Below are 55,037 nucleotides of genomic sequence, written 5' to 3'. Positions count from 1 at the left end.
GCCGTGAGATCCGGAAGCACACGCGGCCGCCCGGCTCCGAATTCGCGCAGCCCGCGCGCTGCCGCGTCTACGGCTGGCTGCCCGAGCGAATGCTGCTCACCGGGACGAGTGCCACGCAGCCAAATTCACGGCGGCGCAGTGCCGGCAGGCCATCGATCTGCGGTCCGGCGTCACCTTCGCCGAGGTCCGGCAGTGGGCGCAGCGGACGGGCTTCAATGTCCGGCGCCGGTACGATTTGCCAACGCAAGAGGCGGCCTGATCATGACCGACCGCCCCCAATCCGACACCCTCGCCGCCGCGCTCCCGCGCGAGATGGTCCGCCTCGCAGGCTCCATTTCAATCCGATCGGTGGGTCGGACCGTCGTTCACCCCACGCTCAGCGCAGCACGAGCCGCTGCGCGAGGAACGCGAGACCGGTCAGGACGCCGCCGGCCACGACCGCGTCGAAGGCGGCGCGTCCCGGTTCGGGTCGGCTCTGGGCGACAGCGCGGCTCGGCGCGCGCGGCTGGCGCAACCACACGACGTTGTTCGACCGTTCCATGACAACCTCCGACACCATTGCTGGCTGGTATCTGGAGTCGGTTGTATTCAACTGGCATGCGCCAGCGCACATGCAGGCGCTCGCGCGTGCTCACCTGCGCGGAGGTGGATGCCCCGGGGCGCCAAGGCGGATCTGTTCGGCCTGAAGGTGCGGTCCCGAGCTCCGCAGCCTCACATCCCTCTCATCGACTCGATCAGGCCTGGTTCTTCGCTCTCGGGAACATCATCGTGGGCGTGATCATCGCCCGTGGTTTTACCGGCCGGCACCCGCTCTTCCGGGCACCCATCCTCGGCCAAGCGCTTGCGCCTGACGCGTTCGACGGAGGCGGCCTCCTCCGGGGTCAACGTCGCCCCGCCGCTATGATCGCGAGCCATGGGCACCTCCCGCTGTTCTTTGGGCACCGCGATACAGAAGACGCTCGGGCCCTGACTGTCGAAGTAGCCGGTGATGCCATGCGTTCCCGAGCCGCATTCGGCGTGGCCGACGCGCTCGCCATCGTGGGAGGGGGGCGGCATGGGCGCGATAGGTGAAAAGCCGCCGTTCCGCACGGGCGACGCGATCCTGCACAAGCCGTCCGGCGAGACCTGGGTTTGCGCCTGGGCCGCCCCGGTGACCGGCTACCTGTCCTGGCTCGGCTGGCCGCCGAACGGCGAAGCGCTGATCGCCGACTGCGAGCTGGTGAGGGCCGCGACCGACGAGGAGCACCGGAAGTGGCTGGGCGAGCTGAAGCGCTCCGCGCGCAGCGATGCCGGCCGCGCGCTGCGGCTCTCTGGCGATCCCAACATCTCAAGCGAGTCTGAGATCAACAAATGACCTCAGACCAGCACATCCACGATCTGCCTGACCGTCGATGCAGCTTCTGGCGGCGCAGGCGGAGGAGCCTGCTCATCGACCGCGATCGGTATGCTCTGCTTCTCGTTCAGAGGCACTCCCGTTCGAACCGCCTGCAGCTGAGCGGCACGCACCATGGCAAAATAGCTGTCCGTCGAAACGCTGATCATGCGCAACGCCTCCGCCTCACGTATAGATTAGTTTCGCCTCTTAAAAATTCGTTGAACAGAGTGTTTGCGAACGCCATTGCAGCACAAGTCAACACGGCTGCCGTTCTCTAATGGTTGCGTACTCATTTAAATTTCACTTCGCTGCCCCGATCCTCGCCGGCACCAAGGCGCAGACGATCCGGGCCGAGCGCGCGGGCAAGTGCCGCCACGCCCGCCCCGTGCGAGCTCGTGCCCGGCAACGACGGCCTGTTTGGGCCCGAGTGGTCGCAGACGTGGCGCGCGCCGACCCGCGCGGAGATCTCCGCCGTCACGTTGAGGAACACCCAAGAGAGAAAGCCCGCCTCGCCGGCCCGGGCTGGTCGATCCACCACGCAGCCTCAGGCGGCCGCCCGTGACGCACCTGTCCCGGATCCGCGCTGCACACGACGCGCCTGACAAGTGGGCCCGCGTCGGCCTACTCGCTGATACGCTGGTCGAGCGTGAAGCCGCCTCAGGCGCCTGCACCTACGAGGATCTGTGCGCCAGGGGTCTGTCGAAGGGGGAGATCGCCGCCCACCACGACCCGGCCCTCGAGCTGATTTCCGACCGCCCATACTTATTCAGCACTGCTCGCGATGGCCTGCTGACAGGCGTCGCTCTCGTCTTTCGGGCCCGTGAGATCCGGCGGCGCGTTAGGCGGCCGGTGTGGGCGCCCCCTCGCGTCGACCCGAGCTCGTGCTCCATGCCACGCGTCGAGGAAACCCATTTCAATGCGAGGTCGGCATGACCGCTGGTCTCAGCACATCTGGCAGCCCCGCCACCGCCGAGGGCGTAGCCGCCGACGAATTCAAGCAGTTCATCGAGCGCCTGGAGCGGCTGGAGGAGGAGAAGGCCGGCATCTTCGTGTTCCATGGCCTGCGCAAGAACGCCGTGACCATGCTGCTGGAGGCCGGCAACACCGAGGCCGAGGTCTCGGCCATCGTCGAGATGTCCGAGCAGATGGTCCGCCACTACAGCCGAGACGTGAACAAGCGCCGTCTCGCGATTAACGGGATGCGCAAGCTCGAGGAGTGCTGGAAGGAGACCCGGGCCAACCTGTTCGGGGACAACCGCGCGCACTGATCGGGCACCCTGCAACTGTGTCCAAATCCCCCTGTCCCCGCCTCGAATTCACGCGATCGGGCCACGTGATTTGGACACAGACTTCGCTGTAACCATTGATGTTTTCTGGATCGGTCAATAACTTTCAATCCGTAGGTCTTGGGTTCGAACCCCAACGCGCTCACCACGGTTTTCAAAGCCTGCTCGGAACAAGCGACGCCGCAGGTCGAAGCGCAACGGTTGCGTGCGGCCCCGCGCTACGGCTCTTGCGCGAAGGGCGGGACTTGCTGCCACCAGCCGTGTGCCTGCTCATACCAGTGCGCAACCTGAAGGAGCCTGACCTCGGCGAAGGGCCGGGCGGCGATCTGAAGACTGATTGGGAGGCCGCGCCGGTCGAAGCCGCAGGGCAACGCGATGGTGGGAAGTCCCGTCAGGTTGAACGGATAGGTGAGGCGCCAAGAGGCCGCCAGGACGCTCTCCGGCCGCCCCGCGAGCGCGACCGTGGCTTCCTCGGTCCGCCACGCGGTCAGCGGCGTGGTCGGGGTGACGATCACGTCCGCATGGTCGAGGGCTGCGGCCATCTCGGCCATGATCAGCGCCCGGGCCTGCTCGGCCCGCAGGTAGTCCGGCCCGGTGACGAACCGGCCCATCTCGATGAGATCCCGGACATCGGCGGCGAAGCCCGCCACATGGCCCTGCGCGAGGTTGCGGTCGTGAAAGGCCGCGGAGGAGGCCAGCTCGATGGCGTAGATGGCGCCGAGCCCGTAGCGCAGGGATGGCACCGCGACATCCCGCACCGCGCAGCCCTGCCCGGCGAAGAAGCCGATCGCCGCCTCGACGGCGGCGGCGACGTCGGCGTCGATCGCGTCGAAAAAGTGGTTGCGGATCACCGCCACTCGCAAGCCGCGAACCGGCGCGTCGAGCCCGGCGCGATAATCCGGCACCGGAGCCGTCGAGGCCGCCGGATCGTCCGGATCGGGGCCGGCGAGGGTCCCGAGCAGGAGCGCCGCGTCGGCCACCGTCCGGGTCAGCGGCCCGGCATGGTCGAGGGACCAGGAATGCGGGACGATCCCCGAGCGGCCGATCCGTCCGTAGGTCGGCTTAAGCCCGACGATCCCGCCCAAAGCCGCCGGGATCCGGATGGAGCCGCCCGTGTCCGAGCCGAGGGCGGCCGGACAGAGCCCTGCCGCCACCGCCGCCCCCGAGCCGCCGCTCGAGCCCCCCGGCACCCGCGCGAGATCCCAGGGATTGCGCGTCGGCGGTGTGACCGTGCCCCAGGCGAATTCGTGCATGCGCAGCTTGCCGAGGATCACGGCGCCCGCCGCTCGCAGCTTCGCCACGCAATGGCTGTCCGTCCGCGGGAAGGTGAGGGCCTCCACCGCCGTGCCCGCACGGGTCGGCAGGTCGGCGGTCGTGTAATTGTCCTTGATGCCGATCGGGATGCCGTGGAGCGGCCCCCTCGGACCGGTCCTGGCGATCTCCGCGTCGGCCGCCCCCGCCGTCTCTAAGGCGCTCTCCGACAGGCCAACGAAGCTCTGGAGAGCGCCGTCGAGGCGCGCGATCCGGTCCAGGCAGGCCCCGACCAACTCGACGCTCGACAGATCCCGCGACGCGATCCGCCGGGCGAGTTCCGTGATCGGCAGGGACCGGAGGGCGTCAGCCATGGGGCGCCCGACGATAGGGGAGGCTCGGGTCGAACACGACCGGCGGGTGGACTTCCGTCAGGTCGAGGCTGCGCAAAGTCCGGATCTCGGCCAGGATCGGCGCGAACCGCTCTTGAAGGTGCGCGGCCCGTTTGGCCGCCTCGGGGGGCAGGCCGGCGCTGTCGAGCGGCGGCTGGGGCGTGTCGCCGGACGCCGCGCCGGGTCGCTCCCGGGGCGGCCGGAGCAGCATGGCGGCGACATCCGCCGGCAGCGCGCCGGCCGGGCCGTCCCGCCGCGGCATGCCGGCGACGAAGGGGACGAGCTGCTTCCGGGCCACGGTGAGGATCCGGCGCAGTTCGGAGACGGGGCGCGCATGCTCATCGACGCGAAGGTCGAGGCTTGGATAATCCTCGCCCGCGACGATCTTGAGCGCCGCCGATTGCTTGCCGCGCCGGTCGCCGCCCGCCTCCTCGCCGGCTTCGAGGACCCGCATCAGACGCTCGTCGAGGTCGCAGGCCACGCCGTCCTCGAAGGTCCAGGCCATCGCCCCGATCACGTCGGCGGAGGCCAGCATGTTACCCTGGACGGCGTAGCCCGGCCCGCTCCGGTGCCCAGCCTGCACGGTGCATCCGGCGCCGGTCCAGGCAGCGGCCCTCCCGGTGCTATCGACCAGCCCGATCTGGCGCAGGTCCGTCCGGTCGTCGATGCGGAGCGCGTCGGCCAGCGCCGCGTCGGCCTCCTGTCCCCCGGCCAGCCCGTCGAGGATGCGCAGGGCGAGGTAGGGGTTCACCCAGGACTGGGTGGTGACGGCCCCGATGCCCGCCCGGATGTACGGGCAGAGCCCGCCCACCGCCGGGACGGCGCTCGCCACGGCGACGCCGAGCTGCCCGGTTCTCGGACAGCGCGCCGCGATCGAGAAGGTGTTGAGTTCGCCCATGGCTCACACCGCGAGGTGATCGAAGACGCGCGCCTGCGCGTCCGGGGCCTTGGCGGAGCCGCTGTCGACGATCTCGCCGAGCTTGAGCACCGCGTAGCGGTCGGCGAGGCCGAGGGCGAAGGCGACGTGCTGCTCCACCACCAGCATCGACAGGCCCGCAGCACGCTCGGCCAGCAGCACGGTGCGCAGGCGCTCGACCATGGAGGGCTGCACGCCCTCGGAGATCTCGTCGATCAGGAGGAGGCGCGGGCGCAGCATCAGGGCGCGCCCGAGGATCAGCATCTTCTGCTCGCCGCCCGAGAGGGTCCCGGCGCGCTGGGCGAGGCGGTCCTTCAGGAAGGGGAAGTGGCCGAACAGCCGCTCCAGCGCCTCCAGCAGCAACCGGTCGGAGGGCACCGCGAGGCGCAGGTTGTCGCGAATCGAGAGGTCCTGGAACAGGGGCTGCTCCTGCGGCGCGTAGCCGACGCCGAGGGCGACGAGCCGGGCGGGGGACAGGGTCTCGAGCGCCTGTCCGGCGATGGTGATCCCACCGCCGCGCAGGGCCACCATCCCCAGGACGGTCTTGAGCAGGGTGGTCTTGCCCATGCCGTTCTTGCCCAGCAGGGCGACGATCTCCCCCGGCGCCACCGACAGGGACACGTCTTTCACGATCGAGACCGCGCCGTAGCCGCTCGACACGGCCTCCAGGGCGAGGGCGGCGCCTGCCGCGTCGATCCTCCGTGCCGCCTCAGCCATGGGCACCTCCCGCGTAGATGGTCCGCACCAGTTCGGAGCCGACGACCGCCTCCACGGTACCGTCGAGGACCAGACGGCCCTGGTGCAGCACGACGATCCGCGAGGAGATCTCCCGCACGAAATCGAGGTCGTGCTCGACCAGCACGGCGGCGATCCGGCCGCCGGCAGTGAGCCCTTTCAGGACGCGCCCGATGGTGGCGCGCTCGGCCTTGGTCAGGCCGGCGGTCGGCTCGTCGAGCAGGATCAGCCGTGGCTCCAGCGCCACCACCATGGCGAGTTCGAGAGCCTGCTTCTGGCCATGCGACAACAGCCGGGCCGGCTGGTCGAGCCGGTGGTCGAGCCCCGTCATCCGCAGGACGTCGAGGGCGGCCTGCGGCAGGCTCAGGGTCGCGGCCCGGCCGACCGGGCTCAATCCGTCGCGGGAGGCCCGGGCCAGCCGGAGGCAATCGGCGACCGACAAACTCTCGAAGACACTCGCCACCTGGAACTTGCGCCCGACTCCGAGGCCCACGATCCGGTTCGGGGTCAGTCCGGCGAGGGCGGTGCCGGCGATGGCGATCGAACCCGTGAAGGGCTCGGTGCCGTCGCTCAGGCAGCGCATCAGCGTGGTCTTGCCGGCGCCGTTCGGGCCGACGAGGCTCACGAGTTCACCCGCCCGGATCTCCAGGTCGATCGCTTCCAGCACAGTCAGGCTGCCATACGCCTTGGCGAGGCCCCGCACCTGGAGGATGGGGGTGTCGGCCGCCACCGGCTCCGTTTCGGCCTCCCGCTCCGCGATGGCGGGGGCGGCGTGTCCCGACCGGCCGATCGGGAACGCCCGCCACAGGCGGAGGACGAGATCGGCGAGGCCGCCCGGCAGCAGGATGATGATCGCCACGAAGGCCGTGCCGAGCAGGAGCCGCCAGAGGAAAGGCAGGTCGCCGGACAGGTTTGCCGATAGGTAGTCGATCGCGATCGTGCCGAGCACCGGACCGAGCAGCGTGCCGCGCCCGCCGAGCGCGACCCAGATCACCAGTTCGGTGCCGAACAGGAAACCGGCATTCTCCGGTGCGACGACGCCCGAGGCATTCGCGAACAGGAAGCCTGCGAAGCCCGCGACGGCAGCGAGTGCGGCGGTCAACACGATCTGCAGGCGGCGCGGGTTGAGGCCGAGATAGGCGCAGCGCGCCTCGTTGTCCCGGAGCGCCACCAAGGCGCGCCCGGCATCCGACCGCACCAGGATCCAGGCGGCCAGGGTGACGGTGATCAGCACCAGGGCCGCGAGCCGGAAATAGCCTTCGATCTCGAAGGGCAGCACATCGAATCCGACGAGGCCGCTGCTGGAGCCGGTCCACGCCCCACCCGCGTAGATGAGCTGCACCACCACGATCGGGACGACGAGCGAGATCACCGAAGCATAGAGGGGGGTCGAGCGGTGGTAGAAGGACAGCCAGCCGACCACGAGCCCCAGGAGCGCCGGCGCCGCGATCGCGGTGGCCAGCGCTAAGGCAATGCCCATGGGCGTCGCTCCGTAGGCGCTCAGGATCATGGCGGCCGCGTAGGCGCCGCCCCCGAAGAACGCCGCCTGTCCGAAGGTCAGGATCCCGGCGAAGCCCCAGAGGAGGTCCACCGTGACGGCCAGCACCGCGTAGATCATCGAGCGGGTCAGGACGTTGACCGCGAAGGTGTCGAGGAACAGCGGCGCGATCCAGAGGGCCAGCGCCGCCACGGCCGCAGCCACGAAGGGCGCGGCGCGGGACAGGCGGCCGGGTGCCGCGGCCGCCCGCCCGGTGGCGGGAAGGGTCTCAAGCACGGGAGAAACCTTTCGGGCTGATCCGCAGCACGAGGGCGGCGAGCACCGCGATGGCGACGCTGCCCAGGATCGGGCTCACGAAGGTGCTGATCAGGACCTGCGCGGCGCCGAAGACGAGGCAGGCCGCCGCCAGGGCCCGGTAGGAGGCGTCGGCGACCATCACCAGCATGAAGGCGCCGATCAGCCAGGAGACACCCATGTTCGGATCGACGCTGGTCAGCGGCGTCAGCAGGACGCCCGCGAGCGCGGCGAAGCCGGCGCCGATCATGAACACGATGAGGCGCACGCGCCCCGTGTCGATGCCGAGGCTGCGCGCCAGCGTCTCGTTCATGATCACGGCCCGGGCTGAGAGGCCGAGCCGGGTCCGCTCGACGGTGAGTGCGAACAGCGTGCCGATCGCGAGCGCGATGCCCAAAGCCACGAGCCGGTAGGCGGAGTAGTCGACGCCGAGGATCTCGACGGTGCCGGCCAGCAGGTTCGGGGTGAGCTGGACGTCCCGGCCGAAGGCCAGGGTGATGAGCTGGCCGACCACGATGCCGAGTCCCCAGGTGGCGAGGATCGCGTCGAGGGGCCGCCGGTAGAGCGGTCGGATGAGGAAGTGCTCGGCGAGGCCGCCCAAAGCCGCGCCGACCACGAAAGCCAGCGGCAGCGCCAACCAGGGATTGAGCCCGATCTTAGCGGTCACCACCGCGCAATAGGCGCCGACCGTCAGCCACGCGCCGTGGGCGAAGTTGATGATCTTGAGCACGCCGAAGATCGCCAGCAGGCCGATCGAGACGATAAACAGGATCGCCGCCGTGGTCAGGATGTCGAGAATGAGCAGCATCGGGGGTTCCGGGTGCGTGCGAACAGGAAGGCCCTTCGGGCTATACTGCGCCCCCTTCCCCCTCTGCGGGGAGGGGGTCCCCTGCGTCGGCAGGGGTCGGGAGAGGGGAAGGATAGGCACGGCTCCCGGAGCCACGCCCCTCATTGCAGCTTCGGGCACTGCGCGCCGGGATCGACGTCCTTGAAGGTTCCGGCGACCTTCACGGTGCCGTCCGTCTGGATCTGGCCGAGATACATGGTCAGCGGCGCATGGTGCTCCTCGCTCATGCGGATCGTGCCCCGCGGCCCGGTGAAGCTCACCACCGGCAGCGTCTCCAGCACCTTGGCGGTCTCGGTCCCGCCCGCCTTCTCGACGGCGGCCTTGTAGAGGTAGATCGCCTCGTATTCCGGCACCGAGAGGTCGTTCGGCGTGCGCAGCTCCGCGCCGAACTTCTTCTGCATCGCGGCCAGGAAGGCCTTGTTCTCCGGGCTGTCGATCCCGGTCACGTAGGAGGCCGAGAGGTAGACGCCGTCGGCGTCGGCGCCCATGCTCTTGGCGGTGCCCTCGTCCAGCGCGAGGTTGGCGAAGGGCAGCGCCACGCCCGCGCCGCGCAGCTGCTTGGTCAGCGTCACGTTCGGCGCCCCGCCCGCCGTCGAGGTGATCAGCGCGTCGGGCTTGGCCTCCTTCAGCTTGGAGATGATCGCCGTCCAGTCGCTGCCGTCCATCGGCAGGTATTCCTCGCCCAGAACCTTGCCGCCGGTCTTCTCGACATAGCTCTTGGTGAAGCCCAGCATGCCGCGGCCGAAGGCGTAGTCGCTGCCGATCAGGAAGTAGGTCCTGGCACCCTTGGCCTTGAAGGCGTCCACCACCGGCGGCACCTGCTGCTCCGGCACCCAGGCGTCCACGAACAGGTTCTTGTTGCAGGAATGGCCCTCGTAGAACGAGGTGTAGATGTAGGGCACCCGGCCCTTGGTGACGGCCGGCAGGCCGGCGTTGCGGGCCGCGCTCGTCTCCATGGAGATCAGGACGTCGACCTTCTTCTGGTAGATCAGGCTGTCGAAGGCTTTCTGGGCGCCGGCGGCTCCCAAGGCGTCGTCGGCGACTTCGAGGGCGAGCTTGCGGCCGAGTACGCCGCCTTTGGCGTTGATCTCCTCGACCGCCAGTTCGGCCGATTGCACCACCGAGGGCGCCACGACGCTGTTGGCGCCCGACAGGCCGATCGGCACGCCGATGACGATCGGCTTGCCGTCGGCGCCCAGCGCGGCCGTGGCGGCGAGCGCGAGGGTCGCGGTACCGATGAGAAGATGTTTGACCATGGGGAAATCCTCGAAGCGGGTTGGGACGGTTGCCTTCAGCCGTAGATGTCGGTTCGGCGGTCGCGCAGGAGGGAGTTGAAGGCGTTCAGGTCCTTGCGCCCGGCCGCGTCGAGGTCGACCAGGGCGGAGAGGGTTTCGGTCCCCTCGCGGCTCGCCGGGCCGGCGAGTGGCCAGCCCTTCGGGCCGATGATCAGGCTCTGCCCCTCGAAGGGCTGGCCGCGCTCGACGCCGACCCGGTCGGCGCAGGCGATGAAGATCCCGTTCGAGTGGGCGGCGGCGCGGTGCAGCGTGTTGGCCATGGCGGCCTCGCCCGCGGGCTGGTCGGGCATCGGCACCCAGTTGGTGGGGATGCAGACGATCTCCGCGCCACCGAGCGCCAACTGCCGGAAGGTCTCGGGGAACCAGCCATCGTAGCAGATCGCGACCCCGACCCTGCCGAGGTCCGTTTCGAACACCGGGAAGCCGAGATCGCCCCTGGCGAAGAATTCGTTCTCCCGGTCCCAGAGATGCGCCTTCCGGTAGGTGCCGATATACCCCCCGGGGCCGACGATCACGGCGGCGTTGTAGAGTACGTCGCCCGCGCGCTCGGCGATCCCCGCAACGACGTGGATGCCGAGTTCCGCGGCGAGGGCGACCCAGGCCCGGGTGGTCGGTCCGTCCGGAACCGGCTCGGCCAGAGCGACCGCCTCAGCCTGAGATTCGAAGACGTAGCCGGTGCTGGCAAGCTCCGGCAGGACGATCAGCCGGCTGCCGTCCGCCGCCGCCGCGCGAACGCGTTCGGCAGCCCGGGCCATGTTGGCGTCGACCGCGCCGAATTCCGGCGCGAACTGGATGCAGGACACCCGTATCGGCGAGCGTGCAGGACCGTTCGCTTGGATCATGAAAGCTCCAAAACGCAAAAAGCCCCTGGGCGCGGACGTCATCCGCGGTCCAGAGGCTTCAAAGCCGAGATGTGATGCAGCAATCCTGCCGCGGGGCAACCTTGCCCAAGGCTGCGACGATAGCCGCCGTCTTGCGGAGGGCAAGCCGATAATTGCAGCAGACTGCTACATTCAGGGCTTCTCCGCCAACGCGATACGCAGGCCGAGACCGCTCATCGCCTCGTGGGCCGAAACCACGCCCTCGGCCACGCTCGCCATCGGCACGCGGGACGTGGTCGCCCGATCCCGCAGCATCTTGTAGGCGGCGTCCTCATCGATCCGGTTCAATTCCACGAGAAGCCGGACCGCCTTCTCGACCGTGCGGCGGCCCTTCATGGTCTCCTCCAGCCGGTTGATCTTGCTGGTCAGCCGGCCCTCGTAGCTGCGCCGGTACCGGGCGAGGGCGAACTGGGTGAGCACGCCCCGCGGGTGGAGTGGCTTGTTGAGCACGCCGTGGGCGTTCACGTCGGCGATCGCCTTCAGGGAAGTCGGGCTCTCGTAGGCCACGATGGCGATGACCGCGGGTTCGATCGCCTCGATCGACGGCAGCAGGTGCATCACCGCGGCGTCGTCGAGCTGGATGAACAGGGTGTCGATATCGGCCGGTAGGACGGCGGGCGGGGGCCACACCAGCGCGACCGCGCAGCCGAGGCGGCGGAGCTGCTCCAGCAGCGCGCAGCCCTCCTCGTCCCGGGGGTGGATCACGAGGGCGCGGGCGCGGCGCAGATCGTCCAGAATCTTGCGGGCGGGGGCGCTCACGCGGCCATTCCCTCGTCCAGCCAGTTCGTCTCGAACCGGGACCACGCGAGGTAGGGGTCGGGCCGCACCGGGCGGCGCGCCCGCCAGACGACGTCGAACTGTCCGTCGGCCCGGGCCACACCGATGGCGGGGGTGAGCCAGATGTGCCGGGTCTCGCCGTCGAAGGCGAGGTCGCCCTCCGGCGCCGCGAGGCGCTGCCGCAGGGCTGCCGCCCCGAGGCGCTCGGCATCGAGGGTCCCGGCTTCGGTCAGCGCCTGCGCGAAGAGGTGGACCTGCGCGTAGGCGGTCTCGGACCACATGCTGGTCGGTCGCTCCGCCCCGAACCGGGTCTGGAAGGCGGAAACGAAGCGCGCGTTCTCCTCGCCGGCAAGCGCCCCGAAATAGGAGGTCGCGAGGACGTGGCCGCGGCACAGTTCCGGCCCGATCGCCCGGATCTGACCCTCGGCCAGGGTGAGGCTGGCGATCGGGCAGCGCGCCCGGTCGAGCCCGGATTCGGCGTAGGCCCGGTAGAGGCGTTCGGCGCCGCGCCCGACCACCGTCGAGAACACCGCATCCGGCGCAGCGCGCCGGATAGCGGCGATCATCGCCCCATGGGCCGCGTCGTCCGCATCGAGGGGGGCGTAGAGCTCGCCGACAACGGTCCCGCCCTTCGCCTCGACGAGGTCGCGCATCACCCGGTTCGACTCGCGCGGATAGATGTAGTCAGAGCCAATCAGGAAGATCCGGGGGCCGTGCTCGTGCAGGAGATAGTCGGCCAGGGCGAAGACGTTCTGGTTCAGGGTCGCTCCGGTGTAGATGATATTCTCGGAATACTCGAAGCCCTCGTAGATCGAGGGATACCACAGCAGGCCGTTGTGCCGCTCCACGGTGGACAGCACCGACTTACGGCTGGCCGAGAGGGAGCACCCGAACACGACCTCGGCTCCGTCCTCGGCGAGCATCCGGCGGGCATAGGCTCGGTAGGCGTCGGTGTCCCCGGCGGGATCGTAGCAGATCGGCTCGATCGGTCGGCCGCGTATGCCGCCGGCCGTGTTGATCTCCTCGATGGCCAGCGCAGTGCCCAGGAAGTGCTCGGTCTCGGTGACGCCGCTGACCCCGCTTCGGGAGAACAGAACGCCGACGCGCCACGTCGCCTCGTCCTTGCCTGCCATGGCTTCCTCGGTCCTGCCCGACGCTCGACCGCCGGGCGGTCGTGCAGGACCAGTCCTATCGCAGCCGCGTCGACGTTGGAAAGCGAGGGGTCTTCGGACGGACGCCGGCATAGCGCAAGCGGCCCGGCCTTGGACTTGCGAGCATCGGATCGCCCTCACGGCCAGATCGTGAGGGGCGGCCGCGCCGTCGGATGGAAACGATCATCCGCGCCTGCGCGCGTGGTTATCCTTGACGGTCGTCCCGCTGACGGACGCCGCGGGAAACTCGCCGCGCAAGGCCCACAAGGCCGAACGGATGGCCCCCCGGACTTGCGCCGAGGCGCCCCTGGTCTCGGCTTGCGTGCGCAGGTCGAGAAGCGACCGCAGCAGCACCGCTCGCTGGGGTCCACCTGGCAGACCGTGATCGGTTGTCAGAAGGGTCAGCAACGCCCGGCCGAGCGGATCCGAGAACAGCGTCGACATTCCGGCAATCCAGTCCCCGCGTCGCGCTGTTTCGATGCGTGCACGCTGCTCGACCTCCGTACCGATACTTCATCAGCACGCAAAGAGCGTAGCCGTTGCGGAGAATGCCGTTCTCGCGACTGAATTCGCGGTGAACTGAAGACATCGTGCCGGCAACATGTCCACCGTGCGGTTGAAAGTCATCCGCGCATGCGGCGTGGACTTGCATCGCTTGCCGCGAGACGGAACGCCACTGGATCTGCGCGCGCCATCGACGCCGACCATGACGCTCAGGTTTATTCGTGCCGCGGTGTTGGCGCAAAGCGGCCGTTTTCAGTTCAACACCAGATTTGGAACCGATCCGCACGATTTGTGTTGGGCGTTCAACGCAACTGCGAAGGATTCATCGATGCGAAAGCTGGCTCTCCTGTCCGCCGTGACCCTGTGCCTCGGGGCTGTCGGCGCGAGCGGCGCCCAGGCTCAGGGCTACGGATACCGCGATGGTCATGGCTATGGCCGCGGCTACGATCGGGGCTATGGCCGTCACCGCGACGACGGATATCGCCGCCACCGCGGCCTCTCGACGGGTGCTGCGGTCGGCCTCGGCATCGCCGGCGCGGCGGCCGGTGCCGCGGCAGCGGGGGCCTTCGACCGCGGCGGCCCGGGCTACTACGGCCGCGGCTACTGAGCACGCTGTAACGGATCTGATGCCTCGCTGCGCTACCGCAGCGGGGCGTTTCTCATTGGGCCCGCAGTGAGGGTGTCTTCTCGCCCCGCGTGAAGTTCAGCGCGCCACGGCCCCCGACCGAAGGAAGTGCCGGATCCGCTCGCGCAGGGTCGGTCGAACGGCCCGCCAGGCCCGCTTCTCCGCGAAACGATCGATGCGGATCCGGTCCGTCGGCACCTGGCGGAGAAAGCGCTCGGCGATCTCGAAGATCAGGACGTCGGGTCGGACAGCCTCGATGTAAGCCCAATCCAGATTCGCCGACCAGATCGCGTGAACCTCGGTGAAGGTTTCCGCCAGCATCGCCGTCAGGCGCGCGCCCGGACTGTAGATGTAGGAATCGCCGAACAGCACCACACGGCGCGGATCCGGCGCCGCGTTGTTTCTCATGACGGTGCGCGAGCCTACGAACAGGCCGCGCTGCCGGACCGCTTCACCGGTCTCGCGCACCCGAACCAGCGCGTTCGCATCGATCCGCTCCGCATGGCGCGGAAAATCGTAGGCGACATACTCCTCGTCGATCGGGGGGCGGAGCTTCTCGCCAAGGTCGAAGGTGAAACGCTCCCGCACATGCGTGCCGGAGAAGACATGTGCGGCCACCGGCGCATCCAGGGCCTCGCAGAGCGCCCGGTAGGCGGTCAGATAGCCGAAATAGGTCCAGTGCGTATCCGTCCGCAGGTAGACGGGTTCATGGACCTTCGCCGCCTGCAACGGTGTCAGCAGATCGATCATCCGGGCACGGTCGTCCTGGCCCAAGCGCCTTGCGAGCCGGACGGCCGGTGGATCGTCAAGCCCGGGGAAGGATCGGCTGAGCGCTGCGGGGTAGACTGCCAGCTTGTCGGGCACCACTGCGTGAACGTGGCGGATCCCGAGGTCGTCGAGGCGCCGTGCGCGCTGGCCGATCAGCCGGGCCCATCGCCCGAGGATCCGACGCGACAGCGCGCTGTCCACATAGAAGATCTCGACCTCGCGGGCACGCCCGACCCAAAACAACCAGCCATCGTCCCCGACGGCCACGCCGCTACCCCTTGCCATTTAAGATCCGCACGCTTTCCGCTTCGACGGCCGACCGTTCCGGCACCCCTCGCCGGTGGCCTCGACGGATCCGCGCCGGATTGCAAGCCCCGGGCGGCGCGTGCCGCGACCACGTGGACCATAGCTTTGCAGACCGCTTGCGACGCCAAGCGACCCAACGGGCGGTCTTTGGCGGCGGTTCGGAGAAGCGGCAGCTCGTGCCCGCGCTCGTACCCGTCATGGGTCGTGTCTCGGTACGGTCGGGCTTTGCGGCGAAAAAAACTCGTGGCGCACCGCCGACTCGCCGCCGGCCGGCCCGCACACCGCGACACCTTCGCGGTCCCGGCTCTGCGCCGCCGGCAACCGACCTCTCGCTGATGGCCGCCCCGGCGACCTGGAGCGCTGCCGCGCAGCGCGCTACTCCTTGTCCAGGCAGAAGAGCACGCCGGCGGTGCGCTCCTTCCGCCAGACGACCTCGACCGCGTAGCGCGCCTTGGCGTCTGCCAGCACCAGATCGAACGCGTTCTCAAGCATCGTGACGTGCGAGCCGAGGAATTCCAGCATCGCGCCACGGTCGGAGATGTTCCGGATCTGGCATGGAAAGCGGGCGCCGTTCGGGTTCAGCGCGAACGCGAGCATGTCCGTGGGCTTTCGTGCCGCATGACGTCGCTCGACGAAGCCATCCTGGGGCGTGGCATTGCGAGACATGGCCGAACGTCCTGCTCATGTCGGCCAACATGGCACGAGTTCAGTAAAAATGCCGAAGATTTACTAATATGTAATTGACGACTAGGCGCCGCACGATATCCCGGGCCTGCAATACGGCACCCGACTGCACACCCGCGCTCCATTCGGCGGATGGCCTCCGCCCCGGACCGCAGAGCTTCAGGGCCGGTCGGACGGGCCGCTTCCTTTGCGGGTGGGCGGTCCCTTCCCGGCTTTGAAGAATTGGCCCACGAGCAGGCCGAGCGGAACGGATACCAGAAACCACGCCCTCAGAAACCGCAGACCCCTCATCGCGCTTCGCTCCCCCAATCCGACCCGGTGACACGATCAGGCTGCGTGATCAGGAAGGGTTTACGCCGCCGGACAGGCTTTGGTTCACGATTCGAGGGCGCGCTTCGTCGATGTGGTTACCGGTTCGGCGCAGGAGTACGCGTTGCCACAAAGGCTTAAGGCTGCGCAGGATGGCCACGGTACACGTCACCACGCTGTGGCGGATCGATCGGGCGATCCCACCCGACCCCCTCATCCTGCGGTGACCCCGAAGCAGGCCTCGCAGGAGGGCTCCAGGAATCGCAAAGCCATCCGGAGGGCTCCTTCGAGGCCTCCGCTGCGCTCCAGCGCCTCAGGATGAGGGGCTTGGATGGGATGGCCACTCCGAAGCATCCCTGTTCGTGTACCGTGAGCAAGACCATCGGGCACGACGCCCGGCGATTCCATTGCCGCTCGCGGACGAACCCGGCCTATCTGCTCGGGCGCTGCCGGGAAGCGGAGACCGCCTCACGCCCCCCCACAGACGACATTGCCCATGCCCAGAGGGCTGGTGCTGCCGCAGGGCCCCCTCGGCATTCTCGGGGTGTTGCCCGCTCCGGCCGCCGTTGAGGCATCCGGACCCCTGGGAGCGGGCGCTCCGCGGAGACCGGTGAGCGCTCCGCAGAAGACCATCAGCGGTCGAGGATGCGCACCACCGCGCGGGTCTCGGGATCGACCACCACGATCTTGTCGCCCGGCGCAACGAAATAGCCGAACCGGCGCAGCCGCGGATTGGGGGCGTCCGTGAAGGGCGCGAGGCGGACATCCTCGGGCACGATGCTGCCAGGCCGCAGCGGGATCGAGCCGACGATCGGCCCGGGCCCGACCGGGCGGCGCACGATGTAGTCGCGCACGACCACGTCGTCATCGGGTCCGAAATCGTCGGGCGCCACGATGACGGCCTGCGCGAAGGCCGAGCCGGTGAAGAGTGCGGCGAGCCCGAAGGCCGCGGCGAGGCTTGCGCGTGTCGACATGTCGGACTCCGTGATCAAGGCCGCCGGAAACACGGCCGAGCCCGCATCGGTTCCCGCCGCGGCGGACTCAGCGGCCGATCTGGCCGATCTCCGAGAGCGGCAGCGGCGACCAGCGGGTGATCTGTACGTACCCGTCCAGCGCCGCAACCACGATATGGCGGCGATGGCGATGCACCACCGCCCCGGCGGCGTGAGTGTGCCGCTCCTGCCAGCCCTGCGCCTCCGCCACGTAGACACGCGTGTCGCCCAGCCGGGCGATCGTCTCGACGGTGCCGAACGCCCGCACCCGGCGCAGGACCGCGTTCACGTCCTGCCGGAAGTCGAGGGTGCGGTCGGCATCGGTGGCCCGCGGCCAGTAGGAGCCGTCCCCCTGCGGCTCGGCCCAGCGCCAGCGGCCGGGCAGGTCGCGCCCGAGCGGGCCGGTCACGAGGCGCCGGGCCGCCATCTGACACTTGGCCAGGAGGGTCTCGTGCGACTCCTGGGGGCTGAGCGGAAACATCTCCTGTGCGAGGATGTCGCCGGTATCGAAACCGTCGGCCAGCGCGTGGGCGGTCACCCCCCAGGTCTCGTAGCGGTCGAGCACGGCGCGGAACAGCGGATAGGGGCCGCGCCCGATCGGGAGCGGCGAGGGGTGGATGTTGAACCCGTAGGCCGCACGGCCGCGCCAGCCGCGCACCAGCCACGGATAGCCCGCCACCACCAGCGCCCAATCCTTGCCGTGGTCGGCCTGGATCGCCTCGATGTCCCGCTCGCGGATGCGCGAGAGCTGGATCGGAATGCGCAGCGTCCGGGCACGGGCGACGACGACGTCGTTGTGGTCGTAGATCCCGTCGCAGGGGCGGGTGAACAGCTTCACCGGCGTCCAGCCGGCATCCAGAAGCCCCTCGAAGACACCGCCCATGAAGTCGATGCCGGCGAATGCGAACTTCATGCTTCCCGCCTGCGACCTTGTGCACGTGGAGGGTGCAGGCCCCCCGGCCTGCCCGCCGTCGCCCCCGGCCTTACCTTGATCGCGTGGCGTTGGGTAGCAAGGGGGATCTCCGTGGGGCGGGTGATGATCTACGGCGGGACCGGGGGGATCGGCTTGGCGACGGCCGGCGCCCTGCGCGCCCGGGGCTATGCCCTCCATCTCGCTGCCCGGGGGGGTGATCGACTGGCCGAGGCGGCCGACCGGCTCGGCGAGACCACCTGCAGCGCGGGCGACATCGCCGATGCCGCGTTCTTCACCGCGGCGACCGAGGCGGCGGGACCAGAACTCGCCGGGCTCGTCTACGCGGTCGGCACGATCAACCTGCGGCCCCTGAGCCGATTGACCCGCGAGGACGTGGAGAACGATTTCCGGGTCAATGCGCTGGGCGCCTTCTCGGCGGTTCAGGCCGCCGCGCCTGCGCTGAAGCGCGGCGCGGGTGAGGCGGGCGCCGGGATCGTGCTGTTCTCGACGGTCGCGGTCGCGCAGGGTTTCGCGGCCCACGCCTCCGTGGCCATGGCGAAGGGGGCCATCGAGGGCTTGGCCCTGTCGCTCGCCGCCGAACTGGCGCCGCAGATCCGCGTCAACGTGGTGGCGCCGTCGCTGACCCGGACGCCACTGGCCTCCGCGATCACCGGCAACGAGACCCTGGCCCAGGGCATCGCGGCGATGCACGCCCTGCCGCGCCTCGGCCGGCCGGAGGATGTCGGCGCGCTGGCTGCCTTCCTGATCTCCGAGGAGGCGGCCTGGATCACCGGTCAGGTGATCGGCGTCGACGGCGGCCGCTCCACCGTGCGGACGAAGGGCTGAGCCGATGCCGGGCCAAAGCCGCACCGGATCCGGCCGGACGCTGCGCTTCGTCCTCGGCGACCAGCTCACCCGCCGCGTCTCCAGCCTGACCGACCTCGACCCTGAACGCGACGTCGTCCTGCTTGTCGAGGTGCGGGCCGAGGCGACCTATGTCCGCCACCACAAGCAGAAGATCGCGTTCCTGTTCGCCGCCATGCGCCATTTTGCGTCCGGACTGGCGGACGAGGGCGTGACCGTCGATTACGTGCGGCTCACCGATCCCGGCAACACCGGCAGCTTCACCGGCGAGCTGGAACGGGCGGTCGCGCGGCATCACCCCGAGCGCGTCGTCGTCACCGAGCCGGGCGAGTGGCGCGTCTGGCAGATGATGCAGGACTGGCGCCAGACGCTCGGTCCGCCGGTGGAGATCCGCCCCGACAACCGCTTCCTCTGCCCGCGCGAAGACTTTGCGCGCTGGGCGGAGGACCGACACCACTTGCGGATGGAGACCTTCTACCGGGGCATGCGCCGTCGCACCGGCCTGTTGATGGATGGGGGCGAGCCCGTGGGCGGCCGCTGGAACTTCGACGCCGAGAACCGCAAGCGCCTGCCCAAGGGGCACCGGCCCCCCGACCGGATCGGTTTCCAGCCGGATGCGGTGACGCGCGAGGTCATCGCCCTGGTGGAGCAGGAGTTCGCCGACCATTTCGGCGATCTCGCCGGGTTCTCCTGGCCCGTGACGCGGGACGACGCGCTTGCCGCCCTCCGGCATTTCATCGCGACGTGCCTGCCGACCTTCGGCGATTACCAGGACGCCATGAAGACCGGCGCGCCCTTCCTGTATCACGCGCTGATCTCGCCGGCCCTCAACGCCGGGCTGTTGACCGCCGAGGAGGTATGCCGAGCCGCCGAGCGGGCTTTTCGCGCGGGCGCAGCGCCGCTCCACTGCACCGAGGGATTCATCCGACAGATCCTCGGCTGGCGCGAATACGTGCGCGGCCTCTACTGGGCACGGATGCCCGCATATCGCGAGACGAACGCCCTCGAGGCAGGGCGCGCCCTGCCGTGGTTCTACTGGTCGGGCGAGACCAAGCTCAACTGCATCGCGCAGGTCGTCGCGGATACGCGCGCCCACGCCTACGCCCACCACATCCAGCGCCTGATGGTGACCGGCAACTTCGCGCTCATCGCCGGACTCGACCCGGCGCAGGTCGAGGATTGGTACCTGATCGTCTTCGCCGATGCCTACGAGTGGGTGGAACTGCCCAACGTGCACGGGATGGTGCTGTGGGCCGATGGCGGCGTGATGGGTTCGAAACCCTACGCCGCTTCGGGTGCCTATATCGACCGGATGTCCGATTACTGCGGAGGGTGTGCCTATGACGTGAAGGTCAAGTCCGGGGCGGCGGCCTGCCCGTTCAACTATCTCTACTGGAATTTCCTGATCGAGAACGCGGACAAGCTCGCCGGAAACCCGCGCATGACGATGCCCTACAGGACGCTGCAGGGCTTCGGGGACAAGCGGCGTGCTGAGATCCGCCGCGACGCCAGTGCGTTTCTCGAATCGCTGTCGAGCGAGCCCGGTGCCGCCTACAAGGCTGACCAGACGGCGAGCGTCACGTAGGGGGCGACGGCCCGCCGGTGGGCCTCGCTCTGAATGCCGACCGAGACCCGAAAGCTGACGCAGCCGACGGCGAAATCCGTCCCGTGCAGCCCGAATTTCCACTCTCGATAGCCCGACGCAGCTGTGTAGAGGCTCGCCTCGGGACCGAGATAGGCGCCCCAGAGGCGGTAGCCCCAAGCCGTCCGCATCCAGACGCTGTCGATCGCCGAGCCCGCGATCACGGTAGTCTGGACCATCGTCGCTTCCGTCGGGCGCGCCCAGACTTCGCCGTGCAGCCGTAGACCGAAACGCAGGGGCAGCATGGTCGGGCCGAGGCCGTCGGTCAGCATCTGGACAGACCCTTCCGGACCCGCGAAGGCGGCGACCACGCCCCAATCGAAAAACCACTGGTAGCCGAGTCCGACAGCGCTGACAGCCGTGTAGCGCCGACGCGGGCCGTCCAAGTCGCGCTCGCCCTGCCTGCCGCCGCCGAGGCTCGCCAGTGCCACGAAACCGTCGTCTTCGAGGGACGGCAGGCCGATCTTCACGCCCGCCGTCACGAACGTGGCGGCGTCGGCGTCGAGGCTGCCGAACAGGAGCATGTCGATCTCGTCGGCGCCGGCCGCGTTGCACGAACAGGCGCCGCTGAGAAACCCGATCGCGGCCCAAGTCGAAATGCCGTGAGGTCTCTGTGGGCCACACAAAAATCGCACGCTCTTCCCTCCGATCGAGGGAAAATCAACGAGTCGTCGTGCCGAGTCGACTTAGAATTTTCGATGATAGACAGGAATTATACTATATTGATACTTGATAAATATCTCTCGAACCTAAAATAATCCTGACTTGTCCAACGTACCGGTTATTTCAATCGGCCTTCCGTGCGCCGCTTTCGAGAGCGTTTATCCCGACGATAGGCCGAAGCCGTCCCGTCGCAGGCCTGCCGTGCTTGGCGTACCACCGGTTCTCGGCTAGAGCCCCCCCGGGACAGCGAAGGTTGGCGGATCCTTGACCTCCGGTGCACGAACGTCGGACGTCCTCACGGTGTTGGCGAGCCAGGAAGGCGAGCGCCTCACGGTGGGGGACATCGTCGCGGTCCTGCGGGATCGCGCCTTCGCGCTGCTCGTGGTGCTGCTCGGCTTGCCGAACTGCCTGCCGATGCCGCCGCCGATTCCGCTGATCTGCGGCCTGCTGCTCCTTCTTGTGGCGATCCAGATCGCGGCCGGGATGTCGGCACCCTGGTTGCCGCGGATGCTGCTCGGCCGCTCGATCGCGCTGGTCGACGTACGGCGCGCGGTGACGCGCGCGGTGCCGGTCCTGCGGCGCCTGGAGCGCTGGTCGCGCCCGCGCCTGAGCGTGTTCGAGACCGCGCTGGGCATGCGCGGCATGGGCATCGCCCTGCTCGCCCTGGCCCTGGCCCTGATCGTGGCCGCGCCGATCGTTGGTCAGATCCCGCTGGGCCTCGCCGTCTGCCTCGTGGGCCTCGGCCTCGTCGAGCGTGACGGCATCTTGGTGATGGGCGGCCTGGTGATCGGCCTGTTCGGCGTCGCCATCAACGCCGGCTTCGCTTACGCGGTCATCGCCGGGATCCTCAGCCTTCTGAACGTCTGGTAGGATGCCTTACAGCCGATAACGGATCTGATCGGTCCAGAAGCGCTCCAAACGGCCGAGCGCTTGGTTGAGCCGGCTGAAGTCGTCGTCCGAGATCCCGCCGATCGGGGCGATCGTGCGGGCGTGCTTGTCGTACAGACCCTGGATGATCTCGTGTACCTGACGGCCCTTGTCGGTCAGGCTGATCCGGACCGAGCGGCGATCCGTCTTCGAGCGGGCATGATGCAGATAACCGGCCTCGACGAGCTTCTTCACGTTGTAGGAGACGTTGGAGCCGAGATAGTAGCCTTTGGTCCGCAGCTCGCTCGCGGTGAGTTCCTTGTCGCCGATGTTGTACAGCAGCAGGGCCTGGACGCTGTTGACGTCCTCGCGGCCGCGGCGCTCGAACTCGTCCTTGATCACGTCGAGGAGCCGGCGGTGCAGACGCTCCACGAGGTGGAGAGCCTCCAGGTAGGAGCCCTTGCCGGGCAATGCCTCCTCGGTGGCTTCGATCTTCGGGGCCCGGGCGCTCTGCGTCTTCATCTCTGCCTCGCCGTCAGATGTTGCGGTATCCGTTCAATGCGGTGCCGCTGATGATGGCTAAGCTACCGCTCGGGAATGAAAGGCGATTTAAGCGACAGGATGAATTGCCGATTTACGCTTTGAGGTAAAGACAAACTGAAGCGAAGATCAGAACGGTTCGTTCACCGTGCTTCCTGCGCGGCCAGCCAGGACAGCAGGAAGTACAACAGCACGACGCAGCCGCCGAATACGAGGAGCGAGAGCGGCACCGGCAGGAGTTGCGGCGTCAGGACCGCGAGCGTGATGGCCGATGTCACGGCGAGCAGCCAGATGACGCCGCCCCAGGCGCTGGTCAGCCACAGGCCGATCGCGGCCGCGGCATCGACAACCGCGAAGTAGACGATGGCCGCCTGCCGGCCGAACGGCTCGGTCTCGAACGGCCGCGATCCGGGGACGACGTCGAGGATGGTCGCCCAGGACGCGACGCTCTTGATCAGCCAGAGCAGCGCCGTGATCCGCATGAACCAGATCAGCGCCGTATCCCACGTACCGGGGGCCGGGCCCTGGGCGCGCTCGATCCGGTCGCTCGGGATCTCGCCGGGCCGCGGTGTCTTGCGCCGGATCGGAAAGGAGCCCGGCACTACGATGCGCTCGGGGCGGGGAGGGGCCGGTTCATGATCGGGGCCGGAGTCCTGATGACGGGCGAGGAGTCGCCGGGTTGAAGCGGTTTGGCGAGTCTGCGTCAACGGCCGGGTTTCGCGGGCTCGGTCCCGTGTGCTAGTCCGGCGCCTCCGGCGCACCTGCGCCGAGCGATCCGCGGCGCAGGCCGCGCGAACGGTAGCGAAGCCGCATGTCAGACACCCTGCCCGAGCCGCGTCCCATCGCCCTGGAGGCCGCCCGGGAGGGCGCTCGTGTCGAGGGCCTGAAAATCACCCAGCGTCCGCGCCGCAACCGGAAGGCCGAATGGTCGCGCCGCCTCGTCCGCGAGCACACGCTCACCGTCGACGACCTGATCTGGCCGATGTTCGTCATCGACGGCGCCGGACGGCGTGAGCCGATCGTCTCGATGCCCGGCGTCGAGCGGCTTTCGGTGGACGAGATCGTGCGCGAGGCCGAGCGCGCGGCACGTCTCGGGATCCCGGCGGTGGCGTTCTTTCCGTTCACCGAGGTGTCGCGGCGCGACCCGACGGGCTCGGAGGCACTCAATGCCAACAACCTCGTCTGTCAGGCGGTGCGGGCCGTGAAGCGGGCGGTCCCCGAAGTCGGGATCATGACCGACGTCGCCCTCGACCCCTACACCAGCCATGGCCACGACGGCCTCATGCGGGATGGGGCGATCCTCAACGACGAGACCGTGGCGGTCCTCGTGGAGCAGAGCCTGATCCAGGCCGAGGCCGGAACCGACATCATCGCCCCGTCCGACATGATGGACGGGCGGGTCGGCGCGATCCGGGCCGGGCTCGACAAGGCCGGCTTCCTCGATGTGCAGATCATGGCGTACGCCGCGAAATACGCGAGCGCGTTCTACGGCCCCTTCCGCGACGCGATCGGCACGAAGGCCGCCCTCGTCGGCGATAAACGGACCTACCAGATGGATCCGGGCAACTCGGCCGAAGCCCTGCGCGAGGTGCGCCTGGATCTCGACGAGGGCGCCGATTCGGTGATGGTGAAGCCGGGTCTGCCCTATCTCGACATCATCCGCCGCGTCCGGGACGAGTTCCAGGTTCCGACCTTCGCCTATCAGGTGTCCGGCGAATACGCAATGATCGAGGCGGCGGCCCGGAACGGGTGGCTCGACGGCGACCGTGCGATGGTGGAAGCGCTGCTGGCTTTCAAGCGGGCCGGGGCCGACGGTGTCCTGACTTATCACGCCCCCCGGGTCGCCGAGCGCCTGCGCAACCATCCGTGAGGCCGGCGCATCGCTGGTTGCTCGCGGCGGCGGTCTCGGCCGGCTTTCTGGGAGGGCTCGCCACCTGTGATGATGCCCGGCGACGCGAGCGGGTCGCGACCTGTCGCCGGGCGCTGCCGGCAGTCGCCCCGGAGGCCGGCATCCGCCTGCTGCGGGCCGGCCCCGGACCGACCGCCGACACGGTCCGGGTCGATTACGCGGAGGGCAAGCGGCAGCATTGGCTGACCTGCCGCTTCGATGCCGGCTCGACCCTCCTCGCGCTGGCCACCGAGAGCAGTCATCTGTCGGGTCCGGCGCTCTACATGCTGAAGCGCTTCTATCTCGATACGCCGGACGCGGCGGCCGGGGATCCAGGCGACCACTGAACGATCCGGCCCCGCGACAGCCTCTTGCGGCCCCGGCGCACCGCCACCACCTCTCGACGCGCAGCCTCGCTTGCAGGACGCGACATGATGCAGAACCCCCAACCCGGCTACGCGCAGCGCTTCGATGCGCCCGGCTACGCCGCTTCGCTGCCCGTACCCTTCGTGCGGGCGAGCCTCGGCGCCCGCGCGGTAGCCTACCTCCTCGACATCCTGTTCATCTTCGGTTTCACCGTGCTGCTCACGCTGCTGATCACGCTGGTCGGGGTCGTGACCTTCGGCCTGGGTTGGACCCTGTTCGCGGTCCTGCCGGCGAGTGGCATCATCTACAGCGCGATGACGGTCGGCGGCGCGCGGCAGAGCACGATCGGCCAGAGGCTGATGGGTCTACGGGTCGTGGCACCGGAGAGCGGCGCGCGGGTCGACATCATCACGGCGGCCGTCCACGCCCTTTTGTTCTACGTGGCCGTTTCGACCTTCCTGCTCTGGTGCGTCGACATCGCCTTCGGGCTCGTGCGGTCCGACCGTCGGCTCGGCCACGATCTGTTGCTGGGTCTCGCGGTGGTCCACGCACGCTGAGGTCGCCGTGTCGCGGTGAAAATATCGTGCGGTGAAGGGCCGGGCCATTGAGCCCGGCAGCTTCGCCTGTACACTGTCACGCCGGCGCCGAGAGGATGCATCCGGTGCAGGGTCGAACAGAAGCGTGACCAGCCATCCGCGCGACACACCGCAATTCTACCTCACCGCACCTTCGCCCTGTCCCTACCTTCCGGGCCAGGAGGAGCGGAAGGTGTTTACTCATCTCGTCGGCCGGCGCGCCCGCGATCTCAACGAGATCCTGACGCAGGGCGGCTTCCGCCGCTCGCAGACCATCGCGTACCGGCCGGCCTGCGAGACCTGCCGGGCCTGCATCTCGGTCCGGGTCGTGGTCGACGAATTCGAGCCGAGCGCGAGCCAGCGGCGCATCCTCAGCCGCAACACGGACTGGGTCGGGACGCCAGAACCGAACCGTCCGGCCTCCGAGCAATACGCTTTGTTCCGCCGCTATCTCGATGCCCGCCACGGCGACGGCGGCATGGTCGACATGACCGTGCTCGACTACGCCATGATGGTCGAGGACAGCCACGTCGACACCCATCTCGTATCCTATCGGCGTCACGGGCCGGACACGGCGATCACCGGGCGCGGCTCTGGCCCGCCGCTGGCGTTCTGCCTGACGGACGTCCTCGCCGACGGCCTGTCGATGGTCTACTCCTTCTACGACCCGACGGAGGCTTCGCGCTCGCCCGGCACCTTCATGATCCTGGATCACATCCGCCGGGCCCGGCGCCTCGGCCTGCCCTACCTGTACCTCGGCTACTGGGTCGAGGGCTCGCGCAAGATGGATTACAAGTCGCGCTTCCTGCCGCAGGAACGGCTGATGGGGCAGGGCTGGGTCCGGGCGGACTGACGCTTCCCGGGCGAAGCGGCCCGGACATGCCGGATCCGCATTGAGCGGCCGGGGCGGAGCGTGTTACCGGCCTCGCACCTGTTCCGGACAGCGCCGAGGCCCCATGATCCCCCGCTACAGCCGCCCCGCGATGACCGCGATCTGGTCGCCCGAGAGCCGCTTCCGGATCTGGTTCGAGATCGAGGCCCACGCCACCACCGCCCTCGCCGAGATCGGCGTCGTGCCCAAGGCCGCCGCCGAGACTGTCTGGGCCAAGGGCCGTGACGCGGTGTTCGACGTCGCCCGCATCGACGCGATCGAGGCGGTGACCAAGCACGACGTGATCGCGTTCCTGACCCACTTGGCGGAGATCGTCGGCCCCGAGGCGCGCTTCGTCCACCAGGGCATGACCTCCTCGGACGTCCTCGACACCTGCCTCAACGTTCAGCTCGTACGCGCCGCCGACATCCTGATCGCGGATGTCGACGCGCTCCTCGACGCCCTAAAGGCCCGGGCCTTCGAGCACAGGATGACGCCCAGCATCGGCCGCTCGCACGGCATCCACGCCGAGCCCGTGACCTTCGGGCTGAAGCTCGCGCAGGCCCACGCCGAGTTCCAGCGCAACCGCCGCCGGCTCGTGGCGGCGCGGGAGGAGGTCGCGACCTGCGCGATCTCTGGGGCGGTCGGCACCTTCGCCAACATCGATCCGCGGGTCGAGGCCTACGTTGCCGAGAAGATGGGCCTGACCGCCGAGCCGGTCTCAACCCAGGTCATCCCGCGGGATCGACACGCGCAGTTCTTCGCCACTTTGGGCGTCGTCGCCTCGTCCCTGGAGCGGCTTGCCATCGAGATCCGCCATCTCCAGCGCACCGAGGTGTTGGAAGCGGAGGAATTCTTCTCGGAGGGCCAGAAGGGCTCCTCGGCGATGCCGCACAAGCGCAATCCGGTGCTCACCGAGAACATCACGGGCCTCGCCCGGATGGTCCGCGGCTACGTCACCCCGGCGCTGGAGAACGTCGCCCTCTGGCACGAGCGGGACATCTCGCACTCCTCCGTCGAGCGGATGATCGGCCCCGACGCCACCGTCACCCTCGATTTCGCCCTGGCGCGGATGACCGGGGTGATCGAGAAGCTGCTGGTCTACCCAGCCAACATGCAGCAGAACCTCGACCGGCTCGGCGGCCTCGTCCATTCGCAGCGGGTGCTGCTGGCGCTGACGCAGGCCGGCGTCTCGCGGGAGGATGCCTATCGCCTCGTCCAGCGCAACGCGATGCCGGTCTGGCGCGGGGAGGGCGACTTCCTGGCGCTGCTGAAGGCCGATCCCGAAGTCGCCGCGGCGCTCCCGCCGGCGCAGATCGAGGAATGCTTCGATCTGGGTTACCACCTCAAGCACGTCGACACGATTTTTGCACGGGTCTTCGGCGCGGCCTGAAGACGAGCGACATCCCATCCATGCTATGAGGACGAGATGCTTGCATTGCGCGCTCTGCCCGAGCCCGGCGACCTGGAACGCTACGAGCGGTTCTGCCCGGCTCCGCCGCGCGCTTCGTCGCGCTGGCTGAGCAGAGCACGGAGCGTGATCTTTGGGTTCTGAGGCTTCTTGCGCGCGGGGAGCGGTTCACCCGGCTGATGTCGTACGGATCACTGCGGGTCGCCGTCTTCGGCACGACGATCGGTTTCCGCGCCTTCTCACTGAAGGCCTTCGAACACTGACATGATGGTCGAGCCGCCGAGGTTGATGGCCGGCAAATGGCCCGATCCCGCTGCGATCGTGGAACTCGACGCTCTTGTTCCCGGCAGCGGCGCTCGCGTCTTGGATGCGTGTTTCCGAGCGTTGGAGACGGATGACGAAGAACGGCGCGCCCGATTCCGGACCGTGGTGGCGGATGCCTCGCACGCAGGGATCTACCGGCATCTCTGCCTGTTTCTCGGCACGGCTCTCGCTTCCGGAGCGATTGCCCTGGGCGCGTTCGTGGTGGCGCAAGGCGCCAACGTTTATGCCATCGCGGCCTTGGTCACCCCGATCTCCGGACTGGCCGGCGTCTTCGTTTGGGGCGGTCAGCGGCCGGAGGAAAGTCGCCCGACTCCCAAAGTGCCGGCGCCGTGGACGGCGAAGGGCTTCGTAACAGAGCTGAACAGAGACTGACCTCATGAGCCGCACCGTCTACCTCAATGGCGAATTCCTCCCCTTCGAGCAGGCCCGCGTGCCGATCATGGACCGCGGCTTCCTGTTCGCCGACGGGATCTACGAGGTCTCGGCGATCCTCGATGGGAAGCTCGTCGACAACGCCGCCCATCTCGCGCGCCTCGACCGGTCGCTCGGCGAGATCGGCATTCGCAATCCACACGACGCGGCCGGCTGGGAGCGGTTGCAGACGGAACTCGTCGCCCGCAACGGCGTCACCGAGGGCCTCGTCTACATGCAGGTGACGCGCGGCGTGGCCGAGCGCGACTTCGCGTTCCCGAAGGGCGATGTCGCGCCGACCGTCATGATGTTCACGCAGGCCAAGACCGTGCTGGCCAACCCGCTTGTCGAGACCGGCGCCCGGGTGATCACCGTGGAGGACCTGCGCTGGAAGCGCCGGGACATCAAGTCGGTCGCCCTGCTGGCCCAGGTGCTCGCCAAGCAGCAGGCTGCCGAGGCCGGGGTCGCCGAGGCCTGGATGGTCGAGGATGGGGCGGTGACCGAGGGGGCATCGTCCACGGCGTTCATCGTGAGCCGCGAGCGCGTGCTCGTGACCCGGCCGCTCTCGACGGCGCTGCTGCCCGGCATCACGCGCGCTTCGGTGCTGCGCCTCGCGCAGGAATCCGACCTAAGGATCGAAGAACGGCTTATCACCGTCGCGGAGGCCTACGAGGCTCAGGAGGCGTTCTTCACCAGCGCCTCGGCCTTCGTGATGCCGGTGGTCGAGATCGACAACCGCGCGATCGGCGCGGGCCGCCCCGGTCCGCTCACCCGGCGCCTGCGCGAACTGTACATCGCGGCCGCACGGCAGGATTGAGCGGACCGACTCGATGCGTGGGAGGCGGGTCCGCGCCGGAACGGATGCCGCCTCCGGCTGTTCCTCCCCGAAATCCGCGCCACGAGGGGAGAGCGATCGTGCCGAAGAATATCCTGTTCGCCGCGCTGGCCGCGATGCTGCTGGTTGGCTCCGCCCAGGCGCAGACGCCCAATGCCCCGCTGAAGGGTCGCGATACCGATCCGGCCCTGCCGCCCGCGACCGAAACGCCGGCCGAGCGCATGCGCCCGACCTCGGATGCGCCACCGAAGGATCAGTCGCTCAGCGACAAGCTCCAGCAGAACGACGGCGTCATCAAACCGCCGGCCGATGGAGCCACGGGAACGGTCGTGAAACCCGATCAGTCCGGATCCATGCCGGTGATCAAGCCCAACGAGCTGCCTGGCCGCACGCCGGGAACGGAAGCGAAATAGCCCGCCGCAGCCGGGGTGCGGAAGCGCCATGCGGGCGCGTTGCTTGATTTCGCTGCCCGGATCGCGGAAACGGCTGACGACGTACGCCGCCTGCACCCGTGGGTGGCGCCGTCCCGGTTTCCGTCGCGGGTAAGCAGGCAGACATGGCCAACGTCGTCGTTGTGGGCGCCCAGTGGGGCGACGAGGGCAAAGGGAAGATCGTTGACTGGCTCTCCGAGCAGGCCGACATCGTCGTCCGCTTCCAGGGCGGCCACAATGCCGGTCATACGCTGGTCATCGACGGGGTTACCTACAAGTTGGCGCTGCTGCCCTCCGGCGTGGTGCGCGGCGGCAAGCTGTCGGTGATCGGCAATGGCGTCGTGGTCGATCCCTGGCATCTCGTGGATGAGATCGGGCGCATCAAGGCGCAGGGCGTCGAGGTCTCGCCCGCGTCCCTCCGAATCGCCGACAATGCCACGCTGATCCTCCCGCTCCACCGCGAGCTCGACCATTTCCGTGAGACCGCGAATGCCGGCCTCAAGATCGGCACCACCAAGCGCGGCATCGGCCCGGCTTACGAGGACAAGGTCGGGCGCCGGGCGATCCGGGTGGTCGACCTCGCCGATCCCGACGCGCTGCCGGCCAAGATCGACCGGGTGCTGACCCACCACAATGCCCTGCGCCGCGGCCTCGGGATCGACGAGGTGAATGCCGAGGCGCTGCTGGCCGATCTGAAGGCTATCGCCCCAGAAATCCTGCCGTACGCCGATACCGTTTGGTCGCTGCTCGACGAGGAGCGCAGAGCCGGCAAACGCATCCTGTTCGAGGGCGCGCAGGGCGCCCTGCTCGATGTCGATCACGGCACCTATCCGTTCGTGACGTCCTCGAACATCGTGGCCGCGCAGGCCGCGACGGGCTCGGGCCTCGGCCCGGGGGCGATCGGCTACGTGCTCGGCATCGCAAAGGCCTACACCACCCGGGTGGGAGAAGGGCCATTCCCGACCGAGCTGTTCGACGCAATCGGTGAAACCATCGGCAGCCGCGGACGCGAGTTCGGCGTCAACACCGGGCGCAAGCGCCGCTGCGGCTGGTTCGATGCCGTGCTGGTGCGACAGACGGTGCGGACCTCCGGCATTCACGGCATCGCGCTGACCAAGCTCGACATCCTCGATGGCTTCGAGGAGATCCGCGTCTGCACCGGCTACTTGCTGGACGGGAAGCCGATCGACCATCTCCCGGCGAGCCAAGCGGCGCAGGCCCGTGTCGAGCCGGTTTATGAGGTGATTCCGGGCTGGTCCGAGACCACGGCGGGCGCCCGGTCGTGGGCGGATCTGCCGGCGCAGGCGATCAAGTATGTCCGCCGGATCGAGGAGCTGATCGGGGCCCCCGTGGCCCTGCTCTCGACATCACCTGAGCGCGACGACACGATCCTGATGCACAACCCGTTCGAGGATTGACGCATCGGGCGCTATCGCGTTGTGGCAGCATCTTTTCGGCCATTCCGCCCATATCCACGCCGCGCCGGCGTGATCTAGAACTGGTACGCAGCTCGTCGTCCATCTTCGCGGTGGACGGCGGTCGACAGAACGAGCAGCGTTCGGCCGCGGCCGCGCGCTGCGGAGACACGACATCAACGGCCGAGGGCCGCGACCGATCCTGCCGGAACGGCCGCGGCCCTCGGCTCCCGGCCACCGACCGGCATGCCGGCCGGCGACCGTAGGGGCGGATCAGGGGCACATGGCCGATTACTACCCGCTTCTGGCACGCGCCCTCGATGCGCTGCCGGATCGAACGCCCGCCCTGCGCAAGGCGGTCTACGATCGTGCGCGCAACGCCCTGATCAGCCAGCTCCGCTCGCTCGATCCACCGCTCTCCGAGGGCGATATCGATCTCGAGCGCCGGGCTCTGGATGCCGCTATCGAGCGGCTCGAAGTCGATCACGGCGGACTTCCGGCGCCGGCGAACGACGCCGCGCAGGCAGCCCGCCACGAGCCGGCTCCGGCACCGGCGGTTCCGGAGCCGGCGCTGCCCGAGCCCGCCGCCGAGCCGGCGCTTCCTCCTGCCGGTTCTCCCTTCGAACCGCGTTACGAGCCGCCGGCGATCGCGCCGGAGCCGGAACCGAGCCCGCGGGAGGCCTCGATCCCGCTCGCGACGCGGCGTCCCGGTACGGCAGCGCCCGCAGCCTCCGAGGTGAGCGAGCCGGCGGCGGCCGTTCTTGCGCCGCCGGAGGATCCCGATCTCGCCGCGGCGGTGACCGATGCCGGCAATGGCCGCCAGCGCCCACGCATCGAGGTGGTGCCGCCGCGGGCCGGACGCTCGCGGCTGCTGCGCAACATCTTCGTGGGCGGCATCCTGGCCGCCGTGATCGCCATGATCGCCGTGGCCGCCTTCCTGCTCCGTGACCGGCCCCAGAGCCTTCCAACAAGCGCGACGGAGACAGCCGACACGCAGAAGCCCGAAGCGGAAACCAAGTTCAGCGACCGCATCGGCGGCGAGGCCTCCCCCGCTCCGCGGGTCAGCCCCCGGCCCGACAGCGCTGCGCCCCCGCGCGCCGCAACGCCGTCCACGGAGCCGACGGTCTCGGTCGCTCAGCGGGCCGAGTTGATCGAGGAGGTGGGCGGCGAGAACGCGCAGCCGACGCTGATGACCGGCCGTGTCACGTGGAAGCTCGATACGGTGAACGGCGACCAGGGACAGCCTCTGCAGAACGCCGTCGTGGCCACCGTGACGATCCCGGACGCGGGGCTCACTCTGGTCATGACGATACAGCGCAATCTCGACACGACACTGCCGGCCTCCCATACGGTGAATCTGACGTTCAGCCAGACCGGAGGCGGGGGCGGCCGTACGATTCAGGATGTCGGCCTGCTCCAAGCCAAGGACGATCAGAATGCCCGCGGCTCGCCGGTCTCAGGCCTTCCCGTCCGGGTCCGCGACAACCTGTTCCTGATCGGCCTCTCCTCGCTGCCGAACGACATCGAGCGCAATACTGACTTGCTGCTCCACAAGAACTGGTTCGATCTGGCCCTGCGCTACACGTCCGGCAAACGTGCCGTTTTGACCTTCGAGAAGGGGTCTACGGGCACTCAGGTCATGCAGAACGCTTTCACCGCCTGGCAGTGAAGGCGGCCTGTCCGGCGGAGCCGGTTGATGCACCCGCCTTCCGAGCCTCAATGCGCTTCGATGCCCGTCCGAGGCAGTTCGCGGCTGGCGATGTTGCGTTTGACCGCTTCCTGCACCTTCTCGAAGGCGCGGACTTCGATCTGCCGCACGCGCTCGCGTGAGACGCCGAACTCGCCGGAGAGATCCTCCAGCGTGATCGGATCCTCGGCGAGACGCCGGGCCTCGAAGATGCGGCGCTCGCGCGGATTGAGCACGCTGAGCGCATCCCGCAGGGCCGAAAGACGATTCTGCCCCTCCTGCTCGCGGGCCAGCACAGTCTCCTGACTCGGCGCGTTATCCACCAGCCAGTCCTGCCACTCGCCCTCGCCCTCCTCGCGCAGGGGCGCGTTGAGCGACGTGTCGCCGGAGAGGCGGCGGTTCATGTCGATCACGTCCTGCTCCGGCACGCCGAGGCGGGTGGCGATCTGCTTCACCTGATCGGGCTTGAGGTCGCCCTCGTCGAGCGCCGAGATCCGCCCCTTGGCCTTCCGCAGGTTGAAGAACAGCTTCTTCTGGTTCGCCGTGGTGCCCATCTTCACCAGGGACCACGAGCGGAGGATATATTCCTGGATGGCGGCCTTGATCCACCACATCGCGTAGGTCGCGAGCCGGAAGCCCTTGTCGGGATCGAAGCGCTTGACCGCCTGCATCAGGCCGACATTGCCCTCGGACACGACCTCGCCGATCGGCAGGCCGTAGCCGCGATAGCCCATGGCGATCTTGGCGACGAGGCGCAGGTGCGACGTCACGAGGCGATGCGCGGCCTCACGGTCACCGGCGTCCCGCCAGGCCTTGGCCAGCGTGAACTCCTCCGTCGGCTCCAGCATCGGGAACTTGCGGATCTCATCGAGGTAGCGTGACAGGCCACCTTCGTTGGCGAGCACGGGCAGCGTACCGGCCATGGCATTCTCCTGGACTTGAGTCCCCCTATCGGGCGGACGCGACGGGCAACAGTGCCGTCCACTCGGGCCGCTCTTGAGCCGACCCTGCCGGCCACCCATCTGATACGGGTCGCCGGGAGCCGATCGCGATCGAGGACACCCACGTCGTCATCAACGCGCGACCGGCCGAACTGGATCGTACCATGGCACGAAGTGACGCGGTACGGTGTGATGTTTCGCACGCCGCCTGAGGCTGGTTACGCGCCGGTCCCCTCTGATTGGTCCGCACGCAGGCGCGCGACCAGCGCTGCGAGATCGGGCGGTAGCGGACTCTCGAAGCGCAGGTCCGTGCCCGTACGCGGATGGCGGAAACCGAGCAGCGCGGCGTGGAGTGCCTGCCGTCCGAGCGCTGCCAGAGCAGCGCGGGCGTCCGGCACGAGGCGCGCAGCCTTGGTGCGGAAACCGCCGCCGTAGACCGGGTCGCCGAGCAGCGGATGGCCGAGATGGGCCATGTGCACGCGGATCTGATGGGTCCGTCCCGTCTCAAGCCGACATTCGACCAGGGCGGCCTCGGGGTAAGCCTCCGCGACGGCGTAATGCGTGACGGCGTGGCGGCCGGACTCGTCCGGCACCACCGCGATCTTCTCGCGATGGAATCGGGAGCGGGCGAGGCTCGCGCGGATCGCGCCGGTTCGGGGCTCGGGCAGGCCCCAGACCACGGCCGCGTAGGCGCGCTCCAGTGGTCCGGTACGGCCGTGATCGGCGAATTGAGCGGTGAGACCCTGATGCGCGGCATCGTTCTTGGCGACAACGATGAGACCGCTCGTATCCTTGTCGAGGCGATGGACGATACCAGGGCGGCGAACGCCGCCGATCCCCGAAAGGCTGGCACCGCAATGGGCGATCAGCGCGTTCACGAGGGTTCCGCTCTCGTGGCCCGGCGCCGGGTGGACCACGAGACCAGCTGGCTTGTCGATGACGATCACGTCTTCGTCCTCGTAGACAATCGGCAGGTCCGTCTCCTCGCCCGCCGGTTCGGCCGGCACAGGCGGAGGCAGCGTCAGCACGATGCGGGTGCCAGCGCTGGCCTTCGCGGCGGGATCGTGCAGCGGTGTGTCGTTCCCGCGCACATGGCCGGCGCGGATCAGATCCTGCAGCCTGGCCCGGGACAGGTCCGGAAACAGCGCCACCAGGGCGCGGTCGAGCCGCACGCCGCCTTCCGCGACGACGCCGACGCGCTCATCGAAGTCAGTGTCCAAAGTGTCCACCACGATCCCGTTCCGCAGCCCGATCCGCTCCGCCGAGGCGAAATTCCGAGGAAGGCTCTTGCTCCTCCGGCGGGTCGTGGCTATAGCACCGCCACGCCGCCGGAAAGCTCCCATCGTCTAGCGGTCTAGGACGTCGCCCTCTCACGGCGAAAACAGGGGTTCGATTCCCCTTGGGAGCGCCATCTCTCCATATTCAGGCTGCCGATGGCAGGGCTTAGCCGTCCTTGATCGTCGCCGCATCCGAGATCCGGGCGGCCATTCGGGGCGCTGTCCCGTCTTCTTGCCTCACACACCCGGCGCGACGCTGCGAAAGGGCAAACCCGACTTACAAAAGGGCCAGTCCGATCGTCGGGAGCGGCAAAGCGAGGCTGCAGCGCGTTTTAAGTGACAGTGGCGCGCCTCTCACGGCCCGGTCGCAGGAACGCCACTGAAGGCGCATCGGTCCGTCCGCATCACCCACGCGGCCGTCAAGGCCGAGGCGTGGATCGCCCTTGCATCATCCTGCACGCAGCCGACGCGCGTCGGAAACACGGATCCGGGTCAATCCTTCAGATCGGGGCCGGCCGGGTCGCCGGGGGGCACGTCCGGACCCGGGCTGGGCTGTCCGGTCTCGGGCAGGCTGTCGTCGGGTGCCGAGGGCTCATCCGCGCCGAGCGGTCGCTCGCGGGGTGGCAGTTCCGGCTCCGGCGGCCGGTCGTGCCGCGGAGGCGCTTTCGGTCCGCTCGCCCGAAGCCGGTCAACAGCGCACGCGCGCGCGGGAGCCGGACGGGGTGAGGGCGAACTCCCTCGTCCGGCTCCAGGATCACCCCAGACACCTCGGGCAGACAGCGCTGGAGCGATTGGGGATGGCGATGCGGTCTGCGGCGGGAACGGCGGCGTCACGCGGAGGCGCCCAATTCCCGAACCAAGCGGTCCCGGGCGCGGCTGACGCGGCTCTTCACGGTGCCGGCCGGACAACCGATCACCGTCGCGGCAGCCTCGTAGGGCAGGCCATCGACGGCGACCAGCATCAGGGCCTCCCGATGCGCGGGTTCGAGCCGGTCGATGGCCGCCTGCAGATCGCGGAGATCGAGCCTGTGATCCTGCCGTGCCGGCTCCGAGAGGACCGAGGCGTACATGCCATCGGGATCGGGTACCTCCCGCCGCCGCTTGCGCCGCCCGTTGATGAAGCCGTTCCTCAGGATCGTGAACAGCCATGCAACCAAGCTCGTCCCCGGCTGGAAATGTCCGCGGTGTTCCCAGGCCTTCAACAGGGTGAACTGGACGAGGTCGTCGGCCTCGGTGCCGTCGCAGGTCAGCGACTGGGCATAGCGGCGCAGCCGCGGCACGAGGCCGATCAGGTCATCCTTGAAGGCGCGCGGAACGGCCCGGCGGGCGTCGGCCGCATCCAGCGCCGTCGACAGGCGCTGCAGGATCGCACCAAGGGGCGAGCTACGATCGATCTCAGCAACTTGTGGGTAGTATTGGCGCAGCCTTTCTCCGAGCGACGGATGGACAGGGGAATGGACGGCGCTGGCCTCGGAGACTGGGCCCGGAAGTTCGTCGGCGGATCGCACGATAGGTTCACCCGTAGCGCCAGGTAGTTCGTGGCTCTGCTGGTTTTGCCATCGCCTGCAGACGCCGGCATCTATCCTGATCGATATCGATGGCGTCAATGATGCGGGTATACCAGTGAAAAATGGTGCGTGACCGGAACCCGCTTGTGCGCAATCCGTTTGTGCCGGTGAACCGCAGCGGCGGTGGCGAGATGGGCGTGGATCGGACGTGACGGCGGGCGTGGACAGGCACGAACTACGGCAGATCATTGCCGGCTTGAGCGAAGGCGTGATCTTGGTCGAGCCCGATCAGACCATCGCGTACGCCAACGATGCCGCGCTCGCCATGCACGGCGTCCAGACCCTCGACGAGCTGGGGCAGACCGTCGACGCCTACCGGGACCGTTTCGCGCTGCGCTACCGCAACAATCGCGCGCCGGAGCACTATCCGATCGAGCGCGTCGTGGCCGGCGAGACCTTTCACGACATCCTGGTCGAGGTCACCCGCACCGATCAGTCTGGCGTCGATTTCGTCCACTCGCTCAGAAGCTTGGTCGCGATGGACCGGGACGGTAAGCCGAGCTGCCTCGCGCTGATCCTGAAGGATGTCTCGGATCAGTTCGAGGCCGAGAAGCGCTTCGAGACGACGTTCAACGCCAATCCGGCGCCCGCCGTGATCACCCGCCTGTCGGATCTACGGCACGTCAAGGTCAACCACGGCTTCCTGGAGATGACGGGCTACACCCGCGACGCCGTCATCGGCCGCAGCGTGTACGAGGTCGACGTGCTGGCCAACGCCCGCAACCGCGACCTGGCGATCTCGCGGCTGCATGAGGGCGGCACGATCCCGCAGATGGAGGCTTGCCTCGACCTCCCCGATGGCGGCTCGCGCTTCGTCATCGTGGCCGGGCAGCAGATCGTGCTGGGCGAAGCGCCCTGCATGCTGTTCACCTTTGCCGACCTGGAGCTGCGCCGGAAGGCCGAGACGGCCTTGCGTCAAAGCGAGGCCCGTTTCGCCACGGCGTTTCGCATGACGCCGGTGCCGACCGTTCTGGCGCGGGCACAGGATTATTCCGTCACCGGTGTCAACGAGGCCTTCGGGCGGGTCTTCGGTCTCGGTGAGGATCGGATCCTCGGGCAAAGCCTCGATGAGTCCGGCCTGTGGGTGGTCGATTCCCAGCGCGCGAGCTTCGAGGCCGCGATGGCCGGCAGCGGCTACGTCCTCGGCGTCGAGGTGTGCCTGCGCCACGAGAACGGCGCCAGTCTCGACTGTCTGGTCTCGGCCGAGCGGGTCACCATCGACGATGCCGACTTCGTGCTGCTGGTGCTGCAGGACATCACCGAGCGCAAGCACACCGAGCGCGAGCTGTTCGACGCGATCGAGGCGGTGATGGCCGACACGTCGTGGTTCAGCCGCGGGTTGATCGACAAGCTGGCCAACCTGCGCCGCCCGGGGCGAGAGGGCGGTGATGGAACGGCCCCGAACCTCACCGTGCGCGAGCGTCAGATCCTCAATCTCATCTGCGCGGGATTGGGGGACGATTCCATCGCGCACAAGCTCGGGCTGTCCCGCAACACCGTGCGCAACCATGGCGCCGCTCTCTACCGAAAGCTCGGCATCCACAAGCGGAGCGAAGCCGTCATCTGGGGACGCGAGAACGGTTTCCCGCACAGCTCCGCCGACTGAGTTTTACTACTGTACCGGTACGAAAGAACTATTGATTGGCCCGAGCCACGTCACATCTGGGAAGCGCCCGCGGGCGTCAACAAATCGGCGATGGACAAACAGCGGCCTGTCGAACGCCGGTATGACCCCGGGTCGCGGCTGAAGGCGGCGCCGCGGAGTCGGAACCGGCTCCGCAGCCCGCGCCCGCCAGAGATTACCCGGCGTCTCCAACGGGCGCCGAACGACACGAAGCAGAGAGGAGAACGAGATGGTGGATACGGATCGGATCACGGGGGCCGCCAAGAACCTGGGCGGCAAGATCCAAGGCGCGGTCGGAGACCTCACCGGCTCGCATCGTCATTCGGCCGAAGGACGCCTCCGTGAGGCGGAGGGCGTGGCCGAGAACGTCTATGGACAGGCGAAAGATGCGGTGCGGGACGCGGCCGAGACGGCCTACGACTTCGCCGAGGACGCCTACGAGCGCGGTGGCCACGGCCTGCGTCGGGGGACCCGCGAAGTCAGCCACCAAGTCGCCGAATACCCGCTCGCCTCGCTGCTGATCGCGGGCCTCGTTGGTTTCGGGCTGGGCCTGCTGGTCAACGCCACCCGCGACTAGGGACGTTGCCGCACGCGTCGCACGCGTCGTCAGCAGCCTTCATCGTTCCCATGCGCGCCTCGCGTCCAACCGACGTTCCCTTCGGCGACGAGCGCTTACAAAATCGTCGACATTGACGATGACCTACCTGGAGTGACAGCGTGAACACTATTCAAACCGCCGCAACACCCCTCTCGACCGAAGCGCACGGCGATACCCGCGCGATTCTGCTGAACCAAGTCTCCTGGGGGGCGATTTTCGCGGGCGCTGTGACGGCGCTGGTGACGCAGGTGATCGTCAACCTCGTCGGCGTAGGGATCGGCCTTGCCTCGGTCGGCACGACCGCGGCCGATAACCCCTCGGCCTCGACGGTCTCGCTGAGTGCGGGCGTCTGGTTCGTGGCCTCGGGCATCATCGCCTCCCTGGCCGGCGGCCTCATCGCCGGCCGCCTCTCGGGCAAACCGCTGCCGGGCGCTGCCGCCCTGCATGGGCTGGTTTCCTGGGCGGTGACCACCCTGGTGGTGCTCTACATGCTGACCTCGGCCGCCAGTGGTCTGGTGGGCGGCACGCTCAGCACCGTGACGGCCGCTTTGGGCGGAGCGGGCAATCTCGTCGGCGGCACGGTCCAGACCGCCGCGCAGGCGGCCGCGCCGTCGCTGTCGAAGATCACCAATCCCCTTGACGGCATCGAGGACAAGGTGCGCCAGCAGACCGCTGGCCAGGATCCGCAGGCCGCCCGGGACGCTGCGGTCGCGGCGATCAAGGCGCTGTTCACGGGCGACGCGGCGCAGAAGCAGCAGGCGGAGAGCCGTGCGGCGGACGCGCTGGCCAAGGCCCAGAACATTCCGGTCGATCAGGCCCGCCAGCAGGTGAAGGACTACGAGACGCAGTACGACCAGGCGGTCGCGACCGCCAAGCAGAAGGCGGAGGCTGCGGCGGTGACCGCGAAGTCCGCGGCGACGCAGGGCGCGTTCTACGCGGCGCTGGCGCTGATCCTGGGAGCCCTGGCGGCATTCCTGGGCGGCCGCCTGGGTGCGCCCAAGCCAGCCACGCTGCTGGGCACCTACGAGACGCGGCGCGTCTGATCCCTACACACGATCAGGTTCACCGATCCCCGCCCTGGGCGGGGGGTCGGCCCGGCCGGGCGGACAAGCCTCGCGTGCCGGGTCGATTCAAGCAGAGCGAGACAGGAGAGAACGCGATGAGCAGCACGACCGACAAGCTGAAGGGTCTGGCCAACGAGGCTGTTGGCAACGTCAAGCAGGCGGCCGGCAAGGCCACGGGCAACGATCGGCTCGTGGCAGAGGGCAAGGCGCAGGAGCTGAAGGGCGACGCGCAGAAGACGGTCGGCGGCGTCAAGGACGGTGCAAAGTCCCTCGTCGACAAGGTCACCGGTAAGCGCTGAGCCCGCGCCCATCATCCCGGGTGGTGTTGCGTGCGCGATGCCACCCGCAGAGCGTTTGCGAGCGCGCCGTATTGGCAGATGCCTGTCGGCGGGAGCCGGTTTCGCCGCAGGGCGACCGATGCGAATGCACGGCTCGGGGTGAGCACCGCGGTTCGTCTGTGAACCGCCGGCGCTCCTGAGCGACTATCGTGCTGCGCGGGACTCTGACGGCCTTCTTCGAACGCGGCGTGCCGTTGCGTCCGGCCGCTGCGATCGGCACCCGATCGCGTGCGGATCAAACCCCTGTTCGGCCGGGCTCTTTCGCCCCGAACCGTTAAAAGGGCCGGCCGGAAGCGGCTCGGCAACGATCGCCGGGGACCAGCGACGCGGCAGGTCGGGCCTTCGCTCGATCATCCCGGACGCGCGGACGCCGTCCAAAGTTTCACCCGGGCCGACCGGCCCATGTCATGAACGAGGAGAGTTCGATGAGCGACGGATATCCATCGATGACTGCGCTGCTGGGGCTGCTGGCCGTGGCCGGCTACCAGAACCGCGACAAGATCTCCGAATGGCTCGGCCATCATGGTGCGAGCGCGACGTCGAACCAGCCGACCCGGGATGCGTCCCCAACGGCCGGCTCCGCGTTGCCCGGCAATTTCGGGCAGCTGCTCGGCAACGCGGGGTCTGCGGGCGTCGGCGGCCTCGTCGGCCGCGGGCTCAGCGAACTTGTCGAGCATTTCACCAAGGGCGGCCAGTCCGAGACCGCGCAGTCTTGGATCGCCCACGGCCCGAACCGCGAGATCCCGCAAGCCGATCTTGAGCGTGCGATCGGGTCCCAGACGCTGGCGGCGCTGGAGCAGCGGACCGGGTTGAGCAAGAGCGAACTGCTGGCCCGCCTCTCACGCGACCTGCCTTCGGCAATCGATCGCTATTCGCCGGATGGCCGGCTTCCCGCCTTCGGCTGAGGACCGCCGGCTCGGATCGGCCGCCGTCGCGGGGCGCTGAAGCCTCGGAGGCGCCGCTCCGCGATCAGCTCATCGGCCCGCGCCATCAGCGAGGGCCCGTTCGCGAGTCGGAGGGCGGCGGCCGTCTTGAGGGCGATGATGGTCTCGAAGCGCGCGGCCGCCTGAAGCGGAAGGGAACCGACCGGGGCGCCGTGCAGGATGCGGTCGATGTCTTTCGCCGACCGCTCCACATCCTGCACGACGCTGGTTGTGTCGGCAGCCAGCCCGCCCTGATTCACCTGCGCAGCGTAGGCGTAGACGGCCGGCAGGCGGTGGCTCGCGGCCAGGGCGATGATCCGCGGACCGCGAATGCCCATCACCGCTTCCGGCACCGCCATGAGGCTTCCCGGCGAAAGCGGTGATCGCGTGTCCGATCTCCCTGGCACCGTGGACGCCGGCGATCCGGGCATCGATGCCGAGTTCGGGCCCGATCCGCGCGAGTTCGGCCGTGTAGCCGGCGAGGCGCGCCGGATCTTAGAGAACCTCGATCCGCGTGCCGCTCGAACCGTTGAGGACGCGTTTCAGGTGGAAGGCCGCTACGCCGTCGTCGGGACGCAGCCCGACCAGGGCCGCGAAGGCCGGAAGGGCGCCGGCTTCGCAGGCCTCCAGCTTGACGAAGGCGTCCTGGTACTGGCTCAGGGCGGTATCGCCGCAGCCGGCTTCGGTCAGGGGTTCGAAGGCCCGCAATGCCTCCTGCTTACCACGTAGGATCAGGTCGCCGAGGGGCCGGCCGCGGAACGAGCCGGCGCGGATCACCGTGGTCTCGCTGACGCAGATTCGCGTTCCGAACGCCTTGTTGGCGTTCTCCAGCCGGGCCGCCGTGTTGATGGTGTCGCCGTAGGCCGTGTAGTCGAAGTAGCGCCCCCCGCCGAAATTTCCCACGATCGCCGGCCCGGCATGCACGCCGATCCGCGTCATTCCGAACGCGATACCCCGGGCGCGCCAGCGGGTCCGGAAGTCCTCGGCCGCTTGGTCGAGGGCCAGCGCGCAGGTGATCGCCCGGGCGGCATGGTCCGGCTGGTCTCCGGGGGCGTTGAACAACACGTGCAGCGCGTCGCCGACGATCTTGGCCACCGTCCCCTCGTGGGCGAACACCACGTCGGTCATCTCGGCGAGATAACCGTTTAGGATCTCGGCGAGCAGCGTCGGGTCCAGGCTCTCGACGAGGCTGGTGAACCCCGCGATGTCGGTGAACAGGCAGGCCACGTCACGCCGATGGCCACCGAGTTCCAGCCCGGACGCGTCCCCGGCCAACCGCTCCGCAAGGTTCGGCGAGAAGTAGCGCGCCAGCGACGCGTGGGCGCGCTCGGCGCGCGATTGCCGCCGCCGCCCTTCGCGCAACAGCTCGACATGCCGCAGCGTCCGCTCGATCGTGGTCTCGAGATCGGTAAAGTCGATCGGCTTCGTCAGGAAATCGAAGGCGCCGCGGTTCATCGCGGTGCGGATGTTGGCCATGTCGCCATAGGCGGACACGATGATCGTCGAGGGCCGCTCGGCGAAGTCCTGCAGCTTGCTGAGCAGGGTCAGCCCGTCCATGCGCGGCATGTTGATGTCGGACACCACCTTGTCGACGTCGTGATGGCCCGCGAGACTGTCCAGCGCCTCCTGCCCGTCATGGGCGAACAGGAACGTGACCGCGCCCTGGCGGATCTGCCGGCGGAATTTCTGGGTGATCAGCGCCTCGAGATCGGGCTCGTCGTCGACCACCAGGATCTTGGCGCTGGGCAGATCGTCGCTCATGCCGTCTCCACGCGCGCGGCGAGCCGCCGCTCGATCTCGGCCTTGAGCAGGGCGAAATCGATGGGTTTGGTGATCAGGCCGACCGCCCCGGCCGCCTCGGCCTGCCTGCGCGTCTCCGCGTCGCCGTAGGCCGTGATCATGATCACGGGGACCTCCGGCCGGGCCGAGCGCACCAGGGGCAGCAGCTCCAGCCCGGTCATCCCGGGCATGTTGATGTCCGAGAACATCAGAAGCAGGTTCGGCCCGTTCGTGGTCTGGACGCGGCCCAGCGCCTCCGCCGCCGAATGGGCGAAGGCGATCTCGTATCGGCCCGCGCGCAAGTCGCGCCGGAATTGTTGCCGGAACAGTTCGGTGACGTCCGGTTCGTCGTCGACGACGAGGATCAGCACCTTCATGGTTGGCTCCTCGGCCCGCTCTCGGATCCGCCCGTCGCCGGGCCGGTGCGCGGCAGCGTGATCGTGAATGCGGTGAAGGCACCGGGCTCCGTGGCGACATCGAGCGTCCCGCCGTGCTGCTTCACCAGGATGTCGTGGCTCAGCGACAGGCCGAGCCCCGTGCCCTCGCCGGCCGGCTTCGTGGTGAAGAACGGATCGAACATCTTCGCCTTGACGCTCTCCGGGATCCCCGTGCCGTTGTCCCGGACCCGGATCTCGACCATGTCGCCGCGATCGCGCGTGGCGACCGACAGGGTCGGGGCATAGCCCGGCTCGGCCTGCTCGGCCCGACTCTCGGTGGCGTAGAACCCGTTCGACATCAGGTTCAGGAGCACCCGCGTGATCTCCTGCGGATAGATGTCGGCCATCCCGGCGGCCGGGTCGAGATCGCGCTGCAGGCTCACGTTGAAGCTGGGCTTTGCAGCGCGGGCGCCGTGATAGGCGAGGTTCAGGCTCTCCTCGACGAGCGCATTGACGTCCACGGGGCGGTGGTCGCCGGATCCAGTCCGCGAGTGCAGCAACATGTTCTTGACGATGGAGTCGGCCCGCTTCCCGTGCTGAACGACCTTATCGAGGTTGTTCTTCAGGAGCTCGGCCACCTCGTCGGCTTCCTCGCGCATGCCTGGATCGAGGGAGGCGGCCCGCAGCATCTCGGTGAGTTCGTCCACGAGCTCCTTGGAGAGCGAGGCGAAGTTGTTCACGAAATTCAGGGGGTTCTTGATCTCGTGGGCGATGCCGGCCGTGAGCTGACCCAGCGAGGCGAGTTTCTCCGATTGGACGAGCCGGCTCTGCGCCTTCTGGAGGTCGTCCAGGGACTTGTTCAGGTCGCGGGTCCGTTCCTCGACCTTGGCCTCCAGGGTCTCGTAGGATTCCCGGATCCGGGCCGCCATGGCGTTGAACCGGTGCGCCAGCGTCTCGATCTCATCGCCCGTCCGGATCACGATGCGTTCCGAGAAGTCTCCGGCCCCGAAACGCTCCGCGCCGTCCTCGAGCTGGCGGATCGGCACCACCATGCGCCGGGCCAGGAACGTGCCGGCGATCGCGGCCATCAGCATGCCGAGGCCCATCAGCGCCCCGGTCTGGATCACCGACTCGACGAGCGGCTGCATCGCCTCCCGCAGCGGCAGCTGCACGAACACGATCCAGCCGAGCCGCGGAACGGGGGCGTGAGCGGCCAGGACATACGCGCCGTCGAGCCATCGGCCGATCTCGTAATCCCGCGCCTGGCCGTTGCCGGGCAGGGCGGCGGCGACCTCCGGCAGGCCGGACAGGTCGGTGTCGCGCAGCACGAGGCTGAGGTCCGGATGGGCGATCAGCCGCCCGGCAGCGGTGGTGACGAAGGCGTAGCCGCTTACGCCGTTGTGGATGGTGCTGACAACATCCCAGATCAGCTTCAGGTTGACCTCCGCGACGGTCACCCCGGGATCGCGGCCGGCATGCGCCACCGCGACGGTCATGTAGGGTTCGGAACCACGGCGGAAGTAGACCGGTCCGAACCAAGTCTTGTCCTTCAGCGCCTGCGTGAAGCGCGGCGACGTGGAGAAATCCTTTCCGCTCGCGATCACATCCGGTTCGAGACGCGAGACACGCAATTGCTCGTGCCCGCTCGGATCGAGATAGGACACTTCGGTGATCGCCGGCGCCTGACGCATCAGGCGGATGAAATCATAGCGCTGCTGGTCCTGGGAAACGCGCCGCCACTCGGCCCGGGTGGTCCACCCGATCTGGTTCTCGATCTCGGATACGAAGGCATCGACGCGATCGGCGGCTCCCAGTGCCTTCTCGCGCTGCACCGCGATTGCGTTCGCCTTCGTATCCTCGAAGTTGAGGAACAGATCGACCACGCCGTTGATCAGCAGGACCAGCGTCACGAGGCCGACGAAGGCGATCGCGAACTTTCCCGAGAGCGGCAGGCGGAACGGCTTCGGTCCAGCAGCCTGAGATCTGCCGGATCGCGTCATTCGACGACCTCGTCCGCCTGCGCCAGCAGCGCGGACGGAAGCTCGAAGCCCAGGCCCCGCGCGGCCTTCAGATTCACGACCAGCTTGAATTTCATCGGTGCTTGAATTGGGAGCGCACCGGGATCGTCTCCGCGCAGGATGCGGTCGACATAGACGGCCGCCCGGCGGACGACCTCGGCCGGGTCGGGCCCGTACGCCATCAGCCCCCCGCGATAGGCGAAGCGCCGGATGGCGAACACGGTCGGAAGCCGATGGTTGGTGGTCAGCGCGACGAGGCGGTCCCCGGTGACCTCGCTGAAGGCGCCGGGCGCCACGATGAGGCCGGCCTGTCCATACCGCGCGAGATCCGCGATCACGGGCTCGATGTCCGTGGCCTTCTCGGCGACCACGATGCCGTGTTCGATCGCGAGGGCGGCCGCCGTGTTCTTGAAGGCGTTGGCGTAGAGATGGCCGCCGCGGATCTCGGTGCTGGGATTCAACAGGAGGGTGACCCGCCGGATCGTCGGTACGGCTTCCCGGAGGGCGGCGAGCCATTTCCCGCCGAGGGAAGATTCGTAGAGCGTGAAGCCGGTCACGTTTCCACCGGGACGTTTGAGGCTCGCGATCAAGCCGTAGCCGACCGGATCGGCCGCACCGACGAAGACGATGGGGATCCTGCGGGTCAGCGCCGATACGGCGCGAAGCTGCGCGTTGAGATAGGTGAAGATCACATTCGGTTCGGCGCGCACCAATGCGGCCGCGAGCGTGCGCGTGTGCTCGTGATCGGCACCACCCCAGCGGTGGTCGATCCGGACATCCGCCTGTCCGCGGTCGTGCAGCGCCGCACTGAATGCCGCCGACAGGGGCTGTCCCTCGGCGTCGCCCTCCGTGAACGGCCAGAGCGCCGCGACGTGCGTCGAAGGCTGGGCCAGGGCCGCGAGGGGCCGGCTGGACAGCAGCCAGGGCCACCCAGCGATCACGCTTCGCCGCCTCATCCGATCCCCGAACCCCCTTGATCGTCGCTGCCCGGCAGGATGGGCCGGGCTGCACGCGCGATGCGAACCGACGGCCCAGGACGTAGCCTAGCCGAAGCTCAGCCGTAAGACCACGCTGTATCCGGAACACGGTTTCTAGAATGACAGGCGCCTCCCGCCGACGATCTTACGGGGCGCACCGGCGAATACCGATCCGGTCGTACTGGCCAAGACGGTCGCGTTGTTTAGGAAACCGGTTGTGCCGCTGATCGAATTGGCTGAATTCCGTTCTGATGACATATATACCGTATCGAATACGTCGCGAACTTCGAGATAGACGCTTGACCGTGAGTGCGGGGATGGGGATGCCGGCGAGCAGCAGGGCGAGGGTCCCACGGCCAGGACGGCACGCCGAGGCCGCCGGGCGGCCGACGCTTCCACCACATGGTCCCCGCAGTGGCGGCAAGCAGCATGGTGGGGAGGCAGAAGGCCAGCATGGCGAATTGGTTCGCGCGGCCCCAATGTTCACCCTTATGAATGCCGATCCCATACTGGATCGCCTGACCAACCGGGCCGAGATCGGCGAAGCGAACATCGAGGTGCGGCGCGCCGGTCTATTGATCGAGGGCAATCACCCGCTGCCGGGTGGCGTCGCGGGGATAGACGGAGGCGGGGTAGACCACGTCGGCTCCGACCGGCAGGGCGAGTTCGTAGCCGCGCGGCATCCCGCGCTGGCTGAGGATCGCCGCAGTCCGGTCGATCCCGAGCGTCGCGGCGGCGGGATCGGCGGACTCGGAGTGCGGAACCGGCGCGTCCTCCAGGGTCCAGCCCGGATCGGTCAGCCTGTCGCGCAGCGGCACCGTCGAGACCGGCCGGTGCGCCCGGAGGACGGCGGGCGGGCCGAGGCCCGCTTCGTTCGACCAGCCGCGCAGGTGCTGCCCCCCACCAGATCGATAAGGGCCAGGAAGAGGAGCCCGCCCCCGGCCAGGAAGCCGGTGACGGCGTGGAGATCGCGCCACCAGACCCGCCGGCGCGGCGTTCCGCGCGGCCACCACAGGTAGCCGCCGGTCACCACCAGGATGACCGCGAAGCCCGCCACCACCGCGATCACCCCGTCCGCGATCGGACCGAGATAGGCGAAGCTGTGGAGCCTGTGCAGGACCACCACGAATTCTCGGTCGCGGGCCACACGGTCGAGCACGTTGCCGTGTAGGGATCCAGGTGAACGAGGATCCTGTGATCCCCGGATGCCAGGGTAACCAGGGCGGAGGTCTCGGACGTCGGCGGATCGGTGTACGACACCGGCACGGCGTCCGGCGCGGCCTGCATCCCGTTGAAGATCAGGCGATCCGGTTCCAGCAGCGGCGTTGCGCGGGCGGGAACGCGCGTCCGGTAAGCGAACAGGCTGCCGTTGATCTCGTCCTTGACCAGGTAGAGCGAGCCCGTCGCCGACAGCATGACCAGGAACGGAAGACCGGGAAGACCCGCGTAGAAGAGCCAGTGCCAGACGGCGCGGTAGACCGCCTTGCGCGAGGCACGCAACGCGGTGCCCGCCCCATAGCCGGGGGGCGCTGCCGGAAACGACGATGGACATGGGCGGGGGATCCGCGCCTGAGCGATCGGGGAGGAGATCGTCAGGCGGCCAGCGGACCGCGTGCGGTGCCGGCGCCGGGCGGCGGACCGGTTCTCGGAAACTCGGCTTCCGGGCGCCAGCTCAATCGCACGGCCGGTGCCTATCCCGGTCGCCGCGGTGCCGCGTCAGGGCATCACCGGCGGATGATAGGTCAGCGTGAAGGCCAGCGCCCAGAGCAGGAACAGCACCAGCGGCAGGTGTACGATCAACTGCAGGAAGCTGAAGCCGACGATGTCGCGCGCCTTCAGGCCGAGGATGCCGACGAGCGGCAGCATCCAGAACGGGTTGATCAGGTTCGGCAGCGCCTCGGCGGCGTTGTAGATCATCACCGCCCAGCCGAGATGGACCTTCAGCTCGTTGGCGGCCTGCAGCACATAGGGCGCCTCCAGGAGCCATTTCCCGCCGCCCGAGGGCACGAAGAAGCCGAGGATCGCCGAGTAGACGCCCATGGTCAGCGGGAAGGTGCCGGTGGTGTTGAGATTCACGAATGCATGGGTGATCGCGTCCGACGCGGAGGCGCCGGCGGCGTTCTTCGGTCCGGTCAGCATGCCGCTGATCGCCGCGTAGAGCGGGTACTGGATCAGGATGCCCGCGGTGGCCGGCACCGATTTCGCCACCGCCACGAGGAAGCGCTTCGGCCGCCAATGCAGCAGCAGGCCGAGGGTGAGGAACAGCAGGTTGTAGGTGTTCAGGTTCGAGATTGCCACGATCCAGGATTGGCGGGCGAATTCCTGCACGATCCAGCCGCCCGCGATCACCACGAGCAGGATGGTGAGGAGCGGCGAGTGCTCCAGCCATTCGCCGGGCTGGCGCGCGGGCGGGATGGCGTTGGTCTCGCGGGCGACCGGGACGCCCATCGCCTCGGCGGTGACGGCCGTCTCCCGGCGGGGCGCGGAGGCGTACGCGATGGCGATCGAGACCACGAACAGGATCGCGGCGATCAGCATCGACTGCCAGAGGAAGATCGTCTCGCTGAACGGGATCACGCCGGAGATGGCGAGCAGGTTCTTGGTGAGGCTCGCCGGGTTCGCCTGCAACTGCGCCGCCGAGGAGCTGAGACCGAGTGCCCAGGTCGCGCCGAGCCCGAGATAGGCGGCCGCGCCCGCGGCCCGGTAGTCCATCCGAAGGTCGGTGCGCCGGGCGAGGGCCCGGACGAGCAGGCCGCCGAAGATCAGGCTCAGCCCCCAACTGAGGAAGGACGAGATCATCGTCGCGCCGGCCACGAACCCAACCGCGCCGCGTCCGGTCTTGGGCACCAGCGCCAGCCGCTCGATCAGCGCCTGCACGGGCGGCGACGTGGCCACGACGTAGCCGCCGATCGTCACGAAGGCCATCTGCATGGTGAAGGGAATCAGGCTCCAGAAGCCGTCGCCGAAGCTCTTGGCGATGGCGGCGGGCGGCGCGCCGTTGGCCAGGGCGCCGAGGGCCACGATGACGACGGCGATGGCCACGAAGATGAAGGCGTCCGGGAACCAGCGTTCCGCCCAGTTGGTGAACCGGACCCCGAGCCGTTCCAGCGATCCCCCAGTACCCGGACCGACAGCGGCGGAGCCGACTTTGCGCGCAGAATCGGCCGGGACGGTCGCCATGAGGGTCCTCCAGGATCAGCTCTTGCGGCCGATCGAGAGCGCAGGATGGCGCGACCCGGCGTGATCTCAAGTCGAGCGGCGACAAAGACAGGTAACAGCTTCGCGACAATGTGAGCAGGTGTAGTCGAGATCGCCCGCGACACCGTGCACCGACGCGCCGGATGGTTCACGGTGCTGACCCGTGACGACGAACCGTTCGGGCGCGATGACGGTCTGCGGGATCGCGCGGAATGCGTGACATGCCCGCAGCGGCGGAGGTCGAACCTTCGAGATCTCCACCGGCGATCGGCCTGCGCCGGCCTCGATCGCACGGGTCCGCCACGCCGCCCAGTCGACGGTGACGACCCTCTGATCAGCGGCCGAATACGCTGCCTCGGTGGCAGCTGTTTCCGTGCCGTCAAGCTCAACACAAAGCGGCCCTTGTCACCGTGTCGCCTTCCGCGGTTTCGACGCGACACTAGTCTGACCGCACCATTGCGATGGCCGCGGTCGGACGGGTTTCGCCGACCGCTAGGCGGGGAGGCGATCCGTTGGCGTTGAACCTGACGCAGAAGCTCGTTCGGTCGCACCTCGTCGCGGGCGATCTCACACCCGGCGGCGAGATCGCGCTGCGGATCGATCAGACCCTCCTGCAGGACGTGCTCGGCGGCCTCGTCATGCTCGAACTGGAGGCGATGGGCGTCGAGCGCGTGAAGGTCGGGCTGGCCGCGCAGTATATCGACCACAACCTGGTGCAGAACGACCAGCTCAACGCCGACGAGCACATGTTCCTGCGCTCGGCCTGCCGACGCTTCGGCGTCTGGTATTCCCGGCCGGGCAACGGCATCAGCCACCCCGTCCACATGCAGAGCTTCGGCAAGCCCGGACAGACGCTGGTCGGCTCCGACAGCCACACGCCCGCGGCCGGATCGCTCGGCATGTTGGCCTTCGGGGCCGGCGGCGTCGAGGTGGCGCTCGCCATGGCGGGGGAGCCGCTGCAACTGCGCATGCCCCGGGTCTGGGGCGTGAAGCTCACCGGGACGCTGCCCGACTGGGTGAGCGCCAAGGACGTGATCCTGACGCTGCTCGGCCGACACGGGGTCGAGGGCGGGTTCGGCCGGATCATCGAGTATTACGGGCCGGGCCTGGAGGGCCTGACCGCCATGGACCGGCACGTCATCGCCAACATGGGCGCCGAGATGGGCGCCACCACGAGCGTGTTCCCCTCCGACGAAGCGACGAAGGCCTTCCTCGACGGCGTCGGGCGCGGCGGCGACTGGACGCCGCTCGCCGCCGACGCGGGCGCGACCTACGACGATCATGACGAGGTCGACCTGTCCGCGCTCGTGCCGATGATCGCCAAGCCGTCGAGCCCGGGCAACGTCGTGCCGGTCTCGGAAGTGGCCGGCACCGAGATCTACCAGGCTTACATCGGCTCCTCGGCCAATCCGGGGTTCCGCGACTTCGCCGTGGCGGCCGCCATCGTGAAGGGTCGCAACGCCCACGACCGGGTGTCGTTCGACATCAACCCCTCGACCCGGGTCGTGCTGGAGACGCTGATCCGGGACGGCCAGCTCTCCGACCTGATCCACGCCGGTGCGCGGGTCCACCAAGCCGGCTGCAACGGCTGCATCGGCATGGGCCAGGCCCCGGCCTCGGGGCGCAACTCCCTGCGGACGGTGCCGCGCAACTTCCCCGGCCGGTCCGGCACCCGCGAGGACAGCGTGTTCCTGTGCAGCCCGGAGACGGCCGCGGCCTCGGCGCTCACGGGCGTCATCACCGATCCGCGCACGCTCGACATGCCCTATCCCCGGATCGCGCCGCCCACCATGGTTCCGGGCAACACGACGATGCTGGTGGCGCCCTTGGCCGAGGCGGAGGCCCGCGCGGTCCGCCTGGAGAAATCCGAGAACATCACGACGCTGCCTGATCTCGGCAAGCTTGGCGCCGATATCCGCGTGCCGGTGATGCTGAAGACCGGTGACGACATCTCCACCGACGACATCATGCCGGCGGGCGCCCGGGTGATGCCGTACTGGTCGAACATCCCGAAGACTAGCGAATTCACCTTCGAGCCGATCGACGACAGCTACCCGAAGCGGGCGAAGCAGGGCGGCAAGGAGCGCGCCGGGCACGCCATCCTGGGCGGCCTGAACTACGGGCAGGGTTCGAGCCGCGAGAACGCGGCGCTCGCCCCGCGGTATCTCGGCCTGGAGGTCGTGCTGGACAAGAGTTTCGCCCGGATCCACTGGCAGAACCTGGTGAATTTCGGCGTCCTGCCCCTGACCTTCCAGGATCCGTCCGATTACGACCGCCTCGACCTCGGCGACATGATCGAGATCAGCGGCGTCGCCGAGGCCCTGGCGGCTGGCCGGGAGATCACGGCGCGGGTCCGCGGTGGGACGGATACGATCCCGATGCGGCACGACCTGTCGCCGCGGCAGATCGAGGTTCTGCTCGCGGGGGGCGTCATCAACTGGCTGCGGGCCCGCATCCAGGCCGAGCCGGCCCGCACGGTCGCCTGACCGCAGGGATCCACCCGCGTTCAGGGTGCGCGGACCAGCGCGACCCGCATTCTCCATCGGCACCGGTTCGGTGATAGAGCGCGCGATACGAAGGGCTGCGAGCCCCACCACCGGGAGGCGACCATGAGTTCGAGCGGGGCGCTGCTGCGCGAGGATGCCGACGCGCCGTGGCATGCGGGCCTGACCCGGCGGCACTGGCGGATCCTGTGGGGCAGCTATCTCGGCTGGATCTTCGACGGCTACGAGGCGGTCGCCCTGGTCTACGCCCTGCGGCCTGCGCTCAACACCATCCTGACCCCCGAGCAGGCCCAGACACCCGCCTTCTATGTCGGGCTCGCCATCGGCATCACGCTGCTCGGCTGGGGGCTCGGCGGCCTGATTGGCGGCATCGCGGCCGACTACATCGGCCGCAAGCGCATGATGATGATCTCGATCCTCGGCTACGCCATCTTCACCGGGCTGACGGCCTTCGCGGAGAGCTTCACGCAGCTCGCACTCCTGCGCTTCATCACGGGCCTCGCCATCGGTTCGGAATGGTCCACCGGTATCGCCCTCGTGGCCGAGACGTGGCCGAACCGGGCGCGGCCGAAGGGGTGCGGCTTCCTGCAATCGGGGTTCGGCGGCGGCGCGGTGCTGGCCGCCATCGTGTGGGCCGTGCTGGCCGCCACCAACCCGATGGGTGATCAATCCTGGCGCATCATGTTCGCGCTCGGCGCCCTGCCGGCCTTCGTCTGCCTGTACCTGCGGCGGGCGCTCGATGAATCCGAGCAGTGGATGCAGGCGCTGAAGGCGCAGCGCTGGTCGGCCACCGCCGAGGATGCGGGCGGCGGCGGCCGCAAGGCCGAGCGGCCGTTCACGCTGGCCGAGATCTTCCGCGAGCCCGAGAGCCGGCGCCGCGTGCTGCTGGCGACCGCCATGTCCTTCGCCACGACCGTAGGCTGGTGGGCGGTCTCGTCCTGGCTGCCGGCCTACACGGAGGGGCTGGCCAAGGCGGCGGGCGAGCCGGCCAATGTCTGGGGCCCGCGGATGGGCATCATCTACAACGTTGGCGCCATCACCGCCTACGTGATCTCGGGCTTCGTGGCCGATGCCCTCGGGCGGCGCGCCTTTCTCGTGGTCACCTATTTCGGCTGCATCGCGACGTCGCTCGCCTGCTATCTCTGGACCGGCGGTCTGGGCGCCTACATGGGCTTGGCCTTCCTGAACGGGTTCTTCACCCTGGGCTTCGCCTTCTCATGGATGGCGATCTATCTCGTGGAGCTGTTCACGCCGGCCGTGCGGGCGACCGCGGCGAGCTTCGTGTTCAACGGCGCACGGCTGATCGCCTGGATCTTCCCGATCATCGCCGGGCAGATCGTGACCTCGTTCGGCGGCATTGCGGCCGCGGCTCTGACGATGTCCAGCGTTTATGCGATCGGGCTGATCGTGCCGTGGTTCATGCCGGAGACAACGGGCCGGCCGCTGCCCGAATAGGGCACGCACCAACCGATGGGGACAGGATGTTGCGGCAGCGCGCGTGTCGCGCGGATCGTCCCCGATCACAGTCCGGTCGAGCGGACGGACGGGGCGACTCGATCATTCAGCGGTGACAGGATTTCTGGTCGGTGGCTGGGGGACCTGGATTCGAACCAGGACTAGAGGAGTCAGAGTCCACTGTCGAAATGAATAAAATCAATCACTTAGCCCAAATCGATGCGGCAAACCGCTGATTGATATATAAGAGAAATCCGGGCTTTTCGACAAACCTTCCGGGATCAGAAATCGTGGCACGACGGATCGGCACGAGCTTCATTTATTTCGTCTCGTGCGAGGGTTTCACGAAGGTTGGGGTGGCGCAAGACGTCACCGCCCGCGTGCGCACCATCGGTACTTCATGCCCGTGGCCAGTCAGACTTGAGGCTCACATTCTGGGCGACGAGCGCGATGAAGCTCACCTGCACAGCTTCTTCCGCTCGGAGAAGCTTCACCACCGCAACGAGTGGTTCGTTCGGGCTGGCAAGCTGGCCGAATTGCTGGACACACTGGCTCCGTACTCGCACTCATTCGTGGCCGCGACGGCGATGGCTGAGCACTGGTGGAGTGAGCAGACAAAGCCAATTCGTGAGAAGGATCGAATCGGAACGCGAGGATGGCCACCGACGATTGACGAGGTCAGGGCGGCTTTATGAACCGAGCCACTTGTCGAAACACTAATGCCACCGGGCGATCCGGGGCTTCCTCACAGCAGCGGCACAGCCCAGATGGCTAAAGAGATCCCCAGCGTCGGCGACCTGCGCCGCAAGTCCGAGGTGACAGACGAGGAGATCGCGGCGGCGAGAGACGCCTACCTGAAGAATGAGAACGCCCCGCCGTTCGCCTTCAAGTCCGGCCACACCATCGACGTCGCCAAGGCGATCGAGATGCACCCGCAGGCCAAGAAGCTGCTGGCCGACGAGGCGAGCAGCCCGGGCCTGCGCCGCACGATGGTGATGACCGCCGTCATCATGGGCTTCCCGGTTCAGGGATGAGCGAAACTATCGGACCCGATGCCGGTAGGCGGCACTGGTTCTACGATAGCAAGGGCTTCGTCGCACTGTTCTGCCTCATCTCGATGATCCTCATCGGCTGGCAGGTCAGTCGCTTCGAGGGCTTTGAGCCGATTTTTACGTGCGGCAGCCGCGAAGGCATCGATGAAGAGGTGTTTCTGCGAGGGATGCGAGCTTGCATGGCCAACGCGGACTCGCAAGCCGCGCAGGCTCGCTGCATGCACGTCGTCTACGTCTTGGCGTGCACCGACGAGAGATGGCGTTGAGCGACTCTGACACCAGAGTAGATGGCAAGCAGCTATGCGAGCGACTGCTGACCCGCCTCGGCGGTTTCGTCCAGGGCATCGGCCTGAGCGTCCCGGCAGCGTGGGAGATTGTCGAGCGCGCGATTGCTGACGGTCCGCACGCTGATCCCGCCGACATCGAGGCGAAGGCGCGCGCCTGGATGCTGATCGCGCTGGCATAGCAAGATGGTCGATAGTCAGGACGCCATTCTTGATGCGGCGAGCGTCTTGCGAGCCCGCGGTCATGCCGTCGAAGCCGATGCGGATTTGGAGCTGTGGCATGTCGATGCCGACTGGATCACCGACGAACAGCTGCTGGTTCTCGCTGTGCTTGCTGGTTTGAGAGATGGCCCAGGGCGCGCTCAATAGGCCTCGGACATGCTCGCAGATCGCATTCTCAAAGCCGTGGTAGCCCTGCGCGCGGCAGGTCATCGGATCGAGGCAGTGCCCGGCGCAACCAACATCTATCGG

The 55,037-nt window shown here is 68.4% G+C and carries 59 protein-coding genes, 1 tRNA gene and 1 pseudogene; 29 read left to right on the top strand and 32 right to left on the bottom strand.

Annotated elements, in window-relative coordinates; genetic code table 11:
• Positions 1 to 376 precede the first annotated feature (376 nt).
• Together MKK75_RS31380 and MKK75_RS31375 are read right to left on the bottom strand one after the other, a co-directional pair.
• Entirely contained in the window at positions 377 to 541 is a 165-nt protein-coding gene (locus MKK75_RS31380; protein ID WP_244046383.1) for a hypothetical protein, read from the bottom strand.
• A gap of 170 nt (positions 542 to 711) precedes the next feature.
• On the bottom strand, positions 712 to 1,056 hold the full coding sequence (locus MKK75_RS31375; protein WP_244046382.1) for a hypothetical protein: 345 nt from the start codon (positions 1,054 to 1,056) through the stop codon (positions 712 to 714).
• On the opposite strand from MKK75_RS31375, the gene MKK75_RS31370 reads away from it, so the two are divergent.
• Complete coding sequence (locus MKK75_RS31370) at positions 1,055 to 1,354, top strand: hypothetical protein (protein ID WP_244046381.1); 300 nt, start codon at positions 1,055 to 1,057, stop codon at positions 1,352 to 1,354. The two genes, MKK75_RS31375 and MKK75_RS31370, sit on opposite strands and share 2 nt — an antisense overlap.
• A 2-nt stretch (positions 1,355 to 1,356) precedes the next feature.
• Here MKK75_RS31370 and MKK75_RS31365 read toward each other — a convergent pair whose 3' ends face one another.
• Positions 1,357 to 1,542, bottom strand: a complete 186-nt coding sequence (locus MKK75_RS31365; RefSeq protein ID WP_244046380.1) for a hypothetical protein — start codon at positions 1,540 to 1,542, stop codon at positions 1,357 to 1,359.
• Positions 1,543 to 2,304: 762 nt separating this feature from the next.
• Between MKK75_RS31365 and MKK75_RS31360 the strand changes: the two genes are divergently transcribed.
• Complete coding sequence (locus MKK75_RS31360) at positions 2,305 to 2,643, top strand: GapR family DNA-binding domain-containing protein (RefSeq protein ID WP_244046379.1); 339 nt, start codon at positions 2,305 to 2,307, stop codon at positions 2,641 to 2,643.
• 236 nt (positions 2,644 to 2,879) lie between these two features.
• Here the strand turns inward: MKK75_RS31360 and MKK75_RS31355 are convergent, their stop codons facing one another.
• The 10 genes from MKK75_RS31355 to MKK75_RS31310 form a co-directional block, all read right to left on the bottom strand.
• Positions 2,880 to 4,286 (bottom strand): amidase, encoded by a 1,407-nt coding sequence (locus MKK75_RS31355; RefSeq protein ID WP_244046378.1) that lies wholly within the window; start codon positions 4,284 to 4,286, stop codon positions 2,880 to 2,882.
• Positions 4,279 to 5,202, bottom strand: coding sequence for a DUF1028 domain-containing protein (locus MKK75_RS31350; RefSeq protein WP_244046377.1), 924 nt, complete (start codon positions 5,200 to 5,202; stop codon positions 4,279 to 4,281). Before MKK75_RS31350 ends, MKK75_RS31355 begins: the two co-directional genes overlap by 8 nt.
• 3 nt (positions 5,203 to 5,205) lie before the next feature.
• Positions 5,206 to 5,937: an ABC transporter ATP-binding protein gene (locus MKK75_RS31345; RefSeq protein ID WP_244046376.1), complete on the bottom strand. Its 732-nt coding sequence runs from the start codon at positions 5,935 to 5,937 to the stop codon at positions 5,206 to 5,208.
• Complete coding sequence (locus tag MKK75_RS31340) at positions 5,930 to 7,729, bottom strand: ABC transporter permease subunit (protein WP_244046375.1); 1,800 nt, start codon at positions 7,727 to 7,729, stop codon at positions 5,930 to 5,932. Before MKK75_RS31340 ends, MKK75_RS31345 begins: the two co-directional genes overlap by 8 nt.
• On the bottom strand, positions 7,722 to 8,555 hold the full coding sequence (locus tag MKK75_RS31335) for a branched-chain amino acid ABC transporter permease (protein WP_244046374.1): 834 nt from the start codon (positions 8,553 to 8,555) through the stop codon (positions 7,722 to 7,724). The genes MKK75_RS31340 and MKK75_RS31335 overlap by 8 nt, the downstream gene beginning before the upstream one ends.
• A 140-nt stretch (positions 8,556 to 8,695) precedes the next feature.
• Entirely contained in the window at positions 8,696 to 9,850 is a 1,155-nt protein-coding gene (locus MKK75_RS31330) for a substrate-binding protein (protein ID WP_244046373.1), read from the bottom strand.
• Positions 9,851 to 9,885: 35 nt separating this feature from the next.
• Positions 9,886 to 10,731 carry a nitrilase family protein gene (locus MKK75_RS31325; protein ID WP_244046372.1) on the bottom strand — a complete coding sequence of 282 codons (846 nt, stop codon included), beginning with the start codon at positions 10,729 to 10,731 and terminating at the stop codon, positions 9,886 to 9,888.
• 171 nt (positions 10,732 to 10,902) lie between these two features.
• On the bottom strand, positions 10,903 to 11,529 hold the full coding sequence (locus MKK75_RS31320) for an ANTAR domain-containing response regulator (RefSeq protein WP_244046371.1): 627 nt from the start codon (positions 11,527 to 11,529) through the stop codon (positions 10,903 to 10,905).
• Entirely contained in the window at positions 11,526 to 12,680 is a 1,155-nt protein-coding gene (locus MKK75_RS31315; protein ID WP_244046370.1) for a transporter substrate-binding domain-containing protein, read from the bottom strand. Before MKK75_RS31315 ends, MKK75_RS31320 begins: the two co-directional genes overlap by 4 nt.
• Positions 12,681 to 12,881: 201 nt before the next feature.
• A complete protein-coding gene (locus MKK75_RS31310) occupies positions 12,882 to 13,142 on the bottom strand; it encodes a hypothetical protein (RefSeq protein WP_244046369.1) in 261 nt (86 codons plus the stop codon).
• Between the two features lie 388 nt (positions 13,143 to 13,530).
• On the opposite strand from MKK75_RS31310, the gene MKK75_RS31305 reads away from it, so the two are divergent.
• Positions 13,531 to 13,809, top strand: coding sequence for a hypothetical protein (locus tag MKK75_RS31305; protein WP_244046368.1), 279 nt, complete (start codon positions 13,531 to 13,533; stop codon positions 13,807 to 13,809).
• A 96-nt stretch (positions 13,810 to 13,905) separates the two neighbouring features.
• On the opposite strand, the gene MKK75_RS31300 is transcribed toward MKK75_RS31305, so the two are convergent.
• From MKK75_RS31300 to MKK75_RS31285, 4 genes are all read right to left on the bottom strand, one after another.
• On the bottom strand, positions 13,906 to 14,880 hold the full coding sequence (locus tag MKK75_RS31300) for an alginate O-acetyltransferase AlgX-related protein (protein WP_244046367.1): 975 nt from the start codon (positions 14,878 to 14,880) through the stop codon (positions 13,906 to 13,908).
• A 396-nt stretch (positions 14,881 to 15,276) separates the two neighbouring features.
• The gene (locus MKK75_RS31295; RefSeq protein WP_409567637.1) at positions 15,277 to 15,567 is read right to left on the bottom strand and encodes a PilZ domain-containing protein; all 291 of its coding nucleotides are present in this window, start codon (positions 15,565 to 15,567) and stop codon (positions 15,277 to 15,279) included.
• A gap of 959 nt (positions 15,568 to 16,526) precedes the next feature.
• Positions 16,527 to 16,868 carry a DUF1236 domain-containing protein gene (locus tag MKK75_RS31290; protein ID WP_244046365.1) on the bottom strand — a complete coding sequence of 114 codons (342 nt, stop codon included), beginning with the start codon at positions 16,866 to 16,868 and terminating at the stop codon, positions 16,527 to 16,529.
• Positions 16,869 to 16,935: 67 nt separating this feature from the next.
• Complete coding sequence (locus MKK75_RS31285) at positions 16,936 to 17,799, bottom strand: methionyl-tRNA formyltransferase (protein WP_244046364.1); 864 nt, start codon at positions 17,797 to 17,799, stop codon at positions 16,936 to 16,938.
• 111 nt (positions 17,800 to 17,910) lie between these two features.
• On the opposite strand from MKK75_RS31285, the gene MKK75_RS31280 reads away from it, so the two are divergent.
• Both MKK75_RS31280 and MKK75_RS31275 read left to right on the top strand, forming a co-directional pair.
• The gene (locus MKK75_RS31280; RefSeq protein WP_244046363.1) at positions 17,911 to 18,645 is read left to right on the top strand and encodes an SDR family NAD(P)-dependent oxidoreductase; all 735 of its coding nucleotides are present in this window, start codon (positions 17,911 to 17,913) and stop codon (positions 18,643 to 18,645) included.
• A 4-nt stretch (positions 18,646 to 18,649) separates the two neighbouring features.
• Positions 18,650 to 20,248, top strand: a complete 1,599-nt coding sequence (locus MKK75_RS31275) for a cryptochrome/photolyase family protein (RefSeq protein ID WP_244046362.1) — start codon at positions 18,650 to 18,652, stop codon at positions 20,246 to 20,248.
• Here MKK75_RS31275 and bcsS read toward each other — a convergent pair.
• Complete coding sequence (bcsS, locus tag MKK75_RS31270) at positions 20,215 to 20,829, bottom strand: cellulose biosynthesis protein BcsS (protein WP_244046361.1); 615 nt, start codon at positions 20,827 to 20,829, stop codon at positions 20,215 to 20,217. The two genes, MKK75_RS31275 and bcsS, sit on opposite strands and share 34 nt — an antisense overlap.
• A gap of 403 nt (positions 20,830 to 21,232) precedes the next feature.
• Here bcsS and MKK75_RS31265 point away from each other — a divergent pair, with 403 nt between their 5' ends.
• Complete coding sequence (locus MKK75_RS31265) at positions 21,233 to 21,838, top strand: exopolysaccharide biosynthesis protein (RefSeq protein ID WP_279594253.1); 606 nt, start codon at positions 21,233 to 21,235, stop codon at positions 21,836 to 21,838.
• A 6-nt stretch (positions 21,839 to 21,844) separates the two neighbouring features.
• Here the strand turns inward: MKK75_RS31265 and ldtR are convergent, their stop codons facing one another.
• On the bottom strand, positions 21,845 to 22,357 hold the full coding sequence (ldtR, locus tag MKK75_RS31260) for a transcriptional regulator LdtR (protein WP_244046359.1): 513 nt from the start codon (positions 22,355 to 22,357) through the stop codon (positions 21,845 to 21,847).
• Between the two features lie 161 nt (positions 22,358 to 22,518).
• Positions 22,519 to 22,977, bottom strand: a complete 459-nt coding sequence (locus tag MKK75_RS31255) for a DUF6163 family protein (protein ID WP_244046358.1) — start codon at positions 22,975 to 22,977, stop codon at positions 22,519 to 22,521.
• 209 nt (positions 22,978 to 23,186) lie between these two features.
• On the opposite strand from MKK75_RS31255, the gene hemB reads away from it, so the two are divergent.
• The 10 genes from hemB to MKK75_RS31205 all read left to right on the top strand — a co-directional run bounded on the left by hemB (position 23,187) and on the right by MKK75_RS31205 (position 32,571).
• The gene (gene hemB, locus MKK75_RS31250) at positions 23,187 to 24,245 is read left to right on the top strand and encodes a porphobilinogen synthase (protein ID WP_244046357.1); all 1,059 of its coding nucleotides are present in this window, start codon (positions 23,187 to 23,189) and stop codon (positions 24,243 to 24,245) included.
• Positions 24,242 to 24,610 carry a hypothetical protein gene (locus MKK75_RS31245; protein ID WP_244046356.1) on the top strand — a complete coding sequence of 123 codons (369 nt, stop codon included), beginning with the start codon at positions 24,242 to 24,244 and terminating at the stop codon, positions 24,608 to 24,610. The genes hemB and MKK75_RS31245 overlap by 4 nt, the downstream gene beginning before the upstream one ends.
• An 87-nt stretch (positions 24,611 to 24,697) precedes the next feature.
• Complete coding sequence (locus MKK75_RS31240; RefSeq protein ID WP_244046386.1) at positions 24,698 to 25,186, top strand: RDD family protein; 489 nt, start codon at positions 24,698 to 24,700, stop codon at positions 25,184 to 25,186.
• 124 nt (positions 25,187 to 25,310) lie between these two features.
• Positions 25,311 to 26,057: an arginyltransferase gene (locus tag MKK75_RS31235; RefSeq protein WP_244046355.1), complete on the top strand. Its 747-nt coding sequence runs from the start codon at positions 25,311 to 25,313 to the stop codon at positions 26,055 to 26,057.
• A gap of 103 nt (positions 26,058 to 26,160) precedes the next feature.
• A complete protein-coding gene (gene purB / locus MKK75_RS31230) occupies positions 26,161 to 27,468 on the top strand; it encodes an adenylosuccinate lyase (protein WP_244046354.1) in 1,308 nt (435 codons plus the stop codon).
• Positions 27,469 to 27,750: 282 nt separating this feature from the next.
• On the top strand, positions 27,751 to 28,182 hold the full coding sequence (locus tag MKK75_RS31225) for a hypothetical protein (RefSeq protein ID WP_244046353.1): 432 nt from the start codon (positions 27,751 to 27,753) through the stop codon (positions 28,180 to 28,182).
• Positions 28,183 to 28,186: 4 nt separating this feature from the next.
• Entirely contained in the window at positions 28,187 to 29,038 is an 852-nt protein-coding gene (locus tag MKK75_RS31220) for a D-amino-acid transaminase (RefSeq protein ID WP_244046352.1), read from the top strand.
• Between the two features lie 98 nt (positions 29,039 to 29,136).
• Positions 29,137 to 29,469, top strand: coding sequence for a hypothetical protein (locus MKK75_RS31215; protein ID WP_244046351.1), 333 nt, complete (start codon positions 29,137 to 29,139; stop codon positions 29,467 to 29,469).
• A gap of 143 nt (positions 29,470 to 29,612) precedes the next feature.
• Entirely contained in the window at positions 29,613 to 30,905 is a 1,293-nt protein-coding gene (locus MKK75_RS31210; protein ID WP_244046350.1) for an adenylosuccinate synthase, read from the top strand.
• Between the two features lie 280 nt (positions 30,906 to 31,185).
• Positions 31,186 to 32,571 carry a histidine kinase gene (locus tag MKK75_RS31205; protein ID WP_244046349.1) on the top strand — a complete coding sequence of 462 codons (1,386 nt, stop codon included), beginning with the start codon at positions 31,186 to 31,188 and terminating at the stop codon, positions 32,569 to 32,571.
• A 47-nt stretch (positions 32,572 to 32,618) separates the two neighbouring features.
• Here MKK75_RS31205 and rpoH read toward each other — a convergent pair whose 3' ends face one another.
• The gene (rpoH, locus tag MKK75_RS31200) at positions 32,619 to 33,512 is read right to left on the bottom strand and encodes an RNA polymerase sigma factor RpoH (protein WP_244046348.1); all 894 of its coding nucleotides are present in this window, start codon (positions 33,510 to 33,512) and stop codon (positions 32,619 to 32,621) included.
• 236 nt (positions 33,513 to 33,748) lie between these two features.
• Entirely contained in the window at positions 33,749 to 34,759 is a 1,011-nt protein-coding gene (locus MKK75_RS31195) for an RluA family pseudouridine synthase (RefSeq protein WP_244046385.1), read from the bottom strand.
• A gap of 106 nt (positions 34,760 to 34,865) precedes the next feature.
• Between MKK75_RS31195 and MKK75_RS31190 the strand changes: the two genes are divergently transcribed.
• A tRNA-Glu gene (locus tag MKK75_RS31190) sits at positions 34,866 to 34,941 on the top strand.
• 696 nt (positions 34,942 to 35,637) lie between these two features.
• Here MKK75_RS31190 and MKK75_RS31185 read toward each other — a convergent pair.
• Complete coding sequence (locus MKK75_RS31185; RefSeq protein WP_244046347.1) at positions 35,638 to 36,315, bottom strand: sigma-70 family RNA polymerase sigma factor; 678 nt, start codon at positions 36,313 to 36,315, stop codon at positions 35,638 to 35,640.
• A gap of 208 nt (positions 36,316 to 36,523) precedes the next feature.
• On the opposite strand from MKK75_RS31185, the gene MKK75_RS31180 reads away from it, so the two are divergent.
• The 5 genes from MKK75_RS31180 (at position 36,524) to MKK75_RS31160 (ending at position 40,904) form a co-directional block, all read left to right on the top strand.
• Positions 36,524 to 37,981, top strand: a complete 1,458-nt coding sequence (locus MKK75_RS31180) for a helix-turn-helix transcriptional regulator (RefSeq protein ID WP_244046346.1) — start codon at positions 36,524 to 36,526, stop codon at positions 37,979 to 37,981.
• Positions 37,982 to 38,228: 247 nt separating this feature from the next.
• On the top strand, positions 38,229 to 38,576 hold the full coding sequence (locus tag MKK75_RS31175; protein ID WP_244046345.1) for a CsbD family protein: 348 nt from the start codon (positions 38,229 to 38,231) through the stop codon (positions 38,574 to 38,576).
• A 140-nt stretch (positions 38,577 to 38,716) separates the two neighbouring features.
• On the top strand, positions 38,717 to 39,640 hold the full coding sequence (locus tag MKK75_RS31170; protein WP_244046344.1) for a PhnA-like protein: 924 nt from the start codon (positions 38,717 to 38,719) through the stop codon (positions 39,638 to 39,640).
• Positions 39,641 to 39,756: 116 nt separating this feature from the next.
• Positions 39,757 to 39,960: a CsbD family protein gene (locus tag MKK75_RS31165; protein WP_244046343.1), complete on the top strand. Its 204-nt coding sequence runs from the start codon at positions 39,757 to 39,759 to the stop codon at positions 39,958 to 39,960.
• A 464-nt stretch (positions 39,961 to 40,424) separates the two neighbouring features.
• Positions 40,425 to 40,904, top strand: a complete 480-nt coding sequence (locus MKK75_RS31160) for a YidB family protein (protein ID WP_244046342.1) — start codon at positions 40,425 to 40,427, stop codon at positions 40,902 to 40,904.
• Here the strand turns inward: MKK75_RS31160 and MKK75_RS31155 are convergent.
• From MKK75_RS31155 to MKK75_RS31115, 9 genes and pseudogenes are all read right to left on the bottom strand, one after another.
• Positions 40,868 to 41,281, bottom strand: coding sequence for an ABC transporter substrate binding protein (locus MKK75_RS31155; RefSeq protein WP_244046341.1), 414 nt, complete (start codon positions 41,279 to 41,281; stop codon positions 40,868 to 40,870). The two genes, MKK75_RS31160 and MKK75_RS31155, sit on opposite strands and share 37 nt — an antisense overlap.
• 136 nt (positions 41,282 to 41,417) lie before the next feature.
• Positions 41,418 to 42,683 carry an adenylate/guanylate cyclase domain-containing protein gene (locus MKK75_RS31150; RefSeq protein WP_244046340.1) on the bottom strand — a complete coding sequence of 422 codons (1,266 nt, stop codon included), beginning with the start codon at positions 42,681 to 42,683 and terminating at the stop codon, positions 41,418 to 41,420.
• Positions 42,680 to 43,078 carry a response regulator gene (locus MKK75_RS31145; RefSeq protein ID WP_244046339.1) on the bottom strand — a complete coding sequence of 133 codons (399 nt, stop codon included), beginning with the start codon at positions 43,076 to 43,078 and terminating at the stop codon, positions 42,680 to 42,682. The genes MKK75_RS31150 and MKK75_RS31145 overlap by 4 nt, the downstream gene beginning before the upstream one ends.
• Positions 43,075 to 45,078 carry an ATP-binding protein gene (locus tag MKK75_RS31140; protein WP_244046338.1) on the bottom strand — a complete coding sequence of 668 codons (2,004 nt, stop codon included), beginning with the start codon at positions 45,076 to 45,078 and terminating at the stop codon, positions 43,075 to 43,077. The genes MKK75_RS31145 and MKK75_RS31140 overlap by 4 nt, the downstream gene beginning before the upstream one ends.
• A complete protein-coding gene (locus MKK75_RS31135; protein WP_244046337.1) occupies positions 45,075 to 46,037 on the bottom strand; it encodes an ABC transporter substrate-binding protein in 963 nt (320 codons plus the stop codon). Before MKK75_RS31135 ends, MKK75_RS31140 begins: the two co-directional genes overlap by 4 nt.
• A gap of 239 nt (positions 46,038 to 46,276) precedes the next feature.
• Complete coding sequence (locus tag MKK75_RS31130) at positions 46,277 to 46,570, bottom strand: hypothetical protein (RefSeq protein WP_244046384.1); 294 nt, start codon at positions 46,568 to 46,570, stop codon at positions 46,277 to 46,279.
• 75 nt (positions 46,571 to 46,645) lie between these two features.
• Positions 46,646 to 46,891, bottom strand: a complete 246-nt coding sequence (locus MKK75_RS31125) for a hypothetical protein (RefSeq protein WP_244046336.1) — start codon at positions 46,889 to 46,891, stop codon at positions 46,646 to 46,648.
• Positions 46,870 to 47,489: pseudogene (locus tag MKK75_RS31120) on the bottom strand (PepSY domain-containing protein). The gene MKK75_RS31125 and the pseudogene MKK75_RS31120 overlap by 22 nt, the downstream one beginning before the upstream one ends.
• Before the next feature lie 300 nt (positions 47,490 to 47,789).
• Entirely contained in the window at positions 47,790 to 49,253 is a 1,464-nt protein-coding gene (locus MKK75_RS31115) for a short-chain fatty acid transporter (RefSeq protein WP_244046335.1), read from the bottom strand.
• Positions 49,254 to 49,783: 530 nt separating this feature from the next.
• Between MKK75_RS31115 and MKK75_RS31110 the strand changes: the two genes are divergently transcribed.
• The 7 genes from MKK75_RS31110 (at position 49,784) to MKK75_RS31080 (ending at position 54,935) form a co-directional block, all read left to right on the top strand.
• On the top strand, positions 49,784 to 51,757 hold the full coding sequence (locus MKK75_RS31110) for an aconitate hydratase (RefSeq protein ID WP_244046334.1): 1,974 nt from the start codon (positions 49,784 to 49,786) through the stop codon (positions 51,755 to 51,757).
• Positions 51,758 to 51,880: 123 nt separating this feature from the next.
• Entirely contained in the window at positions 51,881 to 53,230 is a 1,350-nt protein-coding gene (locus MKK75_RS31105) for an MFS transporter (protein ID WP_244046333.1), read from the top strand.
• 290 nt (positions 53,231 to 53,520) lie between these two features.
• Positions 53,521 to 53,925, top strand: coding sequence for a GIY-YIG nuclease family protein (locus MKK75_RS31100; RefSeq protein WP_244046332.1), 405 nt, complete (start codon positions 53,521 to 53,523; stop codon positions 53,923 to 53,925).
• A gap of 72 nt (positions 53,926 to 53,997) precedes the next feature.
• On the top strand, positions 53,998 to 54,264 hold the full coding sequence (locus tag MKK75_RS31095; protein WP_244046331.1) for a hypothetical protein: 267 nt from the start codon (positions 53,998 to 54,000) through the stop codon (positions 54,262 to 54,264).
• Positions 54,261 to 54,548 carry a hypothetical protein gene (locus MKK75_RS31090; protein WP_244046330.1) on the top strand — a complete coding sequence of 96 codons (288 nt, stop codon included), beginning with the start codon at positions 54,261 to 54,263 and terminating at the stop codon, positions 54,546 to 54,548. The genes MKK75_RS31095 and MKK75_RS31090 overlap by 4 nt, the downstream gene beginning before the upstream one ends.
• Positions 54,545 to 54,748, top strand: a complete 204-nt coding sequence (locus tag MKK75_RS31085; RefSeq protein WP_244046329.1) for a hypothetical protein — start codon at positions 54,545 to 54,547, stop codon at positions 54,746 to 54,748. Before MKK75_RS31090 ends, MKK75_RS31085 begins: the two co-directional genes overlap by 4 nt.
• 4 nt (positions 54,749 to 54,752) lie before the next feature.
• Complete coding sequence (locus MKK75_RS31080) at positions 54,753 to 54,935, top strand: hypothetical protein (RefSeq protein ID WP_244046328.1); 183 nt, start codon at positions 54,753 to 54,755, stop codon at positions 54,933 to 54,935.
• Positions 54,936 to 55,037: the final 102 nt, after the last annotated feature.

Source organism: Methylobacterium sp. J-030, assembly GCF_022829545.1.
Classification (GTDB): Bacteria; Pseudomonadota; Alphaproteobacteria; order Rhizobiales; family Beijerinckiaceae; genus Methylobacterium.
The sequence above is the reverse complement of the archived record's forward strand: the minus strand, read 5'-3'. Positions and strand labels throughout refer to the sequence as shown.

Coding starts and splice junctions, on each gene's coding strand:
- MKK75_RS31275 (WP_244046362.1), top strand. CDS start 18,650: ATGCCGGGCCAAAGCCGCACCGGATCCGGCCGGACGCTGCGCTTCGTC.
- MKK75_RS31105 (WP_244046333.1), top strand. CDS start 51,881: ATGAGTTCGAGCGGGGCGCTGCTGCGCGAGGATGCCGACGCGCCGTGG.
- MKK75_RS31140 (WP_244046338.1), bottom strand. CDS start 45,078: ATGACGCGATCCGGCAGATCTCAGGCTGCTGGACCGAAGCCGTTCCGC.
- MKK75_RS31300 (WP_244046367.1), bottom strand. CDS start 14,880: ATGGCAAGGGGTAGCGGCGTGGCCGTCGGGGACGATGGCTGGTTGTTT.
- MKK75_RS31305 (WP_244046368.1), top strand. CDS start 13,531: ATGCGAAAGCTGGCTCTCCTGTCCGCCGTGACCCTGTGCCTCGGGGCT.
- MKK75_RS31285 (WP_244046364.1), bottom strand. CDS start 17,799: ATGAAGTTCGCATTCGCCGGCATCGACTTCATGGGCGGTGTCTTCGAG.
- MKK75_RS31325 (WP_244046372.1), bottom strand. CDS start 10,731: ATGATCCAAGCGAACGGTCCTGCACGCTCGCCGATACGGGTGTCCTGC.
- MKK75_RS31095 (WP_244046331.1), top strand. CDS start 53,998: ATGGCTAAAGAGATCCCCAGCGTCGGCGACCTGCGCCGCAAGTCCGAG.
- MKK75_RS31335 (WP_244046374.1), bottom strand. CDS start 8,555: ATGCTGCTCATTCTCGACATCCTGACCACGGCGGCGATCCTGTTTATC.
- MKK75_RS31375 (WP_244046382.1), bottom strand. CDS start 1,056: ATGCCGCCCCCCTCCCACGATGGCGAGCGCGTCGGCCACGCCGAATGC.
- MKK75_RS31145 (WP_244046339.1), bottom strand. CDS start 43,078: ATGAAGGTGCTGATCCTCGTCGTCGACGACGAACCGGACGTCACCGAA.
- MKK75_RS31370 (WP_244046381.1), top strand. CDS start 1,055: ATGGGCGCGATAGGTGAAAAGCCGCCGTTCCGCACGGGCGACGCGATC.
- bcsS (WP_244046361.1), bottom strand. CDS start 20,829: ATGCTCCTGTTCGGCAGCCTCGACGCCGACGCCGCCACGTTCGTGACG.
- MKK75_RS31160 (WP_244046342.1), top strand. CDS start 40,425: ATGAGCGACGGATATCCATCGATGACTGCGCTGCTGGGGCTGCTGGCC.
- MKK75_RS31080 (WP_244046328.1), top strand. CDS start 54,753: ATGGTCGATAGTCAGGACGCCATTCTTGATGCGGCGAGCGTCTTGCGA.
- MKK75_RS31150 (WP_244046340.1), bottom strand. CDS start 42,683: ATGAGCGACGATCTGCCCAGCGCCAAGATCCTGGTGGTCGACGACGAG.
- MKK75_RS31220 (WP_244046352.1), top strand. CDS start 28,187: ATGAGCCGCACCGTCTACCTCAATGGCGAATTCCTCCCCTTCGAGCAG.
- MKK75_RS31290 (WP_244046365.1), bottom strand. CDS start 16,868: ATGTCGACACGCGCAAGCCTCGCCGCGGCCTTCGGGCTCGCCGCACTC.
- hemB (WP_244046357.1), top strand. CDS start 23,187: ATGTCAGACACCCTGCCCGAGCCGCGTCCCATCGCCCTGGAGGCCGCC.
- MKK75_RS31310 (WP_244046369.1), bottom strand. CDS start 13,142: ATGTCGACGCTGTTCTCGGATCCGCTCGGCCGGGCGTTGCTGACCCTT.
- MKK75_RS31155 (WP_244046341.1), bottom strand. CDS start 41,281: ATGGCGGTGCCGGAAGCGGTGATGGGCATTCGCGGTCCGCGGATCATC.
- MKK75_RS31205 (WP_244046349.1), top strand. CDS start 31,186: ATGGCCGATTACTACCCGCTTCTGGCACGCGCCCTCGATGCGCTGCCG.
- MKK75_RS31355 (WP_244046378.1), bottom strand. CDS start 4,286: ATGGCTGACGCCCTCCGGTCCCTGCCGATCACGGAACTCGCCCGGCGG.
- MKK75_RS31090 (WP_244046330.1), top strand. CDS start 54,261: ATGAGCGAAACTATCGGACCCGATGCCGGTAGGCGGCACTGGTTCTAC.
- MKK75_RS31175 (WP_244046345.1), top strand. CDS start 38,229: ATGGTGGATACGGATCGGATCACGGGGGCCGCCAAGAACCTGGGCGGC.
- MKK75_RS31345 (WP_244046376.1), bottom strand. CDS start 5,937: ATGGCTGAGGCGGCACGGAGGATCGACGCGGCAGGCGCCGCCCTCGCC.
- MKK75_RS31210 (WP_244046350.1), top strand. CDS start 29,613: ATGGCCAACGTCGTCGTTGTGGGCGCCCAGTGGGGCGACGAGGGCAAA.
- MKK75_RS31315 (WP_244046370.1), bottom strand. CDS start 12,680: ATGGCAGGCAAGGACGAGGCGACGTGGCGCGTCGGCGTTCTGTTCTCC.
- MKK75_RS31365 (WP_244046380.1), bottom strand. CDS start 1,542: ATGATCAGCGTTTCGACGGACAGCTATTTTGCCATGGTGCGTGCCGCT.
- MKK75_RS31115 (WP_244046335.1), bottom strand. CDS start 49,253: ATGGCGACCGTCCCGGCCGATTCTGCGCGCAAAGTCGGCTCCGCCGCT.
- MKK75_RS31165 (WP_244046343.1), top strand. CDS start 39,757: ATGAGCAGCACGACCGACAAGCTGAAGGGTCTGGCCAACGAGGCTGTT.
- MKK75_RS31225 (WP_244046353.1), top strand. CDS start 27,751: ATGATGGTCGAGCCGCCGAGGTTGATGGCCGGCAAATGGCCCGATCCC.
- MKK75_RS31240 (WP_244046386.1), top strand. CDS start 24,698: ATGCAGAACCCCCAACCCGGCTACGCGCAGCGCTTCGATGCGCCCGGC.
- MKK75_RS31295 (WP_409567637.1), bottom strand. CDS start 15,567: ATGTCTCGCAATGCCACGCCCCAGGATGGCTTCGTCGAGCGACGTCAT.
- MKK75_RS31350 (WP_244046377.1), bottom strand. CDS start 5,202: ATGGGCGAACTCAACACCTTCTCGATCGCGGCGCGCTGTCCGAGAACC.
- purB (WP_244046354.1), top strand. CDS start 26,161: ATGATCCCCCGCTACAGCCGCCCCGCGATGACCGCGATCTGGTCGCCC.
- MKK75_RS31330 (WP_244046373.1), bottom strand. CDS start 9,850: ATGGTCAAACATCTTCTCATCGGTACCGCGACCCTCGCGCTCGCCGCC.
- ldtR (WP_244046359.1), bottom strand. CDS start 22,357: ATGAAGACGCAGAGCGCCCGGGCCCCGAAGATCGAAGCCACCGAGGAG.
- MKK75_RS31360 (WP_244046379.1), top strand. CDS start 2,305: ATGACCGCTGGTCTCAGCACATCTGGCAGCCCCGCCACCGCCGAGGGC.
- MKK75_RS31380 (WP_244046383.1), bottom strand. CDS start 541: ATGGAACGGTCGAACAACGTCGTGTGGTTGCGCCAGCCGCGCGCGCCG.
- rpoH (WP_244046348.1), bottom strand. CDS start 33,512: ATGGCCGGTACGCTGCCCGTGCTCGCCAACGAAGGTGGCCTGTCACGC.